This is a genomic window from Bradyrhizobium sp. 170, from assembly GCF_023101085.1.
GTDB lineage: Bacteria > Pseudomonadota > Alphaproteobacteria > Rhizobiales > Xanthobacteraceae > Bradyrhizobium.
The window spans coordinates 6,213,345-6,269,162 of the sequence record NZ_CP064703.1 but is presented as its reverse complement, the minus strand read 5'-3'; the positions used below and the strand labels follow the sequence as shown (position 1 = coordinate 6,269,162).

At 62.7% G+C, this 55,818-nt stretch carries 55 protein-coding genes and 1 tRNA gene (2 of these 56 running past the window's edge); 26 read left to right on the top strand and 30 right to left on the bottom strand.

Annotation, left to right across the window (positions count from 1 at the left end; translation table 11 throughout):
• Positions 1-451 carry the end of an FAD-binding oxidoreductase gene (locus IVB05_RS29290; RefSeq protein ID WP_247779399.1) on the top strand. Its footprint begins 1,148 nt before the window's first position, so the window shows 451 of its 1,599 coding nt (coding positions 1,149-1,599); its start codon lies off the left edge, out of view; the stop codon is at positions 449-451.
• A gap of 242 nt (positions 452-693) precedes the next feature.
• Here the strand turns inward: IVB05_RS29290 and IVB05_RS29285 are convergent, their stop codons facing one another.
• The 5 genes from IVB05_RS29285 to IVB05_RS29265 all read right to left on the bottom strand — a co-directional run bounded on the left by IVB05_RS29285 (position 694) and on the right by IVB05_RS29265 (position 4,311).
• Complete coding sequence (locus tag IVB05_RS29285) at positions 694-1,422, bottom strand: amino acid ABC transporter ATP-binding protein (protein WP_214488743.1); 729 nt, start codon at positions 1,420-1,422, stop codon at positions 694-696.
• Entirely contained in the window at positions 1,409-2,059 is a 651-nt protein-coding gene (locus IVB05_RS29280; RefSeq protein ID WP_247779398.1) for an amino acid ABC transporter permease, read from the bottom strand. The genes IVB05_RS29285 and IVB05_RS29280 overlap by 14 nt, the downstream gene beginning before the upstream one ends.
• A 3-nt stretch (positions 2,060-2,062) precedes the next feature.
• Positions 2,063-2,725, bottom strand: coding sequence for an amino acid ABC transporter permease (locus tag IVB05_RS29275; protein WP_247779397.1), 663 nt, complete (start codon positions 2,723-2,725; stop codon positions 2,063-2,065).
• 22 nt (positions 2,726-2,747) lie between these two features.
• Positions 2,748-3,527 (bottom strand): transporter substrate-binding domain-containing protein, encoded by a 780-nt coding sequence (locus tag IVB05_RS29270; RefSeq protein ID WP_247779396.1) that lies wholly within the window; start codon positions 3,525-3,527, stop codon positions 2,748-2,750.
• Between the two features lie 229 nt (positions 3,528-3,756).
• Positions 3,757-4,311, bottom strand: a complete 555-nt coding sequence (locus IVB05_RS29265; protein ID WP_247779395.1) for a PAS domain-containing protein — start codon at positions 4,309-4,311, stop codon at positions 3,757-3,759.
• Between the two features lie 512 nt (positions 4,312-4,823).
• Between IVB05_RS29265 and IVB05_RS29260 the strand changes: the two genes are divergently transcribed.
• Together IVB05_RS29260 and IVB05_RS29255 are read left to right on the top strand one after the other, a co-directional pair.
• Complete coding sequence (locus IVB05_RS29260) at positions 4,824-5,621, top strand: rhomboid family intramembrane serine protease (protein ID WP_247779393.1); 798 nt, start codon at positions 4,824-4,826, stop codon at positions 5,619-5,621.
• 190 nt (positions 5,622-5,811) lie between these two features.
• The gene (locus IVB05_RS29255) at positions 5,812-6,240 is read left to right on the top strand and encodes a CBS domain-containing protein (RefSeq protein ID WP_247779392.1); all 429 of its coding nucleotides are present in this window, start codon (positions 5,812-5,814) and stop codon (positions 6,238-6,240) included.
• A 304-nt stretch (positions 6,241-6,544) separates the two neighbouring features.
• Here IVB05_RS29255 and IVB05_RS29250 read toward each other — a convergent pair whose 3' ends face one another.
• Entirely contained in the window at positions 6,545-7,618 is a 1,074-nt protein-coding gene (locus tag IVB05_RS29250) for a patatin-like phospholipase family protein (RefSeq protein WP_247779390.1), read from the bottom strand.
• A 359-nt stretch (positions 7,619-7,977) separates the two neighbouring features.
• Here IVB05_RS29250 and IVB05_RS29245 point away from each other — a divergent pair, with 359 nt between their 5' ends.
• Positions 7,978-8,943: a hypothetical protein gene (locus IVB05_RS29245; protein WP_247787080.1), complete on the top strand. Its 966-nt coding sequence runs from the start codon at positions 7,978-7,980 to the stop codon at positions 8,941-8,943.
• Positions 8,944-9,061: 118 nt separating this feature from the next.
• Here the strand turns inward: IVB05_RS29245 and IVB05_RS29240 are convergent, their stop codons facing one another.
• The 4 genes from IVB05_RS29240 to thrS all read right to left on the bottom strand — a co-directional run bounded on the left by IVB05_RS29240 (position 9,062) and on the right by thrS (position 13,241).
• Entirely contained in the window at positions 9,062-9,625 is a 564-nt protein-coding gene (locus IVB05_RS29240; RefSeq protein ID WP_247779389.1) for a nitroreductase, read from the bottom strand.
• A 153-nt stretch (positions 9,626-9,778) separates the two neighbouring features.
• The gene (locus IVB05_RS29235) at positions 9,779-10,003 is read right to left on the bottom strand and encodes a hypothetical protein (RefSeq protein WP_247779387.1); all 225 of its coding nucleotides are present in this window, start codon (positions 10,001-10,003) and stop codon (positions 9,779-9,781) included.
• 9 nt (positions 10,004-10,012) lie between these two features.
• Positions 10,013-11,020, bottom strand: a complete 1,008-nt coding sequence (locus tag IVB05_RS29230; protein WP_247779386.1) for a hypothetical protein — start codon at positions 11,018-11,020, stop codon at positions 10,013-10,015.
• 178 nt (positions 11,021-11,198) lie between these two features.
• The gene (gene thrS, locus IVB05_RS29225; RefSeq protein ID WP_247779384.1) at positions 11,199-13,241 is read right to left on the bottom strand and encodes a threonine--tRNA ligase; all 2,043 of its coding nucleotides are present in this window, start codon (positions 13,239-13,241) and stop codon (positions 11,199-11,201) included.
• Between the two features lie 157 nt (positions 13,242-13,398).
• On the opposite strand from thrS, the gene IVB05_RS29220 reads away from it, so the two are divergent.
• Positions 13,399-14,754 (top strand): hypothetical protein, encoded by a 1,356-nt coding sequence (locus IVB05_RS29220; RefSeq protein WP_346771791.1) that lies wholly within the window; start codon positions 13,399-13,401, stop codon positions 14,752-14,754.
• A gap of 297 nt (positions 14,755-15,051) precedes the next feature.
• A complete protein-coding gene (locus IVB05_RS29215) occupies positions 15,052-17,328 on the top strand; it encodes a TonB-dependent receptor (protein ID WP_247779383.1) in 2,277 nt (758 codons plus the stop codon).
• A gap of 152 nt (positions 17,329-17,480) precedes the next feature.
• On the opposite strand, the gene IVB05_RS29210 is transcribed toward IVB05_RS29215, so the two are convergent.
• Positions 17,481-18,701, bottom strand: coding sequence for a hypothetical protein (locus IVB05_RS29210; protein ID WP_247779382.1), 1,221 nt, complete (start codon positions 18,699-18,701; stop codon positions 17,481-17,483).
• A gap of 96 nt (positions 18,702-18,797) precedes the next feature.
• Positions 18,798-20,003, bottom strand: coding sequence for an alpha/beta hydrolase (locus IVB05_RS29205; RefSeq protein WP_247787074.1), 1,206 nt, complete (start codon positions 20,001-20,003; stop codon positions 18,798-18,800).
• A 416-nt stretch (positions 20,004-20,419) separates the two neighbouring features.
• Between IVB05_RS29205 and IVB05_RS29200 the strand changes: the two genes are divergently transcribed.
• Together IVB05_RS29200 and IVB05_RS29195 are read left to right on the top strand one after the other, a co-directional pair.
• Positions 20,420-21,793, top strand: coding sequence for an amino acid permease (locus IVB05_RS29200; protein WP_247787072.1), 1,374 nt, complete (start codon positions 20,420-20,422; stop codon positions 21,791-21,793).
• A gap of 2 nt (positions 21,794-21,795) precedes the next feature.
• Positions 21,796-23,016, top strand: a complete 1,221-nt coding sequence (locus IVB05_RS29195; protein WP_247779381.1) for a hypothetical protein — start codon at positions 21,796-21,798, stop codon at positions 23,014-23,016.
• Positions 23,017-23,212: 196 nt separating this feature from the next.
• Here the strand turns inward: IVB05_RS29195 and yidD are convergent, their stop codons facing one another.
• Positions 23,213-23,566 carry a membrane protein insertion efficiency factor YidD gene (yidD, locus tag IVB05_RS29190; RefSeq protein WP_247779379.1) on the bottom strand — a complete coding sequence of 118 codons (354 nt, stop codon included), beginning with the start codon at positions 23,564-23,566 and terminating at the stop codon, positions 23,213-23,215.
• A gap of 237 nt (positions 23,567-23,803) precedes the next feature.
• Here yidD and IVB05_RS29185 point away from each other — a divergent pair, with 237 nt between their 5' ends.
• Positions 23,804-24,727: a hypothetical protein gene (locus IVB05_RS29185; RefSeq protein WP_247779378.1), complete on the top strand. Its 924-nt coding sequence runs from the start codon at positions 23,804-23,806 to the stop codon at positions 24,725-24,727.
• 180 nt (positions 24,728-24,907) lie between these two features.
• On the opposite strand, the gene IVB05_RS29180 is transcribed toward IVB05_RS29185, so the two are convergent.
• On the bottom strand, positions 24,908-25,357 hold the full coding sequence (locus IVB05_RS29180; RefSeq protein ID WP_247779376.1) for an iron-sulfur cluster assembly scaffold protein: 450 nt from the start codon (positions 25,355-25,357) through the stop codon (positions 24,908-24,910).
• A 230-nt stretch (positions 25,358-25,587) separates the two neighbouring features.
• Between IVB05_RS29180 and folE the strand changes: the two genes are divergently transcribed.
• Positions 25,588-26,310: a GTP cyclohydrolase I FolE gene (folE, locus tag IVB05_RS29175; RefSeq protein ID WP_247779374.1), complete on the top strand. Its 723-nt coding sequence runs from the start codon at positions 25,588-25,590 to the stop codon at positions 26,308-26,310.
• An 87-nt stretch (positions 26,311-26,397) separates the two neighbouring features.
• Positions 26,398-26,817 (top strand): phosphoribosyl-AMP cyclohydrolase, encoded by a 420-nt coding sequence (gene hisI, locus IVB05_RS29170; protein ID WP_247779372.1) that lies wholly within the window; start codon positions 26,398-26,400, stop codon positions 26,815-26,817.
• 27 nt (positions 26,818-26,844) lie between these two features.
• Here hisI and IVB05_RS29165 read toward each other — a convergent pair whose 3' ends face one another.
• The 3 genes from IVB05_RS29165 to mddA all read right to left on the bottom strand — a co-directional run bounded on the left by IVB05_RS29165 (position 26,845) and on the right by mddA (position 30,520).
• The gene (locus tag IVB05_RS29165; protein WP_247779370.1) at positions 26,845-28,962 is read right to left on the bottom strand and encodes an alpha/beta hydrolase; all 2,118 of its coding nucleotides are present in this window, start codon (positions 28,960-28,962) and stop codon (positions 26,845-26,847) included.
• A 3-nt stretch (positions 28,963-28,965) separates the two neighbouring features.
• Positions 28,966-29,583 (bottom strand): TetR/AcrR family transcriptional regulator, encoded by a 618-nt coding sequence (locus IVB05_RS29160; RefSeq protein ID WP_247779369.1) that lies wholly within the window; start codon positions 29,581-29,583, stop codon positions 28,966-28,968.
• 142 nt (positions 29,584-29,725) lie between these two features.
• Complete coding sequence (gene mddA / locus IVB05_RS29155) at positions 29,726-30,520, bottom strand: methanethiol S-methyltransferase (RefSeq protein ID WP_247779367.1); 795 nt, start codon at positions 30,518-30,520, stop codon at positions 29,726-29,728.
• Positions 30,521-30,807: 287 nt separating this feature from the next.
• On the opposite strand from mddA, the gene IVB05_RS29150 reads away from it, so the two are divergent.
• From IVB05_RS29150 to IVB05_RS29140, 3 genes are all read left to right on the top strand, one after another.
• Complete coding sequence (locus IVB05_RS29150; protein ID WP_247779366.1) at positions 30,808-31,797, top strand: transglycosylase SLT domain-containing protein; 990 nt, start codon at positions 30,808-30,810, stop codon at positions 31,795-31,797.
• A gap of 51 nt (positions 31,798-31,848) precedes the next feature.
• Positions 31,849-32,244: a cupin domain-containing protein gene (locus tag IVB05_RS29145; protein WP_247779365.1), complete on the top strand. Its 396-nt coding sequence runs from the start codon at positions 31,849-31,851 to the stop codon at positions 32,242-32,244.
• Between the two features lie 138 nt (positions 32,245-32,382).
• On the top strand, positions 32,383-33,558 hold the full coding sequence (locus IVB05_RS29140; protein WP_247779364.1) for a DUF2336 domain-containing protein: 1,176 nt from the start codon (positions 32,383-32,385) through the stop codon (positions 33,556-33,558).
• 224 nt (positions 33,559-33,782) lie between these two features.
• On the opposite strand, the gene IVB05_RS29135 is transcribed toward IVB05_RS29140, so the two are convergent.
• From IVB05_RS29135 to IVB05_RS29115, 5 genes are all read right to left on the bottom strand, one after another.
• Positions 33,783-34,361: an Hpt domain-containing protein gene (locus IVB05_RS29135; RefSeq protein WP_247779362.1), complete on the bottom strand. Its 579-nt coding sequence runs from the start codon at positions 34,359-34,361 to the stop codon at positions 33,783-33,785.
• Between the two features lie 20 nt (positions 34,362-34,381).
• On the bottom strand, positions 34,382-34,927 hold the full coding sequence (locus tag IVB05_RS29130; protein ID WP_025590237.1) for a response regulator: 546 nt from the start codon (positions 34,925-34,927) through the stop codon (positions 34,382-34,384).
• Positions 34,928-35,093: 166 nt separating this feature from the next.
• On the bottom strand, positions 35,094-35,873 hold the full coding sequence (locus tag IVB05_RS29125) for an NAD kinase (protein ID WP_247779361.1): 780 nt from the start codon (positions 35,871-35,873) through the stop codon (positions 35,094-35,096).
• A 128-nt stretch (positions 35,874-36,001) separates the two neighbouring features.
• The gene (locus IVB05_RS29120) at positions 36,002-38,131 is read right to left on the bottom strand and encodes an adenylate/guanylate cyclase domain-containing protein (protein WP_247779360.1); all 2,130 of its coding nucleotides are present in this window, start codon (positions 38,129-38,131) and stop codon (positions 36,002-36,004) included.
• Between the two features lie 49 nt (positions 38,132-38,180).
• The gene (locus IVB05_RS29115; protein ID WP_247779359.1) at positions 38,181-38,852 is read right to left on the bottom strand and encodes a hypothetical protein; all 672 of its coding nucleotides are present in this window, start codon (positions 38,850-38,852) and stop codon (positions 38,181-38,183) included.
• A 281-nt stretch (positions 38,853-39,133) separates the two neighbouring features.
• Here IVB05_RS29115 and IVB05_RS29110 point away from each other — a divergent pair, with 281 nt between their 5' ends.
• Positions 39,134-40,705 (top strand): peptidase S10, encoded by a 1,572-nt coding sequence (locus IVB05_RS29110; protein ID WP_247779358.1) that lies wholly within the window; start codon positions 39,134-39,136, stop codon positions 40,703-40,705.
• A gap of 177 nt (positions 40,706-40,882) precedes the next feature.
• On the opposite strand, the gene IVB05_RS29105 is transcribed toward IVB05_RS29110, so the two are convergent.
• A complete protein-coding gene (locus tag IVB05_RS29105; RefSeq protein WP_247779357.1) occupies positions 40,883-41,416 on the bottom strand; it encodes a tetratricopeptide repeat protein in 534 nt (177 codons plus the stop codon).
• 286 nt (positions 41,417-41,702) lie between these two features.
• Between IVB05_RS29105 and IVB05_RS29100 the strand changes: the two genes are divergently transcribed.
• From IVB05_RS29100 to IVB05_RS29080, 5 genes are all read left to right on the top strand, one after another.
• Positions 41,703-41,990: a hypothetical protein gene (locus IVB05_RS29100; RefSeq protein WP_247779356.1), complete on the top strand. Its 288-nt coding sequence runs from the start codon at positions 41,703-41,705 to the stop codon at positions 41,988-41,990.
• A 207-nt stretch (positions 41,991-42,197) separates the two neighbouring features.
• On the top strand, positions 42,198-42,623 hold the full coding sequence (locus IVB05_RS29095) for a hypothetical protein (RefSeq protein WP_247779355.1): 426 nt from the start codon (positions 42,198-42,200) through the stop codon (positions 42,621-42,623).
• A 214-nt stretch (positions 42,624-42,837) separates the two neighbouring features.
• On the top strand, positions 42,838-43,893 hold the full coding sequence (locus tag IVB05_RS29090; RefSeq protein ID WP_247779354.1) for an alpha/beta hydrolase: 1,056 nt from the start codon (positions 42,838-42,840) through the stop codon (positions 43,891-43,893).
• A gap of 317 nt (positions 43,894-44,210) precedes the next feature.
• A complete protein-coding gene (locus tag IVB05_RS29085; protein WP_247779353.1) occupies positions 44,211-44,927 on the top strand; it encodes an outer membrane beta-barrel protein in 717 nt (238 codons plus the stop codon).
• Positions 44,928-45,172: 245 nt separating this feature from the next.
• A complete protein-coding gene (locus tag IVB05_RS29080; RefSeq protein ID WP_247779352.1) occupies positions 45,173-45,412 on the top strand; it encodes a hypothetical protein in 240 nt (79 codons plus the stop codon).
• A gap of 98 nt (positions 45,413-45,510) precedes the next feature.
• Here IVB05_RS29080 and IVB05_RS29075 read toward each other — a convergent pair whose 3' ends face one another.
• Positions 45,511-45,765, bottom strand: a complete 255-nt coding sequence (locus IVB05_RS29075) for a hypothetical protein (RefSeq protein ID WP_247779350.1) — start codon at positions 45,763-45,765, stop codon at positions 45,511-45,513.
• Positions 45,766-45,972: 207 nt separating this feature from the next.
• Here IVB05_RS29075 and IVB05_RS29070 point away from each other — a divergent pair, with 207 nt between their 5' ends.
• Entirely contained in the window at positions 45,973-46,080 is a 108-nt protein-coding gene (locus IVB05_RS29070; protein WP_247779349.1) for a glucose transporter, read from the top strand.
• Between the two features lie 54 nt (positions 46,081-46,134).
• Here IVB05_RS29070 and IVB05_RS29065 read toward each other — a convergent pair whose 3' ends face one another.
• Together IVB05_RS29065 and IVB05_RS29060 are read right to left on the bottom strand one after the other, a co-directional pair.
• Entirely contained in the window at positions 46,135-46,572 is a 438-nt protein-coding gene (locus tag IVB05_RS29065; RefSeq protein ID WP_247779348.1) for a hypothetical protein, read from the bottom strand.
• A gap of 190 nt (positions 46,573-46,762) precedes the next feature.
• Positions 46,763-46,987, bottom strand: coding sequence for a hypothetical protein (locus IVB05_RS29060; protein ID WP_247779347.1), 225 nt, complete (start codon positions 46,985-46,987; stop codon positions 46,763-46,765).
• A gap of 470 nt (positions 46,988-47,457) precedes the next feature.
• Between IVB05_RS29060 and IVB05_RS29055 the strand changes: the two genes are divergently transcribed.
• Positions 47,458-48,558, top strand: coding sequence for an alpha/beta hydrolase (locus tag IVB05_RS29055; protein ID WP_247779346.1), 1,101 nt, complete (start codon positions 47,458-47,460; stop codon positions 48,556-48,558).
• Between the two features lie 19 nt (positions 48,559-48,577).
• Here the strand turns inward: IVB05_RS29055 and IVB05_RS29050 are convergent, their stop codons facing one another.
• Positions 48,578-49,117 (bottom strand): MarR family winged helix-turn-helix transcriptional regulator, encoded by a 540-nt coding sequence (locus tag IVB05_RS29050; protein ID WP_247779345.1) that lies wholly within the window; start codon positions 49,115-49,117, stop codon positions 48,578-48,580.
• Between the two features lie 382 nt (positions 49,118-49,499).
• Here IVB05_RS29050 and IVB05_RS29045 point away from each other — a divergent pair, with 382 nt between their 5' ends.
• Positions 49,500-51,092: a porin gene (locus IVB05_RS29045; RefSeq protein ID WP_247779344.1), complete on the top strand. Its 1,593-nt coding sequence runs from the start codon at positions 49,500-49,502 to the stop codon at positions 51,090-51,092.
• 450 nt (positions 51,093-51,542) lie between these two features.
• Here IVB05_RS29045 and IVB05_RS29040 read toward each other — a convergent pair.
• Both IVB05_RS29040 and IVB05_RS29035 read right to left on the bottom strand, forming a co-directional pair.
• Positions 51,543-51,617, bottom strand: a tRNA-Thr gene (locus IVB05_RS29040).
• A 172-nt stretch (positions 51,618-51,789) separates the two neighbouring features.
• The gene (locus IVB05_RS29035; RefSeq protein ID WP_247779342.1) at positions 51,790-52,206 is read right to left on the bottom strand and encodes a hypothetical protein; all 417 of its coding nucleotides are present in this window, start codon (positions 52,204-52,206) and stop codon (positions 51,790-51,792) included.
• A 189-nt stretch (positions 52,207-52,395) separates the two neighbouring features.
• Between IVB05_RS29035 and IVB05_RS29030 the strand changes: the two genes are divergently transcribed.
• The 3 genes from IVB05_RS29030 to IVB05_RS29020 all read left to right on the top strand — a co-directional run bounded on the left by IVB05_RS29030 (position 52,396) and on the right by IVB05_RS29020 (position 54,901).
• A complete protein-coding gene (locus IVB05_RS29030; protein ID WP_247779340.1) occupies positions 52,396-53,118 on the top strand; it encodes a dienelactone hydrolase family protein in 723 nt (240 codons plus the stop codon).
• Positions 53,119-53,169: 51 nt separating this feature from the next.
• A complete protein-coding gene (locus tag IVB05_RS29025) occupies positions 53,170-53,865 on the top strand; it encodes an urease accessory protein (RefSeq protein ID WP_247779339.1) in 696 nt (231 codons plus the stop codon).
• A gap of 61 nt (positions 53,866-53,926) precedes the next feature.
• Positions 53,927-54,901, top strand: a complete 975-nt coding sequence (locus tag IVB05_RS29020; RefSeq protein WP_247779337.1) for a Bug family tripartite tricarboxylate transporter substrate binding protein — start codon at positions 53,927-53,929, stop codon at positions 54,899-54,901.
• Positions 54,902-55,002: 101 nt separating this feature from the next.
• On the opposite strand, the gene IVB05_RS29015 is transcribed toward IVB05_RS29020, so the two are convergent.
• Positions 55,003-55,818 carry the 3' portion of an alkaline phosphatase family protein gene (locus IVB05_RS29015; RefSeq protein ID WP_247779335.1) on the bottom strand. The gene runs 828 nt beyond the window's last position, so the window shows 816 of its 1,644 coding nt (coding positions 829-1,644); the start codon falls outside the window, past its right edge — the gene reads right to left on this strand; it ends in the stop codon at positions 55,003-55,005.

Genomic DNA, 55,818 nt, shown 5'->3' with positions numbered 1-55,818 from the left:
TCGCATGCCATATGCGCGCGAGTTTTTGACACCGGCCGGTCTCATCAACGACACGTTCGAGACCGCTATTACCTGGGATCGGTTCGAAAGTTTCCACGACAAAGTGAAGGCGGCGACGGAGCGTGCGATCCTCGAAGCGACTGGCCTGAAAGGCGAGGTCACATGCCGCTTCACCCATGTCTATCCGGACGGGCCCGCGCCCTATTTTTCTTTCCACGCACTCGGTCGCCACGGTGCGCTTCTGGAGCAGTGGCAGGCGATCAAGAATTCGGCCAGCGACGCGCTGATTGAAGCGGGTGGTACGATCACGCATCATCACGCTGTTGGCCGTGATCATCGGCCTTGGTACGATCGCCAACGCCCGGGTCTTTTCGCGGCCGCGCTTCGGGCAGCAAAAAGAGAACTCGATCCACAAGGCATGCTCAACCCGGGAGTGCTCATCGATCCGTAAGGCGGATCGACGCGCCAACGGACTAAGCGAATAATTTTGTTATTTGCTGCGGTACACGAGTCCGCTGTTGTGAAGGTTTTCGGATGCCGGCCCCATGAAGGTGGTGCGGCGGACTCCGGGGCCGGCGTCCGCAAAATGGCATTTAGCGTCGTTTCGGTGCGATGCGGAATTTCGTCCACTATCTTCGCATAGCGGACCTGACAAGCCGTCCGCTCGGTAGATTTATGGGTCCACGCCCTTGCTCAGCCGACCTGGCCCACGAACTGCTGCAGTTCCGGTGTCCGTGGGGCGGCGAACACCTCCTTCGGTACGCCTTCCTCGTGCACCTTGCCGTGGTGCATGAAGACGAGCTTGGTGCCAACGTCGCGGGCGAAGCGCATTTCATGCGTGACCAGGATGAGTGTCATGCCCTCGCGCGCGAGTTGCTCGACCACACGCAGCACCTCGTTGACCAGTTCGGGATCGAGCGCCGAGGTGATTTCGTCGCACAGCAGCACCTTCGGCCGCATCGCCAGCGAGCGGGCAATGGCGACGCGTTGCTGCTGGCCGCCGGACAGTTCGCTCGGATAGGCGTCCATCTTTTCCGATAATCCCACCTTGGCCAGCACCTCGGCGGCGGTGGCGCGGGCCTCCGCCTTCGACACCTTGTTGACGACGGTCGGCGCCAGCATGACGTTTTCGGCGGCCGTTAGATGCGGAAACAGGTTGAACTGCTGGAACACCATGCCGACATGGCGGCGCAGCTCGCGCAGATTGGTGTTGGCGCCGGCGACTTCGATCCCATCGGCGGTGATGCTGCCGGATTGATAGGTCTCCAACCCGTTGATACAGCGCAGGAGTGTGCTCTTGCCGGAGCCGGAGCGGCCGATGATCGCGACCACGTCGCCCTTGGCGATATCGAGCGAGACACCTTTCAGCACCTCGTTCGCACCAAAACTCTTCCTGACGTCACGAATGCTAACGAGCGACATTGAGGCGGCCTTCGATTTTCTTCGCCCACCAGGACAGCGGGAAACACAGGCAGAAATAGATCAGCGCGACCAGCGAATAGACCAGGAACGGGCGGAAGGTCGCATTGTTGAGCATGGTGCCGGCCTTGGTCAGCTCGACGAAGCCGATGATCGAGGCGAGCGCCGTCCCCTTGATGACCTGCACGGAGAAGCCGACGGTCGGCGCGACCGCGATGCGCGAGGCCTGCGGCAGGATCACGTAGCGCATCTGCTCGATGTAGCTCAGCGCGAGGCTGGACGACGCCTCCCACTGGCCCTTCGGTATCGACTCGACGCAGCCGCGCCAGATCTCGGTCAGGAACGCGCTGGTCCAGAACGTCAGCGCCAGCGTGGCGGCAGTCCACGGCGACACCTCGACGCCGAACAACGCGATGCCGAAGAAAAACAGAAACAGCTGCATCAACAGCGGCGTGCCTTGGAAGAACTCGATGTAGACCTTGGTGAACCATTCCAGCGGCGCGATCTGCGAGGTGCGCATGAACAGGAGCGCCAGCCCGACGATGCCGCCGCAGACAAACGCGATCAGCGACAGCGCGATCGTCCACTGCGTGGCGATCAAGAGGTTGGAGAGGATGTCCCAGAAGCTGAACTGCAGCATGGTTCACCTCGCCTTGAAGATGACGCGGCCGAGCGCACGCAGCAGCGAACGCGTCAGCATCGCCAGCACGAGATAGGCCAGCGCCGCCAGCAAATAGACTTCGAAGTTTCGGAAGTTCCTCGACGCCACGAAGTTCGCGGCATAGGTGAGGTCTTCCGCGGAGATCTGCGACACCACCGCCGAACCCAGCATCACGATGATGATTTGCGACGACAGCGCCGGATAGATCTTGCGGAATGCCTGGTTGAGGACGATGCGGCGCAGCACCTCCCATTTGGTCATGGCGAGGCTGAGGCCGGCTTCGATATGGCCTTTGGGCACGGCCTCGATGCCGGCGCGGATGATCTCGGTCGAGTAGGCGCCGAGATTGATCACCATGGCGAGGAAGGCGGCGGTGGTTTCGCTGAGCTTCAGCCCGAGCGCCGGCAGGCCGAAGAAGATGAAGAACAACTGCACGATGAACGGCGTGTTGCGGATCAATTCGACATAGACCGCAACGATCCGGCCGAGCCAGGCGGGGCCGAAGGTGCGCGCCGAGGCGCCGGCGGTGCCGACGGCTATGCCGGCCACCGTCGACACAACAGTCAGCACGATCGTGAAGATCAGCCCCTGCAGGAGCACGTTCCAGTAGGGCAGCAGTTCGGCGAATTGCAGTTTGTAAGACACGCGGGTGCCCCGGCGCTGGCGTTTAGAAGCCGGGCGGCAAGGGCGCTTTCAGCCACTTCTCTGACAGTTTTCCGATCTCGCCCGAGGCCTTCGCCTTGGTGATGATCTCGTTGACCTTGGCGAGCAACGCCGGCTCATTCTTGTTGAGCCCGACATAGCAGGGGCTGTCCTTGATCACGAATTTCAGCGCCGGCGTGCGCGCCGGAACCTTTTCGGCGATCGCGGCCGCCACCGTGTTGCCGGTAGCGATCAGGTCGACCTGGCCGGACACGAAGGCGGCGATGGTGGCGTTGTTGTCCTCGAAACGCTTGACGGTGGCGTCCGGCGGGGCCGAGGCGGTCAGCGCCTGTTCCTCGATCGCGCCGCGGGTGGCGCCGATGGTCTTGCCCTTGAGATCGGCGGCGCTGGCAACCGCGATCGCCTTGGTGCCGAACACGCCGGAGAAGAACGGCGCATAGGCGATCGAGAAGTCGATGACCTTTTCGCGCTCCTCGTTCTTGCCGAGGCTTGAGATCACGAGGTCGGCCTTGTTGGTCTGCAAATAGGGAATGCGGTTGGCGCTGGTCACCGGGATGATCTCGGTCTTCACCCCGAGTTCCTTGCCGATCAGATTGGCCATGTCGATGTCGTAGCCCTGCGGCTTGAGATCGAGGCCGGCGGAGCCGAACGGCGCAAAATCCTGCGGCACCGCGATCTTGATCACCTTCGACTTCATGATGGAATCGAGGGCGTCGGCATGGGCCTGGGTCGCCACCGCGGCAGTGGCCAGTGCGGCGGCAAGCATCAATCTCTTCAACAGCATTCTAGGAATCTCCGAGGTTAAGGCGAATAAGCGCCTCCGAGATTCCTCTCGGTGCGTACAATTCGGCTGATGTGGCCCGGCTCCACGTCGTGATTCGACCCTGCCTGACGCCTCGCATTTAGGCAATGCTTGGCGGTGCTTTTTTTGGAGGCGTTTGTGGGTCGTTTTCGAGCACCGTCACGCGACCATGCGTTGTGCGGCGGCGTTCGTTGAACCCGTCGGTTCGTGATTACCGCAGGCCTTCATACACCATGAAGCCGCGCGCGATGGCCAGCTTGCGCAAGGCGCGCGGAACGAGCTTTTGCGGCCGGTGTAAATAGCGCCACGACGTCACCTTGAAATCCCTGATCGTGCCGAGGTCGCCTTCGAACGGCGCCAGCACTCCGGTCAGGCTGATCGGCGCATGGGCGCGGTTGTTGAATGGCAGCAGCAGCAACTCCAGATGCGCCGTCGTACCGTCTTCCGAAGTCGCGGTGATGCCGGCAATCGCCGCCAGCATTTCCTCTGCGACGTAAGTGACGATGTCCTCGATCTCGCGGCGGCTGTCCGGGGTGAACAGCGCGGAGAAGCTCGTATCCTTCAGGTCGCGGCCGAGCAGGGCGCAGACCCGGGTTCCGGCGACGCGAAACGGGTAGCCGGCATCGTTGTCGTAGGACAGCACGAAGATGTCGCCGAGCAGTTCGCGCACCGCGCCGGGTTCGATCTCGCTGCGGTCCGGCGCCCGCGCATCGCCCCGCTTCGCATCCCAATAGGCGAAGAACTCGCGGCTCGATGGGTGTTTCATAACTAATCCTCGCCCCGGGTTGCCTTGGCGAGACACTTCTGTCCCGCTTTTGCGCAACACGCCTTCCCTTGGGTGTTGTGCAGGACAGGCTTTGCAGCGTCCATGCCGGGAACGCGATTTGGCCGCGCGAGCCACGGCTTTGCGTTGTTAACGTTAAATTAACTATGAGGTTGGCGAAGGCGGGGCGGCGTGCGTAGTGTGGAACGCATCAGACGGCGCCGGCTTATCTCCGGGTTCTCGGCGCAGTTGGTACACAGGCTGGCGTCAAACAGTTTGGTCATCGCGCGGGGAGGGGTGGGGATGTGATCCCGGCTCCAGGGGCGCGAGAAGACCAGCAAGACAAGGGAGGATGTTCTCAGCATCCTCCCTTTTTCTTTTCCAACGAACTCCGTGTCCCGGACGCTGCGCCGCGTCCGGGACACGGATAGCTGTGATTGTGCACTTGCACAGGGCGGGCAAAGCCGCCTATCTGGACCCATACGCCGCGAAGCTGCCTTGCAAGGTCCTGGTCTTTGGAATCCCAGCCTTACTCATCCCTGGACGAGCCGCCGGACGCCCCGCGGGAGCCGATCCTGACGCTGCCGGGCGCGCTGACGGCCTATATCGTGCTGATCGCAGCGATTCATTTGCGCGTGCTGCTGCCGGTGGAACTGGAGAACTGGACCATCGACGTGTTCGGTTTCATTCCGAAGCGCTACGATTCCACGCTGCTCAACATCACCTTTCCCGGCGGGGCCGGCGCCAAGGTCTGGACCTTCGTCTCCTATTCGCTGCTGCATGCCAATCTCAGCCATATCGGCTTCAACGTGCTGTGGCTGTTGCCGTTCGGCAGCGCGCTGGCCCGCCGGTTCGGTCCTGTCAGGTTCTTCGCATTCATGGCGGTGACGGCTGCGGCGGGCGCACTGGCGCATCTCGTCACCCATGAGCACGCGATCGCGCCGATGATCGGCGCCTCGGCCTCGGTATCCGGCGCCATGGCCGCCGCCATCCGCTTCGCCTTCGTGCAGGGAAGTTTTCTTTCGTTCAGCCGGGGCGATGCGGATGCCGCAGCGAAGGTTCCAGCGCTGTCGCTGGCCCGGGCGCTGCGCAACACGCGCGTGCTCGGATTTCTGGCGGTGTGGTTCGGCGTCAACATCATCTTCGGCCTTGGGGCGATTTCGATCGGCACTGAAGGCGCCAGCGTCGCCTGGCAGGCGCATATCGGCGGATTTCTCGCCGGCCTGATGTTGTTTTCGCTGTTCGATCCGGTGCCGCGTGCGACGCCGCATGCGACGGACGTCTCATCGCCGGACGAAACCGGCCGCGTCTGATCGCCGCTTGCGGCGAGGGGCGATTTCATCCATCATCTACTTAAGTTGTAACGCAAGCCGATGCCGCTGCCGTGCAGGACAGCCGCACTTGCAGGCCGCGCCCTGAAAACGAAACCGGCGCGGAACTGTTGATTGAAGACTCGCGAACAAGTCGGGCCCCCGGGGCGCGAACGGATTCAGGGAGACGACAATGACGGTACGTTCAATTCTCGACACCAAGGGCCATCAGATCCAGAGCATCGAACCGGAGGCCAAGCTTTCGGCGGCGATCAAGATCCTTGGCGACCGCAAGATCGGCGCCGTGCTCGTGATGAACCAGGAGCACCTTGAGGGCATCCTTTCGGAACGCGACATCGTCCGGGTGCTGGGCGAGCGCGGCGCCAGGGTGCTCGAGGAGCCGGTCAGCGCGGTCATGACGCGCAAGGTCGTGAGCTGCCGCGAGTCCGACACCGTTGCCGGCATCATGGAAATGATGACGCTCGGCAAGTTCCGCCATTTGCCCGTGGTCGAGGACGGCAAGGTGGTCGGCCTGATTTCGATCGGCGACGTCGTCAAGCGCCGTGTCCATGAATACGAGACCGAGCAGGAAGCGTTGCGCGACTACATCAAGACGGCCTGACGATGCGTTTGCGCTGAAATGAGGACCGAGGTCTTCATTTCCGGCATTGCGCTGTTATCAGCCCTGACCCTCGTTCAGGCGAGCCAGCCGGCGCTTGCCTGTGTGTGCCAAGGATGCGGCTGCAAAGGCGGTCCAGGTTGGCGCGACAGGAACAATCATTGTGTCTCGTACAGCCAATTGAAGAAGGTTTGCGGGGAGCCGTTGACCACCAACTGCAGCTACGAAGGCTCCACTCAGGTTTGTCCGACCGAGCGCCGATCACGCGGCCGGTAGCCAAGCGCAATCCCGCAGTAACCCCGTTCCCCTATTCCTTCTCGGTCTTTTCGACTGCCGGCTCGGCTTCGCCCGCCGGCGGCGGCGGCGCCAGAATGTGGATCGCTTCCTGGATCGACTCGATGGCGCGTTCGGCCGCGCGCACGCCGTGGGCGATCAGGTCGTCGGCGCGGTGAAAATCGAACCAGCCGATCTTTCCGACGCGGGGCGAAATCAGGAGGTCCGGCGGATCGCCGGCCAGCCGTGCGCGGGTGATGCGGTCCTGCATGATGTTGAAGGCATCGACCATGACCGAGGAGATGCCCGGCCGTCCGCCGCCGCCGAAGAACTCACGCTTCATGGTGCGCTCTGCGGAGAAGAATTTTCCGATACCGCGTTTGCGTGGCCCGGGTTCGGGCAGCGCTTCCGGCATCACCGATACCGAAACGCCGGCCGTCGGGCCATGGGAATAGATTGTCGTGGAGTGCGTGAAGACGTCGCTGGAAAGATTGGCGGCGATGACGATCTCCGCACCGAGCGCGCGTGCCGCCGAAACCGGCACCGGATTGACCAGCGCGCCGTCGACCAGCCAGCGGTCGCCGACCATGATCGGCGAGAATATTCCCGGCAGCGCATAGGAGGCGCGCATCGCATCCACCATCGGGCCATGGGTCAGCCAGATCTCGTGGCCGGTGCGCACCTCGGTCGCCACGGTGGCGAATTTCACCGGCAGATCCTCGATCAGGCTCTGGCCCAACGTGCGCTCGATTTCGGCCGCAAGCTTGGCGCCGCCGATCAGGCCCGAGCCGTTCAGGCGGATGTCGAGATAGGAGAGGACGCTTCGCGGCTGCAGGCTGCGCGCCCATTCTTCCAGTTTGTCGAGATGTCCGGAGGCATAGGCGCCGCCGACCACAGCGCCGATCGACGTTCCGACCACCACGTTGGGAATGATTCCGTGCGCCACCAGCGTCCGGACGATGCCGATATGGGCAAAGCCGCGAGCGGCGCCGCCGCCCAGTGCGAGCCCGATCACCGGCCGGCGGATACTGCCGAGCCCTACCTTGTCCTGGGCCTTGTCTTGGGCATCGGAGCCCTTTTGGCCGCGCCCCATCCAGCTATCCAACACGCAAACTCTCCTGCGGCTTCAACATATTCGCCGCGGCGCGGCCGCGCCAGAACAGTCCATTCCGATCCGCCTGCATGGTTTATGCCCGGCGAAAGCGGCCTTAGGCGGGGAATGTGACTGGACCACGACTGCAGCATTAACATTGGGTCCCGGCGCGGGTTCCGCTACCTCCGCCGGCCGAACTTCCGCCACGGAGGCTTGAATTTGCCGCGTTTTCAGTGAAAAGCATGGCCATGATTTCGGGCGATCACGGTATCGTTGGAAACGGGCGGGGCGGATGGCCTTTCCCGGCGCTGGCGCTTGCCTTGACGCTTGCCTTGGCGCTGGCTGCACTGCTCCCGGCGCCAGCCTCGGCCCAGATGTTCCAGGACCGCCCGCCACCGGTGCCGCCGGCCGCGGTTCCGGATGTCCAGACCGCGCCCGCTATGAATCTGGCGCCGCCGTCGGGGACGGGAACGGCTCCAGCGCTGCCCGCGCCGCTGAACCAGCCCACCATTGTGCCCCCGTCGATCGCGACGATCTCGCCGGTAGCGCCTCCACCAGGGGCCGCAGCTCCAAATCAGGGGGTGCTGTCACTAACGGCGCGCTACGGCAAGGATCTGCCGGTCATCAACGGCGGGCTGGTGTGGCGGGTGTTCGCCGACAAGCCCGACGACACCGGCACGTTCAAGCTGATCCGCGAGGAGCGCGGCGCAACCCCGAACATCGTGCTGCCGCCCGGCAATTACGTCGTCCACGTCGCCCTCGGCCTGGTCAGCGGGGTGCGGGCGGTGAGCTTGAAAGCGGAGACGGACCGCGTGGCCTTCGTGCTACCCGCCGGCGGACTGCGCATCGAAGGCCGCGTCGGCTCTAGCAAGATTCCACCGAACCAGATTTCGTTCGCGCTCTACAAGGGCAGCCAGTTCGAAGGCGGCGCCGGCGCCGAACGCCAGTCGCTGGTGCCCAATGTCGCCGCGGGCGACGTCGCGCTGCTGCCGGAGGGGACCTATTACATCATCTCCAACTATGGCGACGCCAACTCGGTCGTGCGCTCCGACATCCGCGTCCAGGCCGGCAAGCTGACGGACGTAACCGTCAGCCACCGTGCGGCGGTGATCACGCTGAAGCTCGTCAGCGACCGGGGCGGCGAGGCGCTCGCCAACACCGCCTGGTCGGTGATCACGCCGGGCGGCGACGTCATCAAGGAATCGATCGGCGCGTTTCCGCGCGTCGTGCTGTCCGAGGGCGAATACCGCGCGATTGCCAAGAACGAGGGCAAGGTGTTCGAGCGCCCCTTCAACGTCGTCAACGGCGTCGACGGCGAGGTCGAGGTCGTCGCGCGCTGAGCGTTTGAACGATCGTGATGCCCGGACTTGATCCGGGCATCATCTCCCTTCACGGAAAATCTTCTTCAGGCCGCGGGTTGGCCGGGCCGAGCCCGACAATGGCAAGGCGCACAGCTTCTTAGAACCGCGTCACGATGTCGGATAGCGCCGGCCGCGGGCGGTCCTCGACAGGCTTTGCCGGCGTGCCGATATGGATGAAGCCGGCGAGTTTTTCATCCGCCTTCAGTCCCAGTCCGTCCAGCACGTCGCGGTCGAACGCGAACCAGCCGGTGAGCCAGTTGGCGCCATAGCCGAGCGCGGCGGCGGCGGTGACGATATTCATCGCGCTGGCGCCCGCAGACAATTCCTGCTCCCACGCCGGCACCTTCGGATGCGGCCGGGTAAAGCTCACCACGGCGATCACCAGCGGCGCGTCCATCAGCCGGCGTTTCTCGATCTCGATGTCGGCGGTGGGGGCAGCCGGATTCTTCTTTGCGAACACTTGCGCAATGACGTTGCCGGCCCGCGCCCGGGCGTCGCCCTCGAACACGATGAAGCGCCACGGCGTCAGCTTGCCGTGGTCGGGCACCCGTGCGCCGATGGTCAGGATGGTATCGAGTTCGGAAGGCGTGGGGCCGGGCCCGCTCATCTCGCGGGGTTTTACCGAGCGGCGGATCTTCAGGAGTTCAATAGCGTCGGGCACAAAGGTTCTTTCATGAGGAGTTAGGTCGGGATTGAAAAATACCATGCGGCAACCCGATCGACGAGGCTGCCATGGAATCTTAGGCAGGACCTTAGACAGATTGTGAGAAAGCCTGTGGCGTGCCGGCCAGTCCCGGAAGCGGGATCACCACGGTCAGCGAGGCGTGATCTTGCCGACGTAATCGTAGATGACCTTGACGCCGTCGATCGTTTTGGGCAGCGAACTCTTGTTTTTCGGCGCGGCCCGCAAGTTCACCTTCAAGGCTGGGTCGGAGCCGGAAACACCGATGCCGACACCCACCACATCGACGCCCTTCGGCACCGATCTGCTGAAGCGGGCCTTGGCCCGCCGAACGGCTTCCAGCTGTTTCTCGTCCATAGGACTAATCTAGGCCGTCTGCAGCTCGATTGCCAGCCGTTTGAGGACGATCGCAATCGGATTGGCATAGGTCAGACCGCGATCGTTCGGGCCACCCCGTTCGCTGCCGGCGAACAGCAGCGCGCATCCGAAATTTTCCTCGTCGAGGATCAAAGAGCCGGAATCGCCGCCGGCGCTGAAGGCGCTGTTGCCAACCGATTCAATCTCGACCTGGTTGTCGAATGACAGGGAACCCAAATCGTAATCCACGACGACTTTGTCGATTTCGATCGCGCTGACCTTTCCGCGGGTCAAGCCGGTCGTACGCCCAAGCTTTTTGACAGCCATTCCCGGCAGAATGGGGGTGGTGCGGGTTCCCGCCAGTTTTCCGATTCCCTTGTAGGTAAGCGCATCGAAGTCGATCGATTTGGTGATCGGGGCGATCGCCGCGTCGATCAGGTTGGCTCGTTTGGTAATCAGGTCAATCCATTTTGAAAGCTTGGCGACCGCGTCGCGTTTCAACGAGCCGCCGTCGATGACGCCTGCCTGCACGATAGCGTCGCCGATCTTGGCGGCGTTTTCGTTCGCCAGAACGTGATTGTTACTGAGGATGACGTCGCGGCCGGTCTTCTTGTCCCGGGCGATTGCGCCGATGGTTCCTGCGGTGATCTTGAAGTGTCCCACTGAACCACCGGGGAGCAGTGGCCGCTGCCGTATGCGATACCAGGGCAAGGCATGTTTGGCGACGCGTCCAACAAAGCGGACATCAACTTCGTTCTTGGCGCGCTGGCGGATATTTTCGATCATCGATTGCGAATGTTCGAGCGAGCGGCGCTGCAAGCGCACGGCCACCCGGACGTCGCCATGACCCGTTCCCTGGGCAATGCCAAGCGCGACGAGCGGCTCGGCTTTGGTCATCCGGCTCAGCGAAAACGTGGTGATCGAGAAGCCGCCCGCCCTCTGAATAGCGGACACGGCGGGCGGGACCACCTGGCTCGCAATCTCTTCTTTCAAGGCCCGTGCGGAGTCGATATTCATCTCTGCGCCCCCGGTTCAAGACGGGCGCACTTTACACGCGGTGATTGAATTATCAAATGCCGAGGATTGCCGGCGTCTCCCGCCGGTCGGCGGTGCGGCTGCATCGCAACAGCAAGTCGGATCGGAAACCCTGGAGGGGCAGAGATCAGCCCCCACCCCCGCACCGTCGATGGACGAATTATTCCACTCGCGCCCGTTTCACGTCTGGCGGGGTCGCTTCCTCGACCAGCGCGGCCAGCGCCTCCTCAGTTGGCAGGACCTTCTGCCCATCGCTGCCGAGCCGGCGGATCGAGACCGAATGGGTCTCGGCTTCCTTCTTGCCGACGACGAGGAGGGCAGGGATCTTCGCCAGCGAGTGCTCGCGGACCTTGTAGTTGATCTTCTCGTTGCGCAGGTCGATCTCGACGCGCAGGCCTGCGCGCCGCGCGGCGGCGGCGACCACCTTGGCGTATTCGTCGCCGTCGGAGGTAATCGTCGTGACCACCACCTGGATCGGTGCCAGCCAGAGCGGGAAGTTGCCGGCAAAGTGCTCGATCAGGATGCCGATGAAGCGTTCCATCGAGCCGCAGATCGCGCGGTGCACCATCACTGGCGCCTTCTTCGAGCCGTCGGCGTCGATGTAGAACGCGCCAAAACGTTCCGGCAGGTTGAAGTCGACCTGCGTGGTACCGCATTGCCAGTCGCGGCCGATGGCGTCGCGCAGCACATATTCAAACTTCGGTCCGTAGAACGCGCCTTCGCCGGGATTGATCGCAGTCTTGATGCGATTGCTGCCGCTGGCCTGAATTTCCGCCAGCACAGTGGCCATCACGCGCTCGGCATGGTCCCACATCTCGTCGGTGCCGACGCGCTTCTCCGGCTTGGTCGAGAGTTTTATCGTGAGCTCGCCCTCGAAGCCGAAATCGGCGTAGGTCGACAGGATCAGCTCGTTGATCTTGAGACACTCGTCGGCAAGCTGGGCTTCGGTGCAGAAGACGTGCGCGTCGTCTTGCGTAAAGCCGCGCACGCGCATCAGGCCGTGCATGGCGCCCGACGGCTCGTAGCGATGCACCACGCCGAATTCGGCAAGGCGCAAGGGCAGGTCGCGGTAGCTCTTCAAGCCATGCTTGAAGATCTGCACGTGGCCCGGACAGTTCATCGGCTTCAGCGCAAACCAGCGCTTGTCCTCGGCCTCGTCGCCGGCCGACTGCGCCGCGAACATGTTCTCGCGGTACCAGTCCCAATGGCCGGAAGTTTCCCACAACGCCTTGTCGAGGATCTGCGGCGCGTTGACCTCGCTGTAGTCGCCGGTCAGGCGGCGGCGCATATAGGCGATCAGCGCCTGGAAGATGGTCCAACCCTTCGGGTGCCAGAACACCACGCCGGGGCCTTCCTCCTGGAAGTGGAACAGGTCGAGCTCGCGGCCGAGCTTGCGGTGATCGCGCTTCTCGGCTTCCTCGATCTGCTTGAGGTACGCGTCGAGCTCTTCCTGCTTGGCAAACGCCGTGCCGTAGATGCGCGTCAGCATCGGATTGTTGCTGTCGCCACGCCAATAGGCGCCCGCCACCTTCATCAGCTTGAAGGCGTTGCCTATCTTGCCGGTCGAACTCATATGCGGGCCGCGGCAGAGGTCGAACCAGTCGCCCTGGAAATAGATCTTGATCGGCTCGTCGCCGGGAATGGCGTCGACCAGCTCGACCTTGAAGGCCTCGCCCTTGTCGCGGAACACCTGCTTGGTCTTCTCGCGGTCCCACACTTCCTTCGTAAACGGCTTGTCGCGCGCGATGATCTCGCGCATCTTCTTCTCGATCGCCGCAAAGTCTTCCGGCGTGAACGGCTCGTTGCGAAAGAAGTCGTAATAGAAGCCGTTCTCGATCACCGGGCCGATCGTGACCTGCGTGCCCGGCCACAGCGACTGCACCGCCTCGGCGAGCACATGCGCGCAGTCATGCCGGATCAGTTCCAGCGCTCTGGCGTCGTCGCGGTTGATGAGCTCGATCTTCGCATCGCCCGAGATCGGATCGTTGAGGTCGGCGACCACGCCGTCGAGCGCCATCGCCACCGTGCGCTTGGCCAGCGAGGGCGAGATGCCCTTGGCGATGTCGAGCCCGGTGATGTCCTTGGCGTATTCGCGCTTGGCGCCGTCGGGGAAGGTGAGGGTGATTTTTTCCAAGGGCTCGGCCGGTTTCAAATTTGCAAGGCCGAACTGGAATCCGGATGCAGGCGTATTCTGGTCAGGCATAGTCGTCTCCTAAAGCTCACTCCTGCGAACGAGCGCAGGTAAGCGGGAAGCAGCGGTATAGCAGGGGATTCGGCTCCTGCAATCGGGCAATATCGAGAAATTCAGGTCATATCCTGCTTACAATCAACGGCTTTAAGTCCGAACGCTGGAGCATTACGTGAGAGGCGCGGCGACCAAGGGTTGCGGCGCCGGCGGGCATTGTCTAGCCTTGGCCTTTGCTTCCATTACCCCGCTGATTACGCCGGTCATGATGCTTCGCCTTCTCCTTCTCGCAGCCCTGCTGCTTGTTCACGGCGAGGTGCGTGCCGAAACGCCGGCCGAAAAGGCCGGATTTGCACCCAGGCTGATCATCTACAGTGCCAGGGGCCCGGCCAATTCGTGCGGTCCGGGCTGCGATCGCTGGATTGCGGTCGAAGGCCAGGTCGATGAGGGCGCGGCCGCGCGCGTCAGCCGCTTCCTGCGCGACGTCAAGGACACCAGGCGCCCGATCTATTTCCATTCGCCGGGCGGCTCGGTCAGGCCATCCTATGTCATCGCCCGCCTGCTGCGCAGCAGGAAGGCCGTCGCCCGGATCGGACGCACCATCGCAACCGCCTGCGCCGGAGGAACCCAGGTCGACGCGGCCTGCCTCAAGGTCAAGACGGCAGGCGGGGAGGTTGAGGCCGAACTCACGACCCGTAACGCTATGTGCAATTCTGCCTGCGGCTATCTGTTTCTCGGCGCCACGACCCGCGAAGTCGCGCCCGATGCCGCGATCGCCGTACATAACTCCAGGCTCACGCTGCTCGTTCGCGGACCATTCTCGGCGCAGCGGATTGCCGATTTCAAGCAACGCGGCATGGCGAGGGCCGACCGCGAGCGCGCCACCTTCGTCGTTTCCATGGGCATCAGCCGTGAGCTGGACGATCTCATCAAGACCGTAAAATTCGAGAGCTTGCATGTCCTCACGCGAGCCGAGCTCTATCGCTTCGGCATCGATACGCGCCCCTTGCCCGAAACGGCGTGGACACTCGAAGCCGCGTCGCGCCCGTATGTCCGCAAGATCGCCTCGGCAAAGCAGGGGGACGGCGCATCGTTCCGAACAATGGAGTGGCGGCTGTTCTGCGAGAACAAGGATCGCGCCAGGATGACATTCGTGCGGGAAGCCGATCAGGGCGCTGGCGGCCTCAAGACGATGATGTTGATGGCGGGTTCGGACAAATCCGTCGCCTTTGGAAGATATCCCGCGCGCGTCGGCAAATACGAAGTGTGGAGCGATGTCGTCGCCCCCGATGCCGTGCAGGCAATGCTGGCGGCCTCGCGCCTGCAGATGGGTGAGGGCACCGTCAGCGCGGAGGGCAAGACGACCCTGGCGACATTCGACATCGATACGCTTGGCCTCGGGACGTCATGGATGCAGCTCTTGACATCGTGCCCGGCAAATAGCGCCCGGCCAGCGGCGGCGTCTTCCAATCCCAACGCAGCTCCCGCAATTCCGGCGACTTCCGCAGCCCCCGCAAGTCAGGCGAAGTGAGCCGGTGGGATCGGCGGCGTTCTGTAGGCGTGATCTCCCTCTATGCCGCGGGCTACGTCTCTTCGGCCTTCGTCGCGCTGGCGCTCGGGACGGTGATTGTGACCAAGCCGACCAAGGTCGAAGGAAGCGCACCGCGCTGATGCCGGCCGAAGACTTTTGACATCCTTGCGCGAGTTCCATAGAAGTAATGTTATAACATTACATTCTTGGCGTAGGCTGTAAGCAATGGAAAAGATTGGTCTTTGGTATGGAGTCAGGCGGCGGGTCGGACGCCGAACGCGGTTCTTGGCAGTTTTCTTGGCAGTTCTGGCCGCAGCATCCTTTGTTGCGGGCGGTGCACGCCCCGCCATTGCTCAACCCGTCCCTCAGGCTGTGCTGCCTGCGATTACGGTGGAAGGACGGCCAGCCACCAAGCAAAAGCAGCGAACGAGCAAGCGCTTGCAGATGCGGGCTGCGTCCAACGCGCGCCAGGCGCAGACCGGCGCGGATCGAGCGCCGCAAGGTCCAATCGACGGATGGCCAGGAGGCTTGCCGCGCGACTACATCCGTTCGACGACCGATCTCAACGTACCCAATACGACCGGATCGCGACTGCCGGGCACGGCTCGCGACATCCCCGCCAGCGTGGAGAGCATCAATCAGGCGACGATGCAGGAGCGAGGCAAGACGAGTTGGGTGGACGCCCTTCAAGGCCTGACCGGTTTCACGTCCGCCGTCCGGCCAGGAGCTGCCGGCGTCGCATCGACGCGGGGGTTCATCGAGAACGGCATCGCGGTGCTCTATGACGGAATCCGCGTCACCAACACCACGATCAGCACGCGCAACTACGACAGTTTCATTTTCGATAGGGTAGACGTGCTGCGCGGACCGGCGTCGGTCCTTTACGGTGAAGGCGCCATCGGCGGCGCCGTCAATCTCGTTCGCAAGCAACCGAGCGGAGTCAACGAGCCGTTCGAAACAATCTCCTCGCTCACTACTCGCGAAGGCCTCCGCCAGGCCGTGGGAAAGGGAGGTCCGCTGGGGAACGGCTTCTCTTATCGGCTCGACGGCGTCGTCAACGGATACAATGGCCCGGTCGACGACAATCAGGTCAGATACGGCAACATCGCAGGCGCCTTGCGCTGGGACGTGACGCCGCAATTGTCGTCGACCGTCGATTTTGACTACATGAAATCGAAAATCGAGAACGCGTATTGGGGCACGCCCCTGGTGCGAGGGCAAATCCGCTCCGATCTCCGCGAGGTCAACTACAATAACCTGCCGAACAACAAATACGACGACAGTGTGCTGTGGCTGCGCTGGAACACGACGTATGACACCGAGGAGCTAAAGATCCGCAATCGCTTCTGGTCCTATCAATCTGATCGCGATTGGATCAACACATATCGCTTTGCCTATATTCCCGCAGGCGGCACCTGCTCTTTCCGCGGGCAGAACCTCCTCAACAACACCGGTACGGACCAGGTCTGCCGGCAAACGTGGGAGAATCTCGGCTACGACCACCGCTTCGTTGGCGATCGTTTCGACGTGAACTGGAACGGCAGCTTGGGGGCGATGCCGCTGTCGACGGTCATGGGCGTTGAGGTTGCAAGCACGCGATGGGACAGTCCGCGCAACGAGGTGACATCGCTTCAGCTCGTCGATCCCTACAGTCCCGCACCGACGGACTTCTTCACGCGGGGAACTGCACGGACACAAAATGTGCGCGCGGATCTGACGCAGAAGGCAGTTTTCGGCGAGGCACGCCTGGAAGTGCTCAAGGGGGTCAAAATTGTTGGCGGGTTTCGGGTCGATCAAATGGAGGTGGACTACAATCGGCAGCCGGCGAACCAGCTCTACAGCAAGACCTTCGAACCCAGCACCTACCGCATGGGTGCACTGTGGGACATTCGCGCCGACACGACGCTCTACGCCCAATATGCAACTGCGGTTGAGCCGCGCTTTGCTCTGTTCACATTGGGCGTCACCGATACCCCATTCAGCCTCGCCAATGCGCGTCAGGTGGAAGGCGGTATCAAACACTCCTTCGCGAACGGACGAGGTGAGCTGTTGGCGGCCGTCTATCGCATCGAAAAGACCGATATCCCCTCGACCGATCCGCTGACGGGATTCACGGTTCAGGTGGGCAAGCAGTCATCGCGCGGCTTTGAGATTTCCGGCAGTTACCGTCCGATGGAGACTTTGCGTCTCGAGGCGAACTTTGCCTACGTGAATGCCCGGTATGACGAATATCGAACCAGTACGACCGCGAACTACACGGGTAACACGCCGCCGAATGTGCCGCAGGTCGTGGCGAACTTTGGTGCCACGTGGCAGCCGTTCACAAATTGGGCGGTTGGCGGCTGGATCAATCACAGGGCCTCCATCAAGGCTGACGATGCCAACCTGGTTACGTTGCCGTCTGCCACCATCGCGGATGTTTTTGCCACCTACCGCTTTGCGCAAAACGCCGACCTGACGTTCCGCGTTCGCAATATCACCGACGCGGTCTATGCAGCGTGGGCCACGGACGCGAACTACGTCATTCTTGGCGCGCCGCGGACCTTCGAGCTTTCTCTCCGTACCCGGTGGTAAGCAGGTCCAGGAATGCTCATTCGCAGCAGGCGCCGTCGTGCTCCGCCGGCTGCGACGGGCACGGTTTCCGAGGCCGGCAAAAGCGTTCGTGTCCGGACACGGGACGCCGTCGATCCGAACGCACGGCGCCGATCATTCACCGCGCCAATCATTCAATGGCTCACGCCATCCCCTCCGATCGCAAGCAGGTTCGAGGGGACGCCCTCTACCTTGATACGCTGTCGCTCGGCGAGGGTTGTTGCGTCGAGAATTGCCACTTCGCCCGTACGCGGGTCGGAGACGGCGACATACGGGCCGATGGAAGCGATCCGCGGGCGGACGGTGCTCTGATCCATCGCATAGCGCTCGGTAACGCGTGTTTGGGCTTCGGTCGTGCCGGTCAACGGGTTGATGCTGAGAAGGGTACCATCCTCAATGACGACGAAGAGCCGGTCTCCCGACTCCGGATGGAGATTGAAGTCCATCCTGCGCGCCGGCAGAGCGATGAATTGGAAGTCCCCATCCGCAGCAGAAGGATCGACGATGACCATGCCGTCGGCACCGAAATCGCCGGCAACGAATGTAAATCCGGTTGCGCCGGTCATGCGGCGGATCATGCGTCCAGGCGGTAGCGAAGCTGGATAGGGGAGTTGGCGACTGACGACGCCGTTGCGTGCCATCTCGAAGATCGCAATGCCATCCGCACATCCGAAAACGGCGAAGCGGCTCGTCGCCGCTTCGCCGTGCAAGCTTGGGCATTCAATCCGGTGCGGCTTTGGCGTGTCCTCGCTGCGGAGCTCGATCGCATCCGGAAGGCCTTCGCCTGCGGGTGGAACGGTGACGGCCAAACGCCTTGCAACCGGAACGGCCACGCCGTGATGCTTGACGCCCGTTTCGGCACGCTGAATGCGTTCCATGCGGCCCGCGACGAAGTCTTGCTCGTTGAAAATCTGGGCTGTTCCGTCGCCATCGAAAAACACGGCAACGCGGACGTTGTCGTGCGTGAGATGCGAAGGGCGCAGGCCTCGAAGCCGCGAAGACAGAAGCGCTGGAGTGGAAATCTTTATGTCGGCATGGTCGCCGTGGCTCCCCAGCTCAATGCCGGTGTCGATGACAGCGACTTCGTCTGCTTCGGGCTGCACGGCATACGCATAACGGCCAGAGGCTCCCGCGTGGAGCCGCGCCGGACTGGCCAAGGGCAGTGCGGCAAGCAATTGGCCGTTTTCGAGATCAAAGATCTTGAGTGCCGCCGCCTTAGCATCGGCAACCACGAGCCGAAAAGCCTGCGCGGTGCCTGCAGCCTGGGTGCGATGTTCGATGGCGGGGCCGTGCGCATCGCTGGTTGCGCAGGACATTCCGCAAAGAACCATCTCGATAGCAAGAAGTCGGCGCATCGCTGTCCTGTAAGATGGATAGTATGCAATGTTATAACGTAACAGCTATATGCGGCAAGATCTCATCGCGAGCCTGATGGCGCGGCGAAGAGGCGGCTACCGGTTGGCGTAGGGTGTGCTGGCGACCCGGCTCAAAGCGGGCGTTGCCGCCATCTTGACCAGCACGTCCTTGACCGGATGCTCGGTCCAGGCCTGCGTGACGTAATCGCGGTGGGTGATGCCATCAGGCGTCTGCACGAATACCACGCTGCCGGGCCGCAGCAGTCCGTCCATGCTCTCGGTAACCGTGATGCCCCTGTCGCGGAGCATCTGCATCAGTTCCTGGTCGTGCCGCTTCGTGTAGCGGGTATACGAAGAGACGAAGAAGCCGGTCCGGTTTTTCTCGATCCAGGACGCGAACTTGTCGAGTTCGCCATAGACGGCGTCGAGCAGGAACACGCCGCGGACCCGGTTGGGGATGCCGCCGACCTCGAGGCTCCAGGCGGTCGGCAGGAAGCCGCCGCTATAGCCGACGATCACGATCGGCAGGTTCGCGAATGCCTGCGCCGACTTCGGATCGCCGTAGAGGCGGGCGAGGTGGCTGGCTGACTCATCGATGAAGCGCTTGAAGCCGCCCGGCTGCCAGAACTTGCCGGCCGAGGAATCGGCTGCATTCACCGCCATTTGGGGCGCGAGCAGCACGGCGTTGACGCCGGAATCGGAGATCTGCCGCGGCACCAGTTGGCGGTCGCGGACGTCGCGCTCCAGCGTCGCGCCGTTGCCGTGGAAGAACACCACGATCACGCCGGGCTTCCTGACATCGAACGTCTCGGGGACATGCACCAGCACGCGGCTGTCGTTGTAGGTCTCGTCCTGCCAATAGACCCGGCCGCCATAGCTGCGGTGGCCCTTGCGGTCGCCCTTGGAGATGTTGAGGAACGGCTCTTCGGAGCGCGGATTGGTGCCGAAATAGGGGAAGGCCGAGGACTTCATGCTGACCAGCGTGGTCAATTCTTCGCGCTCGCTGCGGGGCAGCGCCAGCGTCTGCGTCAGCGACGCGACCCTCACGGGCTCGGTACGCGCGGCGCGCGGCTGAGGCGCCAGCGCAACCTGGCGCTGGTCCTGCGGCAGGCTTTCATTGGCGGTCGGGAAACGGTCGGCAAATTGCGGCTGGGGGAAACGGTCGTCAAACGTATCGATTGAAGTCCGGGACTTTGCGGCCCGGGATTTTGCGCCATCCGTGTTCGCCGCCAGCATTCCCGCGCTCGGCGCCTTGCCGCATTGAACCAGGACAAACGACAGCGGCACGCACAGCGCAGCCATCGCAACCCAATGCCATCGGAGCGGCAAGGGGAACGGCAAGGCGCGGCGCGGCATGACCGGGGAGGCTGCCCGGTTGGCGCGATCAACTGTCAGGAATTTCGGAATTGCTCCGACCATCCACCCCAATGTCCCAAGATCGACCGTCAACCGGCGTAAGCTCGCACGCGTTTAGGCGACATTAAGCGTCCGGAAAAACTCCCCACGTCCGGAAGCCCCGAGGAGACCATGCAATCGTGTCGCGATTGTGGGACCGTCACGATGTTTTCGCAATCCAGTCGTGCCACGGGGAAAGGCTGGCGGTACCATAGGACCTATTTTGTCTCTCAATTTAAACCATTGTTAACATTGCTTGAATTGAGGCGCGTGTGCCTGCACGATGGCAGCTCCTGGCTGCGGCGCTGAAGGTACGGTCCGAGATGGCGGCATCAGAAACGGGAAGCCCGGCGTGGCCCGGCTCGCGCTCCGGCAGTGGCTCCAGCGTTTCGGTACTGGTGGCGGTTGCCATCGTCGTTGCCGACATGGTCGGCGTCGGCGTCTTCACCAGCCTCGGCTTTCAGGTCAAGGACATCCCCTCGGGCTTTTCGATCCTGTTGCTGTGGACGATCGGCGGCATCGTCGCGTTGTGCGGGGTGTTTTCCTACGGCGAACTCGGCGCGATGTTTCCGCGCTCGAGCGGCGAGTACAACTTCCTCGGCCGGGCCTATCACCCGGCCTTCGGTTTTGTGGCGGGCTGGGTATCGGCAACCGTCGGCTTCGCCGCACCGGTGGCGCTGGCTGCCATGGCGTTCGGCGAGTACGGCAAGTCGGTGGTACCAGATGCGCCGCCGCTGGCGCTTGCGATCGGCGTGGTCTGGCTGGTATCGCTGGTGCAACTCACCGGCGTGCGGCATTCCTCGACCTTTCAACTGATCGCGACCATCCTGAAGGTGGTGCTGATCGTGGCCTTCCTGGTCAGCGGCTTCGTGATCGGCACGGCGCAGCCGGTGTCGTTCGCGCCATCGGCTTCCGACTTCACCCATATCGTCAGCGCGCCGTTCGCGATCAGCCTCGTATTCGTGATGTATTCGTTCTCGGGGTGGAACGCGGCCACCTACATCATCGGCGAGGTGAGGTTGCCCGAGCGCAACGTCCCGCGGGCGATGCTGATCGGAACGCTGATCGTGCTCGTATTGTATGTGGCGCTCAACGCGGTGTTCCTGCATACCGCGCCGATCGACAAGCTCGCCGGCCAGCTCGACGTCGCCCGGATTTCCGGCAGCTACATCTTCGGCGAATTCGGCGGCCGCATCGTCGGCGCGATGATCTGCTTCGGGCTGATCTCGTCGATCAGCGCGATGATGTGGATCGGGCCACGCGTCATGATGACGATGGGCGAGGACCTGCCGGTGCTGCGGCCGTTCGCCCGAAGGTCGACCGGCGGCGCGCCGGCTTACGCCATTCTGTTTCAGCTCACGATCGCGAGCCTGATGCTGTTTACGCGCAGCTTCGAGGCGGTGCTCGACTTCATCCAGTTCGCGCTGCTGTTCTGCTCGTTCTTCACCGTGCTTGGCGTGATCAAGCTGCGCATCACGCATCCGGATCTGCCGCGGCCCTACCGCGCCTGGGGATACCCGGTGACCCCTGTGGTTTTCCTGCTCGTGACCGGGTTCATGATGTACTACCTTTTGACCGAACGGCCGTTGCAGTCGCTGCTGGGTCTTTTGATCATGCTTTCAGGTCTCCTGATTTACGCCGTTTTCCGCAAGCGGGTAGATCAAGTCCCCGTGGCCGCATCTTCGGGTCGTGAATGAACATGCTGCGTTCCGTTCGAATGGCGACGCTTGCTGCTGTGATGCTGTTTGCGGCGGCACTTCCTGTTCGTGCCCAAACTGCATCCGCTGACGATACCGCGAAATTTCTGGCGGGCATGATGCCGTCGGCGGATTCGTCGCTCGCGCCGCTCACCAGGGACCCGGCCTGGCAACGTCACGCCAAATTCTTCGACACCGCGTTCGAGAAACTCGAGCAGCGCCAGTTGTCGCGGATCCGCGCCTGGGCGGATACCAATCTGGCGGCGCCCAAGCCGACCATGTTCTACATGTTCTCAGGCCCGGACTTTCTCTACGCGAACGCGTTCCATTCCAAGGCGTCGACCTACGTGCTGAGTGCGCTCGAGCCGGTCGGCTCGGTGCCGGACCTCTCGAGATTGCCGCGCGGCGGCATTGCGTCCGCGCTCTACAACGTCGAGCGCTCGCTGGGTTCGATCCTGAGCTTCAGTTTCTTCATCACCAAGCAGATGAAGACCGATCTGCAAGCGGGCCAGATCAGCGGCACCTTGCCGATCCTCTACGTGTTCCTGGCGCGCTCGGGCATGACCGTGAAGAGCGTCAGTCCGATCTCGCTGGACGACCAGGGCGCGGCGTATTTCGCAGGCGAGAATGCGGGGCCGAATGCCGTGCGCGGCGTGCGCATCACCTTCGCCGGCGGCGACGGTGAGGAAAAGACGCTGTATTACTTCTCGACCGATCTTTCCAACTCCGGCGTGAAGGCGAGCGGCTTCCTGAAATTCTGTGCCACGCTCGCGCCCGGCAACAGCCTGATCAAGAGCGCGTCCTACCTGCTGCATTCCGGCAACTTCACCACGGTGCGCGACTTCCTGCTCAATAACAGCGCCACCATCATCCAGGACGATTCTGGAATCCCGCTTGGCTATTACAGCACGAAGAAGTGGCGTTTGTTCCCGTTCGGCCGCTATCTGGGACCGATCGATGAATTCCCGGGACGCTATCAGGATTCGTATGCCGCACTGTTCCGGCGCGCGCAGCCGATCGATTTCGGCATCGGCTATCGCTGGCGCACGCCTGAATCGAATTTGCTGCTGTCGGTGAGATTGCCCGACGACGGCTCGGCGAGTTCCGACGCGACGTTGTCGACCGAAACACCGCCACCGCCGCCGCCGCGCGTGCGAAAGCCGCGTCCGCCGGCGGATATCGGTCCGCAGCCGAGAGGCGGCGGCTTCTTCTTTTGGCGATAGAACGCCCGGACTTCACCAGCGTACGCTTTGACTCGGTACGATGAAGGCCGCTTTGCTTGACGGTTCGGAGCGCGCGCCGAAATATTGCCACGCCGCGACAATGAGAATGAGCAGCGCGAGGATCGCGAGCAGGTCGTTCAGTCCGGGATCGTGACGGGCGGGGGAACTGGAGTTCCCGTACATCAGCAATGCACGATCATGAAGCATTGACGCCGCGCCATCGACCATAACGCCACGGCAGATACCATCGCGCGCCCGCGGGCGTGATCAGCGGCACATTGTCGATGCCGGATGTGCCCCAGGGTTGGCAGCGCAGGATCCGCGCCAGCGTCATCCATCCGCCGCCCCATAGACCGAAGCGTTCGATTGCTTCGTCGCCATACACCGAGCATGTCGGCAGATGCCGGCAGTTGTAGCCGACCAGCGGCGACAGCGTGTGGCGGTAGATCCAGATCAGTGCGCGCCCGGCATTGCGCGGCAGACGACGGGCAGTGTTGGCACAATCCGTGCAGTGTTTTGGAGGTGACGATGAATGATCCGTGGGCGCCATGCTGAATTATGTACGTAGTTTTGCGGGTGTTCCCAAGAAGGAACTCAATGCGTGCAGATATTTACGCCACAGTTCGCAACTATCGCACCGCAGTATACCGGAGCACGCCAAGGTATTATGGACGACACAGGACAGGACGGTTACCGTTTTGGCTACGCTTCGATGACAGAATCATGTCGCGTTGAAGTGGGGCCATTGCCATCGCTCCCTGAAAGGGGCTTGGGGGAAGGAACCAAATTGAGGTCTGTGAAGTCGCTGAAATTTCGCGGCTGGGCGCTCCTCGGCGTCACCGCCTTTTGTCTCGCATTGCCTGGCGCGATCACGACGCTGGGCAACTCGGCGCACGCCGGCGGCACCCTCGAAGAACGCAAGCAGCCGATGCGTTTCAAGTGGAATGCTTGCCAGCCCGATTGCAGGGGCTGGATCTCAGCCGTCGGCATCGTGACGTCAGATAGTCCGAGGGAGTTCGAGGAATTCGCCAAGAATCGTCAGCTCGCCGGCGCGACCATCGTGCTGGATTCCAGCGGCGGCTCGGTCAACGATTCCATCGCACTCGGCCGGCGGTTCCGCGGTCTCGGCGCGCTGACCACGGTCGGCGCCACCGTGCGCACGCAAACCCCGCAAGGCGAACGCGCGAGCGTGGCGCCGGAAGCCTATTGCGAGTCGATGTGCGTGTTCCTGCTGCTGTCAGGCAAGACCCGTTACGTGCCGCCTGTGGCGCATGTCCGCGTGCACCAGATCTGGATGGGCGATCGCGCCGACGACGCCAAGGCCGCGAGCTACTCTGCGCAGGACCTGATGATCGTGGAGCGCGACATCGGCCGGCTCGCGAAATTTACCTTCGACATGGGCGGCACCGGCGATTTGCTGTCGCTCGCGCTCAGCGTGCCGCCGTGGGAAGATCTGCACAAATTGTCGGGCGGCGAATTGCGCCTGACCAATCTCGTCACGACTGATGCGGTCGCCGATGTGTTCCCGCAGGACAATACTTCGGTGCCGATGGCCGAGGCGAAGCCTGCCAGGCCTCAGGATCGCTTCGTCAGTTCCGCCGTCGAGGGCGACGCGCAACCGCAGGCGGGCAAGTCCACCAAGACCGCCGAAGCCGCAGCTCCTCCGACCGGCGGCTCCGCAGCCGCGCCGGCCCAGCCGCAGCAGAAGTAGGCTGTATCTGCACAGACGGTGTCATCATCCGCGAAGGCGGATGATCCAGTACGCCGCGGCATTGGTGATAAATCGAGAATTCTCAGCGTAATGGATGCCCGCCGGAGCCTGTCATCGGGCTCGCCGAAGGCGAGACCCGTTGGCGGGCATGACAGGATTGTGGTGGGCGGGGACGTACCCTTAGGCCGACGCCGTCTGCTTCGCCCTGGCCTCGATCTGGCCGATGGCGTCGACCACGGCGTCGAAGGTCAGCATGGTCGAGGCGTGGCGGGCCTTGTAGTCGCGCACCGGTTCGAGCAGGCCGATGTCGCCCCATTTGCCTTGCGGGGGACTGCCGTTTTCTTTCAGCATCTTGCGCACGGTTTCTCGCAATTCACGTAATTCGCCAGCCGTCGAGCCGACCACATGGCTTGCCATGATCGAGGAGGAGGCTTGTCCCAGCGCGCAGGCCTTCACGTCATGGGCGAAGTCGGTGACCACGGGCCCCTCCATCTTCAGATCGACCTTGACGGTCGAGCCGCACAGTTTGGAGTGGGCGGTGGCGCTGGCGTGGGGGTCGGGGAGGCGGCCGAGGCGGGGGATATTGCCCGCCAGTTCGATGATCCGCTTGTTGTAGATGTCATTCAGCATGAGAATCGGTGTCCCGGGCGGCGGTTCGAGCGCCCTTGGCGGCTGGGTTTCATCGTCCTATATATGGACAGGAACGGCCGAAAAACAGCCCGGCCTTTCGCCGAGGCGTGCCGAAATGGAAACCAGTTCGCCCGCCAACGTATTGTGATGGGACTCAGGCGCCCGGCGGCAAAACCGCCCCGTCTGCCCGGTGACACTCCGGTCCTTCGGGCCGGTCGAACGGAGAAGACATGGACGCATTGATCAAATCCCTCCGCCCCGGCAAGGCGCCTGACTTGAAGCCTTCCGAAGTCAAATCGCCCGATGTGGCCCCGGAAACCCGCTCGGCCGAGCTCGATCCGGCTGAGTTCCTGGCGGCTGCCGTTCGCGCTGACCTGCCGCGCCCGTCGCGAGGGGAGGCCGAGCAGGCCGTGCTGACGCTGCTCAGCTATATCGGCGAGAACCCCGGCCGCGAAGGCCTGCTGGATACGCCGCGCCGGGTGGTCGAAGCCTTCGACGAACTCTATCAGGGCTACCACCAGTGCCCGGCCGAGGTGCTGGACCGCACCTTTGGCGAAACCGCGGGCTATGACGATTTCGTTCTGGTCCGCGACATCGAATTCACCTCGCAATGCGAGCACCACATGATGCCGTTCTACGGCAGGGCGCATATCGCCTACACGCCGGTCGAGCGGGTGGTGGGATTGTCGAAGCTGGCGCGGCTCACCGATATCTTCGCCCGCCGGCTGCAGACCCAGGAGCACCTGACCGCCCAGATCGCGGCCGCCATCGACGAGGTCTTAAAACCCCGCGGCGTTGCCGTGCTGATCGAGGCGGAACATACCTGCATGTCGGTGCGTGGCGTCGCCAAGCATGGCGCGATGACGTTCACCAGCCGGTTCACCGGCATGTTCCGCGATAATCCGGCGGAGCAGCAGCGTTTCCTGTCCCTGGTGCGAGGACCGAGCCGGTAACCTCGCTGCATCTTTAATTGACGCGTTTTCTTCACGCGAACCGGCGTCCACTTCGCTTGAAAACGCTATGGATTGGCAAGGCCAGCCGTGTCCACCTCAAAACATGATCACGATCGCGAAGAAGGGCTGGATTTCCAGCCCAAATTCGACGCGTCCGGGCTCGTGACCTGTGTCGCGACCGACGCCGCCACCGGCGACGTGTTGATGGTTGCGCACATGAATGACGAGGCGCTGCGCAAGACGATCGCGAGCGGCGAGGCGTGGTACTTCAGCCGTTCGCGCAATGCGTTGTGGCGAAAAGGTGAGACGTCAGGTCAGACCCAGCGCGTGGTCGAGATGCGCCTGGATTGCGACCAGGACGCGATCTGGATCAGGGTAGAGCAGATCGGCGCCGCCTGTCATACCGGCCGGCGCTCGTGCTTCTACCGGCGGGTCGGCAGCGATACGCGATTGTCATTCGTCGATGCGGACCGCCTGTTCGATCCAAAGGCGGTCTACCGCGAATAGCCTCGGTTCGTCCGGCCGAAAGCCGGATCATTCCAGCAGCTCGGCGATCATGCGGGCTGCACGCCTTGCCCCATCGGCCTCGACTGGTTTCGGCTTATCCGACCTCGATAAAGCCAGCATCATCGCATCGGCAATCATATCGGGCGTGGAGGCGGCGAAATCCATTTGAATGCCTGCGCCGTAGCGGCGGAGGCGATGAGCGACATGAAAGGTCTGCTCAAAATGGTTTCGCAACGGAAAATAGACGAACGGCGTGCCAGCGGCAGCAAGTTCCATGCAGGTGGTCAGCCCGCCCTGTACCAGCGCAAGATCGCAGGCCGCGAGATGGCGATCGAGATTGGCGACGAAAGCCCGCACCTCGACGCCCGCAGGTGCTGCCAGTGACGCCGCATCGATGCGCGGGCCGGCGACGACGATCATGCGCAGCTCGGCAAGCTTCGCCTTTACGATGGGATAGGCCTGGAGGATACGCCGTATCAGGTGCGCACCGATGCCCGAGCCGCCGACGGTGACAATGCAGATCCGCTCGTCGTCGCGGTAACCCAGCCTTTCGCGAAGCGATTCCCGGCTGCCGAAGCCCTGGGGATGCTCGCCGATAACGTAGCCGGCAAAATCGAAATGCTTCGGTATCCAGTCGCGCATCGGAGGTAGATCCGTGCCGAACGACAGCGGCACGATGTCTTCAGGTGTGCCGACGAAAATCGAGCGATCGCGCACGCCCGGGTGTTGCTCGATGTGCTCGATCATCTCCGCATTATAGTCCGTCGTGAGAAACGCCTCATGTTCGCCGCCGGATGGCATCGGGACGTAACCGACAAAGTCCGTCAGCCAGGCGAGCTTTGCCTTCTTCAATTCGGGGTGCTCGTGCCAGTAATGGTCGATGTCCCAGGCCTCGTCCGCGATCACGAGGTCATAGGCGCCTTGCTCGACCGCCTCCTGGAAGGTCATGAAATTCCTGATCAGCACTTCATCCATGCGGCGGAGCGCCTGAAAGCAGTGCAATTCGTGCTCACCGCTTTCGAGCTCGATGTGTCGCGTCTCGCTGGCAAGCCGGGCGCTTAGCGGGTGAACATGCTCGTTGCTGGCCTCTAACAGGCGCGTGACCGGGTCCTGCGCCAGCCAGTCCACGCTGAGATCGGGGTGGAGCCTGCGCATTTCGTGCGCGATGGCAATATCGCGGCGGCCATGTCCGAGACCGATGGGTGATGAAAGGTAAAGGACACGTTTCCCGGCCCTGTTGCGTCGGGCAGTTCCGCGCGACGCCGCCGTGATGCCCAGCCGTCGATCGATAAAGTCGTTGATCAGGGTGTTCGCCTTGGCCGGATACCGCCCGAGCGGGTTATGACCGCCGCCGCCGATCGTGACGAACTCCGAGCCGCTCACTTCAGCATGCGCGGCCTCCGCGCGCCCGTGGGGCTGGATCTGGTCGTTGTCGCCGTGGACGAGCAGCACCGGACAGCGGATCTTGCGGTACATTTCTTCGCTGACGTCGAACCCGGGCAGAATGCCGCGCGCTGCCACCGTCTTGAGCAGCGTCGGTCCATTGGTCTCGACGGCCCAGCCGATCCCGTCCTCGATCTGCTTGGTCGAATGCGGCTCGTTAAAGATATTACGGATGAAGAACTCCGCGAAGTCAGGATAATTCTTCAGCCAGTAGCCATGGTTGAACTTGTCCCAGCCTTCGTAACTGTCGCGCTTGGCCGTAAAATGAGAGGCGTCAAATCTCGGATATTGCGGCGGTCCTATGGTCGTGACCGTACCGACAAGAATCGCTGCCCTGACGCGCTCGGGATGATACGCCGCGAGGATGGAGGCGAGCAGGCCGCCGAACGAAAGTCCGACCAGGATCGACTGGCCGACGTCGAGGGCATCCATGACGGCGAGTGCGTCGGCCACATAATTGTCCAGCGTGTAGGCGGCGACATCCTTCGGCCGGTCGGATTTGCCATTGCCTCGGCCGTCATAGGTGATGCAGCGGAAGCGCTCGCTGAAGTAAGGCAGCTGCGCCTTGTAGATTCGCGAGTGAACGATGCTCCAGGGCGGGATGAACAAAATGGTGTCAGGCGCATCACTGTAGATTTCGTAGGCGAGATTCACGCCGTCGCGGGTAACCAGCCCCTCACGATCCGGCAGTTTTGCGCGCATGCTTCACCTCTTGTCTGACGAGGATCCTTCCGCAATCCGGATGAGATCGCCGACGCGACGTAGCGACGCCCGTATCGGCGAGCCCTTCTTCTCGAGGCCGAGCAGGAACAGGCTTTCGCCTCCGATAAAGCTGGAAGCGGCGATCGCGCCGGCTTCCTCCGCCGAGAACGGGCCGAGCGGGCCGATCTTCGCTTCAGCCGCCCGTGCCAGGCCGACGATCAGATCGACCCAACCCATGATGCCGGCGCGGATCACCTTGGCTACTTCCGCGTCATGCCAGCTCACGGCGATCAACTCCTGCAGCACCCGCACGTAGCCTGAGGCGATGTCCTCATCCAGGTAGTCGCAGGCGCGGTCCCACTGCTCGGACAGTTTCAGGGATGGGTCTCCGAACAATTTGTTCTGCCGGTCCAGAAGCTGGGCATTGAGATATTCGAACAGCTGGAGGACCAGGTTCTGCTTGGAGCCGAAATGATAGTGAATTTGGCTGAGCGGCACGCCCGCTTCCGCCGCGACCTCCCGGGTCGAGAGGCCCGCATAGCCGGCATGACGCAGCACCTTCTTGGCGGCCTCGAGCAGGCTCGTGCTGGTCTCGATCTTCTTCACTGCGGTGCGCGCCATATTGTCTCGCGATGTGATTGATCTCAGCCAAACGCTACATGAATTCCGGCCGCAATGGCTAGGCGCGCCGTCTCGCCCGCGGCTTGCTGTCTTGATATCCTGGCGTCGATGCCCGGCGCGAGGCCGGGCATCGAGGCCGCGACTAACCCAAATCATCCGCACGCGCTTTGCGTCCCGGTAGCGGGATCAGCATCGATACTTGCTCCCGATAGCGGCGGTACTGGTCGCCGAACAGCGCGATGAGATCGCGTTCCTCCAGCCAGATGCCGATCAGGATGTAGCCGGTGGTCGCGATGGCGAACAGCAGATGCCCGGCCGTCATCACCGGTGTCGCCCAGAAGGCAATCAGGAAGCCGAGATAGATCGGGTGCCGGACCGACTTATAGAGCATCGGGGTCTTGAATTTGGCCGGCGGCAACTCCTGCCTGAGCAGGCGCGCCAGCACCTGGCGCAAGCCGAACAGCTCGAAATGGTTGATCATGAAAGTGCTGGCGAGCACCACGGTCCAGCCGATCCCGGAGACCACCTCAAGCATGATCGCGCCAAGTGGATCGGTCACCGACCAGATGATGTCCGTCATCGGCCGCCACTGCCAATAGAGCAGGAGCAATGCGAGGCTGGCAAACAGCACGAACGTCGTGCGCTCGACCGCAGGCGGCACCAGGCGTGTCCACCAGCGCTTGAAGGCGGGACGCGCCATCACGCTGTGCTGGACAGCGAACAGGCCGAGCAGCAGGACATTGATGATCAGCGATGGAATCAACGGTCCCGGCTGGCCGCTGTCGATGGTTTTGGGCACCGGCAGGTTGCCCACGAAGGCGATCGCATAGAGGAAGGTGGCGAGAAACAACACGTAGGTAACGATGCCATAGAGCATCGCAACCAGGCCGCCGGCGGTGGTCTTTGCAGAGGGAGGATTGATGACGTGATCACTCATGAGCTGATCCTGTTTCTGGAAAGTTGAAGGTGGATGCCCGTTCAATGGTCGTCGTTCGGGGAAAACCGCCCGGCATTTCCCCGTCATTTCGCGGCTGCCAGACCGCTATAATATTAGGTCGGTCGATCGACCGAAATGTTCATCGCGCGATGCGGCTTTTTTGAGGCGAGGGGGCCCTTAACGCGCTATTAACCATAATTGCGGCAGTCTCGACCGCGTATAGGCGCTGATTGCCAGGGCCTTGAGAGCCCACGCGGTCGTTTCGCGAGGAGCGGGGCACCAGAGACATGTCGGTCGACACAACGAGCGCCACGGCTGCGGCAGGTGTCGATCCCACGCGCGCGAAGATCGCGGGCTCGATCAGGCAGGCCGCCTCGACCACCGGCGCCAGCTTCGAATTTCTGCTCGCCACCGCGAAGATGGAATCCAACTTCAATCCGAAGGCCGCGGCCACTACCTCATCGGCACGCGGGCTGTTTCAATTCATCGACCAGACCTGGCTCGGCACCGTGAAGGAAGCGGGCGCCCATCTCGGCTACGGCAAATATGCCGACGCCATTACCCGAAATCCTTCCGGCAGCTATTCGGTCAGCGACCCCGACGCACGTGCGGCGATCATGAAACTGCGCGACGATCCGGATGCCGCCTCGTCGATGGCGGCGGTGCTGACCCAGTCCAACAGTTTCAAATTGACCGGCAAGATCGGCCGCCGCCCGACCGATGCCGAACTCTATATGGCGCATTTCATGGGCGTCGGCGGCGCCGGCAAGCTGATCCAGAACGCCGAAGACAATCCGAACGCTTCTGCCGCGCGGATGTTTCCGAACGCGGCGGAAGCCAATCAGTCGATCTTCTATGACCGCTCGGGGCAGGCGCGCAGCGTCTCGCAGGTCTATTCGGTGCTGAACACGCGCTATGCGGCGGCCGCCAACTCGCCGGTGACGCGTACCGCCATGGCGGCCGCCGGCGGCGATCTGCCGAGGCGCATCACGGTCGCGAGCAACGCCGTGCCGGCGACGACGGCGATCGACAACGCGGCCTATCTCTCGAGTTTTCCGGATCAGCGCAGCGTGACGCCGGTTGCGGCAACGTCGCAGACTGCCGCGGCGTCATCCGAGCCGATCTTCCGCTCGCTGTTCCAGGCCGGCGAACGCACGCAGCCGATCTCGCCTGCGGTGCAGGAATTGTGGGGCAAGGTCGCATCGGCAACGCCCGAGGTTCGCGCACCCGGCCGGCTCGATCTCTTCAGCGACCGCGACGGCACGTTCAGCAGCTAGCCGACAGAGGACGGTTTCCGGATGGAATCCAGGATACGACCGCTTTCGGACGTGCCTGTCACGACGGGGCTGCCGGGTTCTTCGTCCGGTCGGATCAAGCCTGAGTTGTTCATCGGAAAGCACGAAGCAGGTTTGGCGCGCGCTGTCGATATTACCCAGTTCGGCGTGAATCATGTCACGCTTGAACCGGGTTCGATATCGGCGTTGCGGCACTGGCATGAGGCAGAAGACGAGTTCGTCTACGTGCTATCGGGAACGCTCACCCTGATCGACGACAATGGTGAACATACGATGGAGCAGGGGTCCTTCGCGGGATTCCCTGCCGGATGTTCCAACGCGCATCATCTGGTGAACCGGTCGAACGCTTCGGCGATCTTCATCGTTGTTGGCTCACGGAAGCCGGGAGAGGAAAGGATCCATTATCCCGACGACGCCATCAAACATTAACGAGGCGTTGTCGCGCCCTTAACAAAACGTCAATAAAACCAGCCGTTTATGGTGAACCCTTTGTTAAGCGTCATGGTTTATTTTTTCTAATAGTGGCACCGCGTCACGGTGTCGTCACAGGTTGCGTAAGCCAGGACCATGATCGTTCGGCAGTTCATCAGTTGGATTCGTACCGCTCCGGCAGGCGAGCGGGCAGAGGCGACCCGGGCTTTGGCGCGGGCCTGGTTGATTTCAGATCTCAGCGAGGACGATCGCATCGCCGCCGAAGGCGCGCTGCTGATGCTGCTCGACGATCCGTCGCCGCTGGTCCGCCAGGCCATGGCGGAAGTATTTTCGCGCAGCTCCGACGCGCCGGCGGCGATCGTGCAGGCGCTCTCGCTCGATCAGCCCTCGATCGCGCTGCCGGTCCTCGAATATTCACCGCTCCTGATCGATGCCGATCTCGTCGACATCGTCGCGACCGGCAACAGCGACATGCAATGCGCCATCGCGCGTCGCATCAATCTGCCGCCCTCGGTTTCCGCCGCGATTGCCGAAGTCGGCTCGGCGGCCGCAGCGCTCGAACTGATCGAAAACGCCTACGCCGAACTGGCGCCGTTTTCCTGGGACCGCATCGTCGAACGTCACGGCCATCTCGCCGCGATCAGGGAATCGATGCTGGTGCTGGAAGGCTTACCCGCCGCCACCCGCGTGGCGCTGGTCGCCAAACTCACCGATACACTGGCGCAATTCGTCGTCGCGCGTAACTGGCTGAGCGCCGACCGGGCAGGGCGGCTTGCGAATGAAGCGCGCGAGCGCTCGACCGTGAACATTGCGGCGCGTTCGCGCGGCGAGGATATGCAGGGCCTGGTGCGGCACCTGCGCGCCACCGGGCAATTGAACGCCGGCCTGATCCTGCGCGCGCTGTTGTCGGGCAATCTCGAACTGTTCGATGCGGCGCTGGCCGAACTGGCCGATCTGCCGCTCGCCCGCGTGACGGCGCTGCTGCACGACCGCGGCGGCGCCAGCCTGCAGGCGCTCCTGATCCGCGCCGGCCTTCCCGAATCGACCTTCGCGGCGTTTCGTGTGGCGCTCGAGGTCAGCCATGAAACCGGCTATGTCGATACGATTGGCGGCGCGGCGAGACTGCGCCGCCGCATGGTCGAGCGCGTGCTGACCCATTGCGAGACCGACCGCAAGGCCGCCGAACCGCTATTGATCCTGCTGCGGCGCTTCGCGACCGAGTCCGCGCGCGAAGAAGCCCGCATGTTTTGCGAGGAACTGGTCGCCGACGAAGCGTTCGTGCCGCCCGAGCGCGATCTGATCGCGGCGTAAATCCGAAGATCTCGTAGGGTGGGCAAAGCGAAGCGTGCCCACCATCTTTTCGCATATGGCGCGCGACTGCGACAACACATTCGGTGTCGTCCCTGCGAACGCAGGGACCCATAACCACAGCCGTTCGTTGTTGAGCGAAAGGCGTCGATTAGCTTTTTCAACGGATAGGCCGCGGCGTATGGGTCCCTGCGTTCGCAGGGACGACCGCGTTGAGAGACGCGGGGCTACTCCGCCGGCACAATACTCGGCGCAAGGATCGCTTCGAGATGTTCGGGGCGGTCGCGGTTGACCTTGAGCAGGAATTCGTCGGCGACGCCGCGCAGTTGCTTGCTTAGCTTGCTCGCCATCGTGGTGGTGTCGAGCTTGGTGCGTTCGCGCACGATCGCCTGAATGGCGTTGATGTGGTGGGTGATCAGCTCCGCCGGGACCTGGTCGAGGTCGGGCGCGTGTTCGATGATGCGGCAGAGGCTTTCGGCGGCGGCTCCTGCGGACGGGAAGCCGAACGTGGCGGCGTCGCCCTTGATGTCATGGGCGGCGCGAAACAGCTCTTCGCGGTTGTCGGTGGTGAAGCCGTCGCGGAGAACGACCGCATGCGCCGCCGAGAGCCGGTCGGCCTCGATCGTCATCCAGTTCTTGAATTCGCCGGACAGTCCGGCGAGCGCCTTTTCCGCGCGCCCGACCGGATCGTCGAGATCGGATTCGGGAACGCGCAGCAATACCTTGCGCAGGGGATTGGGCTGCGTGATCACGTGGTGATCGCCAAACGACTTGACCTGTATCGTCCCGGGCTTTTCTTTCGCCATGATGGTTCTCCAGGCCGGCGCTAGACGGCCGAACGCGCCTTGTCGAGCAGCGACGGCTGTTGCATGACTTCCACCTCGCCGCCAACGCGGCGCTCGGGGCCGATATAGGCGTTGTTGGTATTGCGTCGGCGGTCGGGGCCGAAATAGGTCTTGGTCTTGATGAAGGGGCGCGGGTTGGCGACGACGTTGAGAATGCGCTGGTAGAGTCCCTTGGCCGAGATCGGCTTCGCCAAAAACTCGGTGACGCCGGCATCGCGTGCGACGGTCACGCGGCGTTTCTCCGAATGCCCGGTCAGCATGATGATCGGCGCGTAAGGGTTACCCTTCGATTCCGGCTGCCGGATCATCTGCGCCAGTTCGAGGCCGTCGAAGATCGGCATCGACCAGTCGGTGATGACGATATCGGGCACGTAGTGGCTGTACATTTCCAGCGCAGTGGCGCCGTCCTCGGCCTCATAGGCCTCGCGCGCGCCGAACGAATGCAGCAGCGTCCGCAGGATGCGGCGCATGTGCGGATTGTCGTCGCAAATCAGAAACCGCAGCTTGTTGAAGTCGATGCGATACATGGTCCGGCCCGGCCCAGCAAAACAGTATACTGGTGTTAACCATATCGCGGCGCTCGTTAAGGAATGGTTGCGAAGCCTGCCTATCGGGCTCGCGCGAATACCGATGGCGCCACTTTTTCTGGATAGGAACCCGGTTCAAGGTCACCGGGCGGTCACCGGGCGGGCGTCAGGATCCGAACTGCTCACGCAGAATGCGTTCCTCTAGGCTGTGACCGGGATCGAACAGCATCCGCATCGAGATCGTCTTGTCGGACAGCACCTCGACGCGGTGGACATCGCGCACGTCGTCATGGTCGGCGGCGGCCGCGACCGGGCGTTTCTCGCCCTCGAGCACCTCGATCACAACGAAAGCGGAGTTGGGGAGCAGGGCGCCGCGCCAGCGGCGCGGGCGGAATGCGCTGATCGGGGTCAGCGCCAACAGCGCCGCGTTGATCGGCAGGATCGGCCCCTGTGCCGAGAGATTATAGGCGGTGGAGCCGGCCGGCGTCGCCACCAGAATGCCGTCGGCGATCAGTTCCGCCATCCGCTCGTGCTCGTCGATCAGGATGCGCAGATGCGCGGCCTGGTTGGTCTGGCGAAACAGCGCGACCTCGTTGATGGCGTGATGCAGATGCACCGTGCCATGGATGTCGGTGGCGCGCATCAGCAGCGGATTGATCAGGGATTCCCGCGCAGCTGCCAGCCGCGTATGCAAATCGTGCGTGGTGTATTCGTTCATCAGGAAGCCGACGGTGCCGCGATGCATGCCGTAGATCGGCTTGCCGGAGCGCATGTGGCGATGCAGCGTCTGCAGCATCAATCCGTCGCCGCCGAGCGCCACCACGACGTCGGAATCGTCGGCATCATGATTGCCGTAGAGCTTGACGAGCTGCGCCAGCGCGGCCTGCGCCTCGGTGCTTGCGCTCGCGACAAAGGCGATCCGGTCGTATCGCTTGGGGGTGGCCATCGGACGACGAACTCACTCACGGGTGGCGCCGGATTGCGCCGCGCTCGTCTATACACCATGACGAGGCTTGTCGAGATGGCCGAGGGGCTCTTTCGCGCCGGTAACCTAAATCGCTGGTCATCAGGGCGTCATTTTTCCTGCAACGTCCGGATCGGGTCCCAGTCCTCGCCCGGCGGGTTTTGGGCCAATTCCCGGGCTCGCGCGGCAAACAACGATGCCGGCCGGTCGATATCCGCCGAACGGGCGAAATACTGCGCGGCGCGCTCGAATTCGCGGGCCCGCCACTGCGCCAGCCCGTCGGCGTAGTCGGTGATCAATACCGCTTGCGAGGATGTCAGCCCGGCCGACAGCGCCAGCAATTCGTAAATTTTCAGCGCCTGGGTTCGCCCCTTGACCCTGATGGCGTCGAGTTCGCGCCAGGCGAACGCCTCGCCGGTGAGGGCTACGGTGGTCTCGGAAGCGATGACGGTGGTGCCGTAGAATTTGTTGGCGCCCTCCAGCCGCGACGCCAGGTTCACGGCGTCGCTCATCACCGAGTAGTTGAAGCGCCGCCGCGATCCGAAATTGCCGACCAGCGCCTCGCCGGAATTGATGCCGATCCGCTGCGCCAGCTTGAATTCCTGGAACAGGGCGGATGAAGCATTGAGTTCGGCAAGCTGCTTGCAGCAATCCAGCGCGGCGCGTGCCGCGTTCGCGGCATGGTCGGGATCGTCGGCCGGCGCGCCGAACACCGCCACGATGGAGTCGCCGATATATTTGTCGACATATCCGCCGTGACGCTCGATGACGTCGGTCATCGCCGAAAGATATTCGTTCATCAGCTCCATCAGGCTGTCGGGCGACATCTTTTCCGCGATCAGCGAAAATCCCTCGATGTCGGAGAAGAACACCGTCACGTTGCGGGTTTCGCCGCCGAGTTCCGGCAATTTGTTCGACGACAGCATGCGGTTGATGACGTGCGGCGCCAGATAGAGCGCAAAGCTCTTCTGCAGCAGGCGTCGGTCCTTGTCGGCGATGACGAAGCGGAATCCGATCGTGGCGGCGAGCGCGAACAGGCTCGCCAGGAACGGCTCAGCGATCGGCAGCGCCAGCGCATGGTTGAACGCGATCGTGGCGCCGGCAATGCTGGCCACGATCACGGCCAACCAGGCCAGCGCGGCGCTGAGCGGCCGAAACCGCCACGCGGCGACGGCAGCCAGCGCCGCAAACAGGGTAGAGATCAGGAAGCGCACCAGCGGGCCGGGTTCGACCACCGCGTTGCGCGAGATCAGATTGTTGACCGCGGTCGCATGGATATAGACGCCCGCGATCGTGCTGATCCTGAAGCCAGCCATGACCGGCGTGCTCTCGGCTGCGCAACGCGGTGCGCGCGCGCCTTCAATGCCGGTCGCAAAGCGCTTGGAAGTCTGCCGGCGGTCCTCGATATCGAGAACGCTGCCGAAAATGACGACCTTTCCGGCGAACCAGCGCCGAAAGTAATCCTTGTCGTTCTTGACGGCGCACGCGCGCAGATCGGCAAACGAGAAAGTCGGAATGTCGTCGGCGCCGCCCTCGAAGTTCAGCGTCATCGTGTTCGGCACGCGGCCGGGGACGCGGTAGCCGGCAAGCGTCAGCCTGCCGCGTTCGTCGAACTCGGGTGCCGCGCCCAGCGCCCGCGACGCCAGCTCGACCGCCATCGAGGGCACCTTCGCCCCATTGACGGTGAAGCCCAGCGGCATGCGTCGCAGGATATCGTCGCTGTCGATGTGAACGTTGAGGGGGCGGATGTTCTGCTGTTGGCGTACCGCGACGCGCTGCCCCGGCGATGGCCTGACTGGCTGGTTGCCGCCCAGGACTTCTCCGAGCACCACCTTGCCATTCGCCGCCGCACCGGCGAGCGCACGAAGAAAGTCTCGGTCAAATCCGCGGACTTTGTCGCCGAGCGTGCCCTCGCCAAACGGAATCTCCGACTGCTCGATCGATTTCGGGATCACCATGTCGAAGCCGGCGACCTTGGCGCCGCCTTCGAGTGTCGCTGACAGCACGCGGCCGATCTCCCCGGTCCAGGTCAGCATCGGCGCGTCCTTGAACGGGTCAGTGCGCAGGCTTTCCTCGTCCATTGCGACGATGACCGCCGGCGAAGCGGCCGGATCATGGCTGCGGCCGAAGATCTCCCAGCGCAGCGCGGTGAGGATATCGAGGGAGAGCCCGCGGATCGGTCTGGCCACCGGAGAAACTGACGCCGCCGCGCAGACCAGCGCGATGGCGGCAACCATCATCCTGTTGCGCGTGCTGCGCCGGATTCTCAAGCGGGATGGCCCGTCACGCCTATTCCATCCGCAGCAACCGGCCGACGATCGGCGTCACGCCGGGTTTGGCCTGCGCATCCACCCGGAACACGATCTGCGATGATTTGAACGTGGCAGCGTAGAGGCCGCCGGGAGCCAGGGCGACGTTCTCGCTGGCGAAATCGAGGAAGCGTCCCTTGAGCTGGGTGCCGCCCAGATTAATCTCCTGACGCTCGCCCGGCACGTCGAGGCGTCGAATGACCAGCTTGCCGCGGCCTTTCGCCTCCACCAGCGGCGAGGCGCCGTAAAGGGTGAGCTGCGGCTGCGGCAAGGAAGCTGCTTTGCTGCTGTCGACGCTGCGCAGCACGGTGGCGGCGACGCCGCTGGTCTCCCGCGTGGTCGCGTTGGCCTGGTTGGGATCGCAATTCGTCTTCTCGGCCTTGACCTCGGCGAGGTGAACGGCGCTCTCCTCGGTGCCGACGACGACGGTGCCGGCACCGCTGATCGCCTCGCGCCGGCATGACTTCAGGTAGCTGAGAATGACAGAGCCGCCGTCGCCGATCTTGATGACCGCTTTGGGCGTCACATAGTCCATGAATTCAGCGCCGGTGACCTTGCCCTGAACGTCCTCGACCACCGCGACCGGCGAATCTGCGGCCGCCGGAGAAGCCAGCGCCAGCAGGCCGAAACAGAGAGCAATCGTACGTTTCATTTTTTAGGACCCCATTGAAAAGCGCAGGTTCGTTAGTCGCGCCAGCGCCAAAATGGTTTCATGGATCGATCAAAAATACCTGGCCGGTGGCCAGCGGAACCGACCGATATCACCGATCGGCCGGCGAGGACAACCACCGGACGCACTGACCGCTTTCTCACGTGATGCTGTCGGGATTGTGATTTTCGGAAGGATTTCTCCGTGTTGTGCACCACGGCCTCATTGTCGCACTGTTACGGGAGAATCCGGCTGGATCGCGGGGCGCGCAGGGAGCAAACGGCATGGCTTTTCATTTCATGGCGACGCGCCCCATGCGTCTTGCCGCCACGCTTTTGATCGTGTGTTGGGTGAGCGGCGCGCGCGCCGAGGAGGCGAGTTCGCCAACCCCGCAGCAGCCGGCCGCGGCCACGCCGTCACCGTCGCCGTCGGGCCAGAAGGGGGGAGCGGGGCGGGGCACCGCCACGCCGCCGCCTGCGGCCGAACAACATCGCCTGCCGCCGGATTCCACCACCAGGCAGACGCTGGCGCTGCCCGGCCGCACGCTCAACTTCGCCGCCACCGCAGGCTCGATCCGGCTGTTCGACGACAAGGGCGAGCCGCAGGCCGATATCGCCTACAACTCCTACCAGCTCGACGGCGCCGATCGCGCCACCCGGCCGGTGACGTTTCTGTTCAACGGCGGCCCGGGCGCGTCCTCGGCCTGGCTGCAGTTCGGCGCGGCCGGGCCGTGGCGGTTGTCGATCGGCGGCGATGGCGCGGTATCTTCCGCGACGCCTGACGTGTTGCCCAATGCCGAGACTTGGCTCGACTTCACCGATCTCGTTTTCATCGATCCCGTCGGCACCGGCTACAGCCGCTTCGTCGCGTCCGGCGAGGACGTGCGCAAGCGGTTCCTTTCTGTCGACGGCGACGTCAGCTCGATTGCGCTGGTGATCCGTCGCTGGCTGGAAAAATACGACCGGTTGCTGTCGCCGAAATTCGTGACAGGCGAGAGCTATGGCGGCATTCGCGGTCCGAAAATCGTTCGCAACCTGCAGACCCAGCAGGGCGTCGGCATACGCGGGCTGATCCTGGTTTCTCCCTTGCTCGACTTCCGCGACTTTTCCGGATCGAGCCTGCTGCAATACGTGTACAGCCTGCCGAGCATGGCGGCGGTGGCGCGCGAGGCCAAGGGCGCGATGACGCGCGCCGATCTCGCCGAGGTCGAACGCTACGCACAGACTGAGTATCTCACCGATCTCATCAAGGGACAGGCCGACAAGGAGGCAACGACGCGGCTCGCCGACAAGGTGGCTGCGCTGACCGGCATCGATCAGGCCGTGAGCCGCAGGCTTGCCGGGCGTTTCGAAGTCGGCGAATTCCGCAGGGAGTTCGATCGCCGCAGCGGCCGGGTGACCGGACGTTACGATGCCTCGGTCTCGGGTCTCGATCCCTATCCGGATTCGAACTACGCCCATTTCGGCGATCCTTCCGGCGATTCGCTGATGGCGCCGCTGACGAGCGCTGCGGTCGACCTCACCACGCGCAAACTCAATTGGCGGCCTGATGGTTCGTACCAACTGCTCAGCGAGAGCGTGAACCGGTCGTGGGATTTCGGCCGCGGGCCGGCCGAGTCGGTCTCGCAGCTCCGCCAGGTTCTCGCGCTCGATCCGAAAATGAAACTGCTGGTCGGCCACGGCCTGTTCGATCTCGCCACGCCCTATTTCGCTTCCAAGGTGTTGCTCGACCAATTACCGGCCTATGCCAGTCCGGACCGGGTGAAGCTGGTCGTCTATTCCGGCGGCCACATGTTCTATTCGCGCGACGGCGCGCGTCAGGCATTCCGCGCGGAAGTCGAAGCGTTGATGAAGTGACAACAAAAAACCGGCGCAGTCTTTCGAGCTGCGCCGGTTGTTACGATACCGTCATTGCGAGCGAAGCGAAGCAATCGATGTCCCGGCATAACGGATAGATGGATTGCTTCGTCGCTACGCTCCCTTGCGCAAACGCTTTGCGTTTGTCGCAGGCAATGACGTGGATGGGCTAATGCCTCAATAAACCAGCCCGGTGCCCGGCGGCTTTTCCAGCGCGGCGGCGAGCGAGCGATACTCTTCGCTTGTCGTGCCGGTGAGCTGAGCGATCCGGTTCAGGTGATATTGCGCCTGATCGCGGTTGCCCTGTTCGACCTGCCACAGGCCGTAATACTGCCAAGTCTTGACGTGGCTCGGATCGGCCTTGAGCGCGCGCTCGTACCAGATTTGCGAGACCTTGTAGTCGCCGAGCTGGCGATAGGAGTAGCCGATCAGGTTGGCGACGGCAGCCTGGTCGTCACGGCCGAGCGCCTTGAGCTGCGTGATCGCCGAGGCGTAGTCGTGGCGCTCGTAGATTGCGGCGTAGGCGGCGCGATAGCCGTCGGCGAATGCGGTCTGCTCGATGCCCGGGCGGGCTTCGCTGGATTTCTTTTTCTTCTTCGGCGGCGGGGGCTCGTTGTCGGGCGCTGCGTAGACGACGCTAACGACAGGGGCTGCCGCGAGCGTGAGCGACAATATTGCAAGAGTCAAAAGCCTTATCGCAATTCTATTCATGCATCTCTCCTGATGGCCGGTTCGGCAATCCTACACCGAAGCCCGTTGATTTGAACCCCCGCCGGCCGAGAACATTCCCGCGCCGCTACCCACGATTCCGCCAATCGGCGGTACATCGTCAGCGAACATGACGAAGATGTCATTCAGATGAACGGAATCCGAAAGTCCGATTCAGGGGAGGTTCAGCGCGCAGCCGCTAGCGTCGCCTGCATGATCGGCGAGCCCGGCCTTTCGACCGGAAATGCCCGCGGGTCCCAAGGCACAGGAAAAGGAAGAGGAGACAACCATGCTCAAGACCATTTCCGCAGCGCTCGTTGCCGTTTCCGTTCTCGCCGCGCCTGCACTTGCCGGCACGCCGGGCAAGACCGCGCAAGCGCCAGTGAACAAGACCACGCAGGCACCTGTCATCAAGGCCGAGGGTAAATCGAAGGCGCTGAACGCCAATGCAAGGATGGGCCGCCATCACAAGCATTATCGGCATCATCGCCACCACAAGCACATCGGCCTGCACAAGACGCATGCAAAGCCGCACATCGCGGTCAAGCACGTGACGCCGGCCGCAAAACGCAGCTGAATCCGATTCGCCGGCGCGCGTTTCGCCCCCATTGCCCGGCGCGCCTAGCGAATGTCAGACCAGCCCACGCGCCATTTGCTTTGCTAATGGCCGTGGGCTGGCGCGCGCTCAACTTTTCGAGAGCGAAGCGAGGAGATAACCGAGTTGCGAATTCCATTTCGCCGCCGGGCGGTCTAAGAGACGGCGAAGGGCAGGGGAAGAGTTCGCTTGAGACGTTCGGCCAAATTCGCGGCGATGATGTTGCTGCCGATCATGCTGTCGGCCTGTGCCGCCGCCATCGATGACAGCAAGCCGATCACCTTTACCGACGATCGCGGCGTCTCCAGTCAGCCATTTCCCAAGAATTACCGCACCGAAGTGCTGGCGTTTCTGAAGACCTATCTCAACAATCCCGTCGGCGTGCGCGACGCCGTCATGGCCGAGCCGGTCGAGCGCGTCGTCGGCGGGCGGCTGCGCTATGTCGTCTGTCTCCGGTTCAGCCCGCGCGAGCCCGACGGCGGCTACCGCGAGCCGCGTGAACGCGCCATCCTCTTCGTCGACGGCCGCCTCGACCGCATCATCGAAAATGCCGTCGAGCCCTGTGCGGGGGTGGCGTACGTGTCATTCGCGGAACTGGAGAAAATGACGCGCTAATTCGCGGCGTCTGCTTGAGAGCGCAGAAGGGCCAGGATTGGCCGGGTCGGTCTCGGCAGATTCCTTCCATGGCGATTCCTGGCCTCCACACGACACTGTGATGCTTGCATCATCTACATCGCGTGCGATTAAATCGGAAGGGTTGACACTGGGCTGGCGTTGTTTATATCGCATGCGATATAATCGTATCAGATAGAGAGCCGGAGTGAGATCCATGTCCCAGCCCACCACCCCTGACCGACGCCGCTTCCTCGGCACCGCCGCCGTGGCGCTTGCGGCGGCACCGTTCGCCATGAGCGGCGCCCTCTTTGCGCATTCCGGCGACGCCAAGCCCGCCGCGGGCGCGATCAGGCCCGGCGCCCATTCCTCGTTTGCCGCGCTGAAACAGATCGAGGCCGGCGTCCTCAATGTCGGTTATGCCGAAGCCGGGCCCGCCGATGGTCCCATCGTCATCCTCCTGCACGGCTGGCCCTACGACATCTACGCCTTCGTCGATGTCGTCCCGGTGCTGGCGTCGGCGGGCTTCCGGGTGATCGCGCCCTGGCTGCGCGGCTACGGCACGACGCGCTTCCTTGCAAGCGACACGCCGCGCAACGGCCAGCAGGGCGCGCTCGCCACCGACGTCATCGCCCTGATGGATGCGCTGAAGATCGACAAAGCGGTGGTCGCCGGCTTCGATTGGGGCGCGCGGACCGCCGGCATCGTCGCGGCGATCTGGCCGCAGCGCGTCAAGGCGCTGGTCTCGGTCAGCGGCTATCTGATCGGCAGCCAGGAGGCCAACAAGAAGCCGTTGCCGCCATCGGCCGAGCTGCAATGGTGGTACCAGTATTACTTCGCGACCGAGCGCGGCCGGCTGGGCTACGAAAAATACCGGCGCGAATTTTCAAAACTGATCTGGCAGCTCGCCTCACCGAAGTGGAATTTCGATGACGCCACCTTCGAACGCAGCGCGGCCTCCTTCGACAACCCCGACCATGTCGCCATCGTGATCCACAACTATCGCTGGCGGCTTGGTCTCGCCCCAGGCGAGGCGAAATACGACGAACTGGAAAAGCGGCTGGCCGAATTCCCCACCATCGCCGTGCCCGCCATCACCCTTGAAGGCGACGCCAACGGCGCACCGCATCCGGACCCCAAGGTCTACGCGAGGAAGTTTTCCGGCAAATATGCCCACCGCCTCATCACCGGCGGCATCGGACATAACCTGCCGCAGGAGGCGCCGCAGGCCTTTGCCGACGCCGTGATCGAAGTGGCTCGCGAGGGAGGGTAGGGTCTTGATCGCGCCGGCGGCCGTGAAGCCTGCCGGCGGGCCGTATTTGCGGTGTTCCCGGGACGGAACCGTGAACGAATTCGGATCACTTTTCGGCGAGGGTTGAACCTTGCCTTAGTGATCCCGGACATCAACTAAGCGGGAAACCTCCTCCTTAACGGAGGAAAAAGCGTTACGTGCGAGGGAACTAAACCGTTTTGTTGCTGTGCCGTCACAGTGGCGCGCCATCGGGTCGCGGGCACTTGTCGCAAAGCAACCTAAATGAGGTCACGTTGTTTGGATTGGTATCCGCCACGTCCGTAACGGGGAAAGTTATGATGAAGAAGATACTGCTCGGCGCTGCCGCGCTGGCCGCCATGGCGGCTCCAGCTTTTGCGGCCGACATGCCGCCGCGGCCCTATACCAAGGCGCCTGCCTATACCGCGCCTCAGGTCGTCTATAACTGGACCGGGTTCTATATCGGCGGCCATGCCGGAGGCGCCTTCGCGGGCAACAATTCCCTGCAGGGCAGCGATGCCCGCTTCCTTGGCGGCGTACAGGGCGGCTTCGACTATCAGTTCGCGCCGAACTGGGTGATGGGTGCCGAAGCCCAGTATAGCTGGCTGCCCAACTCCAATAATAATGGCGTCCTGTTTCCGGGAGGCACCCTCGTAACCTCCAACACCGACCAGCTCGGTTCGGTGACCGGCCGGCTCGGCTATACTTGGGGCCCGGCGCTGCTCTATGCCAAGGGCGGCTACGCCTGGCGCGACGGCAGCAATCTCGGGGTGACGACGGCGGCCGGCGTGCCGGCGGCCTTCACCACCAACGGCAGCCACAAGGACGGCTACACCGTCGGCGGCGGCCTCGAATACATGTTCGCCCCGAACTGGTCGGCCAAGGCCGAGTACCAGTATTACAATTTCGGCGACACCACCTTCACGACAGGCCCCGCCGATATCACCGGCCGCAGTTTCCGCAACGACGAACACACCGCCAAGGTCGGCGTGAACTACCGGTTTGGTTGGGGTGGGCCTGCTGCCGCCAGATATTGATACGGCGCTTCGTATCGACGCGACAAAGGCCGGCTTCACGCCGGCCTTTTTGTTGGGGCAAAGGCAGCTTCACGCCGGCCGTCGTTTGGGGCAAAGGCCGGCTTCACGCCGGCCGTCGTTTTGGGAATGTCGGGGCGAGCGTGCCTCGGCTGCTTTTTGGCGGACGCGAAAAAAATTTCGCGCTGCATGCAACTTTTCGTCACGATCCGATATTATGGTTCCGGCCGGCTGGTGGGACAACGAACATGCGTGCTCTTGCGTTAGGGCTGATCTTTTCCGCAGCGGGGTTTCCGTGCCTTGCTCAAACTGTCCTGAAATCCGAACCGCTCATCCTTGCTCCCTATGAAATCGCCTTCGTGCAGGATCCCTCGTGCGGGGCCGGCAAGGTGCGCAAGGTAACCGGCGCGATCAGGGGACTGCAGCGGCGCAAGGCCTGTGTCACTCTGGCTGCGGAGCAGGCATCGCTGGTCTCGGCGACGCCGTAGAACCGATTTACCGCCTCGGATGTCGTCCCCGGCGACCGGGACCCACCTGCCGAGAGCCGTTGTTTGCCCGCCCGGTGCCCGCCCGGCCGCCGTCGCCCTTACGACGCCAACTGCAATTCCGTCTGCGCTTCGCGCTCGGCGTCGGCCTTGTTTCGGGCGGGGTCTTCATGCGGCTCAAGCTGGCACGGCTTGATCTCGTAATCATGGTCCAGCACCGGGCGGGGGGCGGTGCTGTCTTGCTCGGAGACGACATCGACCACGAGGCCGCTCTTCTGGGCAATTTTCCAGACATCGGCCGCGGTGGGATAGGCCTTGCTCAGCTTGGCATCGTTTGAGAACAGCGCGTAGGGCATGGTCGGCTCCGGTAAAAACGGTCAACGCGGAAGCCGCGTCCGGGTTTCAGGCTTGGCTGCCATGCCGCCATTCCACAGGCTGTTTCGGGAGCAAATTAGCTCGTTTCGGCCCATTTTCGTGGAGTCTCTGAGTCTTTAACGAGCCGTAAATTCCCGAAAAAAGAATCCCCGAGACTCGACGGCCAGAATCGCCGGATGTTTCCGATCATGAGAACGAGCCTCCAGACCTCCTGCGAGCGTGTCCAACTCACGCTGACCGTCTGCCTGCTGGTCGCCTGCGCGGCCAACATGGTGCTGGTCTACGCCTGGCTCTGAATTTGGTTCTGAAGATCGTGCGGATGCCGGGGAATGCGGTTTTGCGTCCTGGGTCTACTTCCCCGGACGCGTCGGCGGCTCGCCTTCCCTGAGAGATGCATGGACCTTCGCCATGGTCGCGCTGCAATAGGCCTCGCGCTCGCGGCTGAACCGCTCCTGATGGGCGCGGAAATTGGCGACCCGCGCCCTGATCTCGGCCTGGAAGTCCTCCCGCAGGTCAAGACGCGCAGGAGGAGCCGGCCTCGATATCTCCCGCGGTACTTCTTCTCTTGATACGTTTATCGGCGCTTGGGTAGCGGGCGGCGTCTCCGCCAGCAGAGCCTCAATGTCGGGAAGGGCCGCAGCCGCGCGGGTGGTTTGGGATGTCTCGACGGAGAGCAGGGCAACCGACGCCGTGATCGTCTTCTCGGCCTCCGGCGTCTTGCCGGTCACCGATTGAACGAACGCCATCGTTTGCGCGATCAGGAGATCGCGTTCCCTCATCCATTTCATGAAACACCTCGGCCCAAGTCACTCCATCAAACGGCTTTTGTGGAATCAAGCGGGTGGGGAGGTAACCGGGGATAACTGCCACGCTTTTTCGCGCGAGGTGACAAAACGGTGACAGTTCGCGACCGGCGCCGTGCACATGGCACATCAAGTAGCGGCCAGGCTCTGCAAGCACGGCCGCCCGAAGCGGGAGCTAGCGCTCGCGGGGATTCGTGTTGGGCACGAATGGCGCGCCGATCACGCGCACCGGCGGCTGCTCGTTGACGTAGATGATCCGCTTGTCGGGCGGGGGCGGCTGCTCGACACGACCGGCCGTCTGATCAGCGAACTGGACCGGCTTGTTATCGGCAAACCCCAGCAGCGTAGCGCCGCCAGCGATGGCCACGCTTAAAGAGGTGACAATGGCGAGCAAAACCATGTTGCAGTTTTCTTCGCGAATTCTCATGCGAGAAAAACGTGCAAGAGGAGGGGTGGTTCCGGCTGGAAAGGGGAGAGATGGGCGCGGGGGCGGGGTTGGCCGGTTCGACACGAGACGCGAGCGCCACCGGTGAATAGCCCCAGAATCGGGTCCAGCCGCCGGATCCTGGTTTTGGGCCGTAAAATAAACCTACGGATGATTGCGGTCTAAGCGGGCAAGCTGCACGAAAGGCAGTGAGTCGGCCACCAGTATAGGCTGACATGCTCTTTTCGCCCATCGCGGATGGATGCCGTAAAGGTTGGCACATTCCGGCCTACTCGTTGATCGAAGCTACCCTCGATTTGCAGTAACCCTACCGCACGACCAGGATCCATAGGGCGTTCCGGAGCTTGTCCTTAGGTAAGGTATTAGGTTATATTATATTGTATAACTAATTTTGTCACCTGATCTGCTCCCGGACTGTCTCCGATATGAAAGTTCAATTTGGCCCAGGAGGCTGGGTCCAATGGCCTGACAGCGACGAGTTCTCGATCGAGTTCATGAGGCTGCTGGGTGCGGCGCAGGAAGGCGGTTCGATGATCTCCGAATGCTTCCTTGCCGCAAGCCGGATAGACCCAACGGATGGCGGCGATTCCTGGTATCGGGAATGGATAGCGATGGCCGACCTCAGTAATGAGCGTGCCGATGCTGCCTTCAAGCGCGGTCATGTGCTGACCGCACGAAGTAACTGGCTTCGCGCCATCAACTACTATCAAGCCTCAGCGTTCGGTTTGGACGCCGCCGACACGAAACAGGAGCGTGCGCTCCTAGCCATGCGAGGCTGCGCCCGCAGCTACATCGAGCATATGACTCCCGCCGGCGAGGTCGTCGAGATCCCCTGGCTGGAAGGCCATGCGTTGGAGGGCTATTTTTTGCCTGCCCCCCGCGCTTTTCATCAATCGCCCGTCGTCGTGTGCATGGGCGACCCCGGACATCGGAAGGAAGAATCTCTCTTCAAAGTGGCACGCTATGCCCGTGACCGGGGAATGTCGTTGCTGGCCGTGGATCTGTTTGGATCCGGCACCGGCGCCAAGTTCGATGAAGTCGTCGGCCGTTCCGATCTGGAAACGTCGGTGGGCCACGTGATGGACTACCTCTACACGAGGGACGATATCGACGAACACAGGATCGCGATTCTCAGCGACGGTTTGGAGTCGTCCTTTGTCGCGCGTGGCGTTGCCCTCGACAATCGTTTCGCCGCCGCGGTTTGTGACGGCGGCATCTGGGACATGCATGAGCGGGCATTCTTGATGAATCGCCTCTCGCTGAGTAGTTCCGGAACTGAAGGCGGTTGGCTCGGGCCAAAACTCCGCTGCCCGCTCTTGATCACCCTGGGTGAGCAGGGCTGGCTCGAAAGTGACTACGTGACCGATCTATTCGAACGTCTCAAGGCCGAGCATCCCGATGTTTCACTGAAAATTTTCGAAAGCTCCGAAACGGCTGCCGCGCATGGACATCGCGACAACCCCACGCTTGCCAACGAGTTCATCTTTGACTGGGTGGCCGATCGCCTCGAATCGGTATCTGCCTAGTCCACGGCCGCCTTGCAGGTCATATGCCCACAGTCAGTTTCAGGCTGGCCTTCTCAATCCGGTTCTTCAGCGCTGCAAGCTTGTCAGTAAACTCGCTGAGTTCGCGGTCGCTGAATTCCGCAAAGATGAAATTGTTGAGGGCCTCCTGCTCGGAAGCCAAGCCTGCGAAGAGCTTGTAGGTCTTGTCCGTCAAGGACATCTGCACGACCCGGGCGTCTTCCCCTGACGTCTTTCGACGCATGAAGCCCTTCTTCTCGAGCATTTTCGACTGGGTTGTCACGAAGGACGGGTCAACATGGAGCATCTTTGACACGACCTTCACAGGCACGCCCTCTCCCTGATCCAGATCGGCCAGAGCCATCAGGATCATCCATTGCGGGCCGCTGATGCCGAGAGCTTTTGCCCAGAAATAACGAATCTCCTGGAGATGCACGTTGATGGCGGCGATCTCCCAGGCGAATTGCCGGGTGATGTCGTGATTCTTCCCGCTGAACTCATTTGCCTCTCCGCGTTTGGCGCGGTTCGATGAGTCCGATCCCCTGCGTGCGTCCTGTCCCATGGCTTTGTCTGCCCCCGAGTCTGCACGAAGCAGCTTAGCTGATTTAATAACAAAATCATCCAATTGGACACCGTTAGGGTGGTTCCCCGCGCACAATTTCGCGTGTTCTTCGGTGTTGCCGCAGCGACACAGTCGATTGGGATAGAGATAGCTGAGTTCATAAAGTATTTTGATTACGTAAATTGCACATGCATAGTTCTGAAGACGGTCTGGGGGGTCCTTGATCGTTCCGTTTTGGTGGTTCGCTTAAGTCCCTCGCGTTGATGCGGGTGTGTCCGAAGACGCGAAACGACTGAGCGGTTTCAAAAGGCGAGGGCGGACCTTTTCTGGGGGAAACAGCTGGGTCCGCCCTCGTCCTTGCAGAGCAACTTGGAGGTTTAACATGACTATGATCAAGAGCCTTATTCTCGGCTCAGCGGCGGGTCTCGTCGCCCTGAGCGGAGCACAGGCTGCCGATCTTCCCGTCAAGGCCAAAGCGGTCGAGTACGTCAGGATCTGCTCCCTGTATGGCGCGGGTTTCTTCTACATCCCGGGCACCGACACCTGCATCAAGCTGGGTGGTTACGTTCGCGTCGACACCACGTTCAACGGCACCACCTACGGTGGACCGGCCTGGAACGGCGATCAGGGTCAAGGCAATCGCTACCGCGATTACTTCACCTCCCGTTCCCGTATGGCGCTGACGGTTGATACCCGCACCGCCACCGAATACGGCGTTGTCCGCACCTTCGGTCAGGGCGACTTCCAGTTCGACAACTTCGGCAACGGCACCAAGAACCCGAGCGTGCTGACTGCTGCTGGCGTCAACTCGTCGCTGCTCTCCGGCGCTGGCGGCGGCTATGTCGCGGTTGAAATGGTGTTCATCCAGTTCGCTGGTTTCACCTTCGGTAAGTCGGCCTCGGCCTACGCGACGCCCTGGAACGGTTATCCGGGCAACAACAACTCGTTCTTGATGGGTGGCCCGGACTACGTCACCGGCGTCAACAACATCCAGTACACTGCGCAGTTCGGTAACGGCGTGTCGGCCACCATCGGTCTCGATGATCCGCAGGTCTTCAACCGCACCTCGCTCTACAACCTGGGGCTCGGCGTCAACGTCAACGGTCTTGGCACCAACGCCTACGCTGGCGTGCATGCTCCCGATATCGCGGGCAACATCCGCGTCGACCAGGCGTGGGGTCTGTTCCAGATTTCGGGCGTGCTGCATAACGTGAACGCTTCCTACAACAACCTCAGCGCCGGTGGCGTTTCGAACAACCTCTCGGAAATCTCCGGCCATCCCGAAGACAAGTGGGGCGGTGCTGTGACGGCGGCGTTGCAGATCAAGAACCTCCCGACCGGTGCGGGCGACGATTTCAAGATCGACGCAACGTACGCGAAGGGTAACACCAAGGCCGTGATCTCGACCTCCGGTGGTTCGCCGAGCTTCGCGATGTTCGGTAATACCGGCCTTGCCGGCGGCTATCAGAGCGTTGGCTTCGGTGCCACCTCGGATGGCGTCTACCTGCCCGGCGCTGCCGGTACCGGTGGTATCATCCTGACCTCGGCTTGGGGTATCCGTGGTGCGTTCAACCACAACTGGGATCCTTACTGGTCGACCAGCCTCTGGGGCAGCTACGCCCAGGTCAAGTACGATGGTGGTGCTAACGACAACCTCACCGCTGTTGGCACGACTTCCGCCAAGGGCGCTTACTGCGCCGCGTTCGCAGCCACGCATCCCGGTCAGACCGGTGTTGCTGGTGCGGGTACCTACAGCTGCAACCCCGACTTCAACGTCGCGCAGATTGGTGTGGTCACCCGCTGGACTCCCGTCAAGAACTTGACGTTCTCGGCTGAAGTCGGCGCGTTCTTCCTCGACCAGAAGATGTCTGGCAGCTCGGTGTTCACTGCCTCCGCACCGAAGCCGACTGCTCTGTACGAGTTCAAGGACCAGAGCACCGTCTTCCTGAACGTTCGCGCTCAGCGTAACTTCTGATCCTGAACGTCTGACACTCTCTAAAGAACCCCCAGCGGAAAACCGCTGGGGGTTCTAATTTTTTCATGCTCCCCTTTCGTAAGTCGCCGCTCGTCCAGAACCGATCGCGCGAGGGCTAGGAGACCGGGACTTCAGCTGGCCAGGGCAAGGCACGAATGCTTTAGCAGTCCGAAGAATATTATTTACTCAGGTAATTTTATAAGATATTTTAGCGCTCAGGTGGCCGGCAGATTCCTTGGCGGCCTCCTTAGTCTCGAAGGAGACGCAACTACTTTATGCTAAACCTCCGAAACCTCCGGCAATGCCCTGCCGGAGGTTTTTAGTTTTTGGGACGACTGTTGGCTAAGCCCGGGCCTGCCGCACGATCAGCGGGTTCTCGGCAAGAAAAGTTCTACGGTCGGAAGCCGGTACCGAAACCAGCTTGCACTTGCTGTCTTGAGGCTTGGGTCGTGGTGCCGGTTGAGAGGATTGAACTCCCGACCTTCGGTTTACAAAACCGCTGCTCTACCGCTGAGCTAAACCGGCGAATTGAAGCGATCGGCGAGGGGTGAAGTGATCCCGCCACTTGGTCCGATCTTCGGCGGCTCAAATATCAGACTTGGTCGCAAAGGGCCAGAACCTCAAGAACCGCTTTCATCCTCCCGCACGGAGAAGGCGGCCTTTCCAGCCGCCTTTTCGAGTTCGATTCGTAATCGTCCTATTGGCAGAGATGGCTCCGCCCGTCCTCGCCGCGGAACCAGGCGCCGGGCACACAGATAAAACCGTTGCGGCGGGCGTATTCGTCGCCGCCGATCGGGGAGGTGGCGATGGCAGCCGCGGTGCCGACCGCGCCGCTGACGACGCCGGCCGCGACATCGGCCGGCCAGAAGCCGCTGTTATCGTCCCAGCGGTTGTAGCTGTTGCGCCAGGTGCGGTCCTGATAGGCCTGATCCCGATAGGCCTGACGCTGGTAGCTGCCGGTATAGGGACTTCCCGGTCCCCGGTTCTGGCAATTAGCGTTTGGATAGAACTGCGCGCAATAGCCAGGATTGTAGATGACCTGCTGCGCCATCGCGGGCGCGGCGAGCGCGGACGCAAGGATCGCGGCGGCCGCGAGAATTCCGGATCTTGTCATGGAGCACTCCGTTGCTGGTGACGCGAGGTAAGCACCCCTTCAGCCGATCGTTCCGGTGTTCGCATTCCGGTTGAGTCAAGCCGGCGTGATGCCGATCAACGGGAAGGCGCGTGGCTTTGCGATTTCGGTTGTGCGGCCTGCAAACCGGTGTGAAGTTCCGGCTCCTTGCTATTTGAAGGATCTGGAAATTTGATTCAGGCGCGCGACGTCGACTACCGCTGCGACGAGGCCAATCTGCGCGGTTATCTTGCCATTGACGAGAATGCTGCCGGGCCGCGGCCCGGCGTGCTGGTGTTTCACGAAGGGCTGGGGCTCGGCGAATTCGCGATGGAGCGTGCGCGCCGGCTCGCCGGTCTTGGCTATGTGGCATTGGCCGCCGACATGTTCGGCGATCGGCGGCAGGCGTCCAATCTGCAGGAAGTCGCTACCCTGGTTGGCGGGCTTCGCGCCGAGCCGGAAAAGCTCCGCGCCCGCGGCCGTGCCGCGCTGGCTGCGCTCGCCGCGCTGCCCCAGGTTGATGCCGGCAGGCTGGCGGCGATCGGATTCTGCTTCGGCGGATCGGTGGTGCTGGAGCTGGCGCGCGAGGGCGCCGACCTGAAGGCGGTGGTCAGTTTCCACGGCGTGCTGGCGACAAAAATGCCGGCACAACCGGGACTGATGAAGGCCAGCGTGCTGGTCTGCACCGGGGTCGACGATCCCCTGGCGCCGCCGGAACAGGTCGCCGATTTCGAGAACGAGATGCGAACCGGCGGGGTGAAGGACTGGCAGGTCATCGCCTACGGCAACACGCTGCACGGTTTCACCAATCCCGCTGCCGACGGCTCGATGATGCGCGCCGCGCTATACAATGAACGGGCCGACCGCCGCTCCTGGGCGTCGATGAAAAGCCTGTTCGATGAAGTCTTGACCTGACAAGGACTTCCGTCTGGTATCTGATGGATCGATACAGCGGGTAGGGGGCGTATGTTCGGAATTCTTGGGCTGGGGTTTTTGCTGGGCATGCAGCATGCGCTCGAGGCCGATCATATCGCCGCCGTATCCAGCATCGCCGCGCGCCGCAGCCATGTTGCCGATATCGTCAAGCACGGGCTCACCTGGGGGCTCGGCCACACGCTGACGCTGTTCGTCTTTGCCGGCTGTGCCTTCCTGCTCGGCCGCGCGATTCCGGAAGACGTTGCCCGGCCGATCGAGACCGCCGTCGGTGTCATGCTGGTCGGCCTCGGCGCCCATGTGCTGTGGCGGCTGTGGCGGGACCGCGTGCATTTCCACCAGCACGGCCATGGCGACGGCACGGTGCATTTCCACGCCCATAGCCATGCCGGCGAAACCGCGCCGCATGCCCGCGCGGCTCATGCTCACGGCCATGGCTTCCGTTGGCGCACGCTGCTGGTCGGCCTGATGCACGGCATGGCGGGTTCTGCCGCGCTTCTGGTGCTGACGGTTTCGCAGGCTTCCAGTCCCGCCATAGGCCTCGGATATGTCGCGCTGTTCGGGATCGGCTCGATGATCGGCATGGGCGCGCTGTCGACGGTGATCGCGGTGCCGCTTGCGGTCTCCGCCCGCTGGCTCACCTGGGCCAATCGCGGGCTACAGGGGGCGGTGGGCCTTGCCACCGTCGCGATCGGAATTATGACAGTAGTCGAAACGGTGCTGGCCTGACGCGGGGGCGTCCTCGGCGCGGCGGCCTGATCAAAAATTATAAAGTGTTCGGAGGAATAGGATGAAACGCCGAGATTTTCTGGCTGGAGCCGCCGCATGCTCACTGGCCGCATTGACGGGCCAGGCGCTGGCACAATCGGGTCCGCTGACCAAAATCATCTTTCCCTTCGCGGCCGGCGGCGGCGGCGACGCGCTGTGCCGCTTGCTGGCGCAGCACATCGGCCCATTGCTCGACCGCAACATCATCGTCGAGAACCGCACCGGCGGTGACGGCCTGATCGGCATCAAGGCGGTCAAGGGCGCCAACCCTGATGGCACCACCATCCTCGTGACCACGGGACCGACGATGTATCTGCTGCCGATGGTCGAGACGACGCCGAGTTTTGACGCGGCAAAGGATTTCGTTCCGGTCAGCCAGCTCGCGCGGTTCGAGTTCTGTGTCTTCGTTGGCACGGCCGTCCCGGCCGAGGTCAAGGACTTCAAGCAATTCGTCGCCTGGCTGAAAGCCAATCCGGACAAGGCCACGTTCGGCGTGCCCAGCAACGGCACCATTCCGCATTTTAGCGGATCGCGGCTCGAGCAGGCGCTGGGCATCAAGCTGACGCGCGTGGCCTATCGCGGCAGCGCGCCGATCATCAACGATCTCGTCGGCGGCCATATGCCGTTTGCGATTTCCACGTTGACCGATGCCATCCCGCAGCATCGCGCCGGCAACATCCGGATTCTCGCGGTCGGCAGCGAGACGCGCTCGCCGTTCCTGCCTGATGCCCCGACCCTGAAGGAGAACGGCATCGATCTGGTGGCGGATGCCTGGTACGGCATGTGGCTGCCGGCAGGCGCGTCATCCGATTTCGCGAAGAAACTGAGCGAAGCGGCCGCCGCCGCGCTCGCCAAGCCCGAGGTCAAGGAGAAGCTGCTCGCGATCGGGCTGATCCCGGTTGGCTCGACCCCCGAAGGCCTGACCCAGCAACTCGCTGCCAACACCGCGTTCTGGCAGCCGGTCGTGAAGGAAACGGGGTACAAGATCACGAATTAGGCCGTCATTGCGAGCGGAGCGAAGCAATCCATTGCGCGGCATAACGGCTAGATGGACGCTTCGCTTCGCTCGCAATGACGGAGCGTTGCGATCTTCCGTCCTCACACCACCGGCTTCATCCCGATCTTTTCCCTGATCGCGCCGAGCTCCGCCTCGTCCCAGATGCCGATCAGCACGCCGTTCTTGACCTGCAATTGCTGGGCCGCGTACGCCGCGATCCTCGCATTCGGCGTGGTGATGTGCATCCTCGGATGCAGCGCCCAGTCGAACAGCTCCGATTGCAGCCGCGCCACGACCTCAGTGCAGGCGGGGTCGGCGCCGCGGTCGACAAATTCCTGCGGGTCGCTTTCGAGGTCGTACAACATCGGCCGGAAGCCGGAGGCGTGAATGAATTTCCAGCGGCCGTCGAACACCATGAACAGCCGGCAGCGCTCGATCGGCTGGCCCAGCATCACGCGGACGTCCTGCATGGCGTAGTCGTATTCGGAGAACACGACCTTGCGCCAGTCGGCAGGCTTGTCGCCATGCAATAGCGGCAGCAGCGAGCGTCCTTCCAGAATGTGGTCTGGGGGATTGCTGCCGAAATAGTCGATGAAGGTCGGCGCCAGGTCGATCGCCTCGACCAGCGCATCGCTGACGGTGCCGCGCGTGCTGTCGGCGGCCGCCGACGGGTCGATCACGATCAGCGGAATTTTGGCCGATTGTTCGTGGAACAGATCCTTCTCGCCCATCCAGTGATCGCCGAGATAGTCGCCATGATCCGACGTGAACACGATCATGGTGGTGTCGAGCAGGCCGCGCCCTTCGAGGAACTGCATCAGGACGCCCATCTGGTCGTCGATCTGCTTGATCAGGCCCATATAGGTCGGAATGACTTTTTCGCGCGCCTCGTTGCGCGACATGTTGCGGGAGTAGCG

Excerpts from the sequence above, each read along its gene's own strand:
- IVB05_RS29230 (WP_247779386.1), bottom strand. The coding sequence starts at position 11,020 with ATGAATATCGACTCCGCACGGGCCTTGAAAGAAGAGATTGCGAGCCAG.
- mddA (WP_247779367.1), bottom strand. The coding sequence starts at position 30,520 with ATGAGTGATCACGTCATCAATCCTCCCTCTGCAAAGACCACCGCCGGC.
- thrS (WP_247779384.1), bottom strand. The coding sequence starts at position 13,241 with ATGCCTGACCAGAATACGCCTGCATCCGGATTCCAGTTCGGCCTTGCA.
- IVB05_RS29080 (WP_247779352.1), top strand. The coding sequence starts at position 45,173 with ATGCGTGCTCTTGCGTTAGGGCTGATCTTTTCCGCAGCGGGGTTTCCG.
- IVB05_RS29075 (WP_247779350.1), bottom strand. The coding sequence starts at position 45,765 with ATGCCCTACGCGCTGTTCTCAAACGATGCCAAGCTGAGCAAGGCCTAT.
- IVB05_RS29110 (WP_247779358.1), top strand. The coding sequence starts at position 39,134 with ATGGCTTTTCATTTCATGGCGACGCGCCCCATGCGTCTTGCCGCCACG.
- IVB05_RS29200 (WP_247787072.1), top strand. The coding sequence starts at position 20,420 with ATGGCGGCATCAGAAACGGGAAGCCCGGCGTGGCCCGGCTCGCGCTCC.
- IVB05_RS29025 (WP_247779339.1), top strand. The coding sequence starts at position 53,170 with ATGTTCGGAATTCTTGGGCTGGGGTTTTTGCTGGGCATGCAGCATGCG.
- folE (WP_247779374.1), top strand. The coding sequence starts at position 25,588 with ATGGACGCATTGATCAAATCCCTCCGCCCCGGCAAGGCGCCTGACTTG.
- IVB05_RS29235 (WP_247779387.1), bottom strand. The coding sequence starts at position 10,003 with ATGGACGAGAAACAGCTGGAAGCCGTTCGGCGGGCCAAGGCCCGCTTC.
- IVB05_RS29130 (WP_025590237.1), bottom strand. The coding sequence starts at position 34,927 with ATGTATCGCATCGACTTCAACAAGCTGCGGTTTCTGATTTGCGACGAC.
- IVB05_RS29065 (WP_247779348.1), bottom strand. The coding sequence starts at position 46,572 with ATGAAATGGATGAGGGAACGCGATCTCCTGATCGCGCAAACGATGGCG.
- IVB05_RS29270 (WP_247779396.1), bottom strand. The coding sequence starts at position 3,527 with ATGCTGTTGAAGAGATTGATGCTTGCCGCCGCACTGGCCACTGCCGCG.
- IVB05_RS29265 (WP_247779395.1), bottom strand. The coding sequence starts at position 4,311 with ATGAAACACCCATCGAGCCGCGAGTTCTTCGCCTATTGGGATGCGAAG.
- IVB05_RS29045 (WP_247779344.1), top strand. The coding sequence starts at position 49,500 with ATGACTATGATCAAGAGCCTTATTCTCGGCTCAGCGGCGGGTCTCGTC.
- IVB05_RS29050 (WP_247779345.1), bottom strand. The coding sequence starts at position 49,117 with ATGGGACAGGACGCACGCAGGGGATCGGACTCATCGAACCGCGCCAAA.
- IVB05_RS29100 (WP_247779356.1), top strand. The coding sequence starts at position 41,703 with ATGCTCAAGACCATTTCCGCAGCGCTCGTTGCCGTTTCCGTTCTCGCC.
- IVB05_RS29020 (WP_247779337.1), top strand. The coding sequence starts at position 53,927 with ATGAAACGCCGAGATTTTCTGGCTGGAGCCGCCGCATGCTCACTGGCC.
- yidD (WP_247779379.1), bottom strand. The coding sequence starts at position 23,566 with ATGGCGCCCACGGATCATTCATCGTCACCTCCAAAACACTGCACGGAT.
- IVB05_RS29135 (WP_247779362.1), bottom strand. The coding sequence starts at position 34,361 with ATGGCGAAAGAAAAGCCCGGGACGATACAGGTCAAGTCGTTTGGCGAT.
- IVB05_RS29280 (WP_247779398.1), bottom strand. The coding sequence starts at position 2,059 with ATGCTGCAGTTCAGCTTCTGGGACATCCTCTCCAACCTCTTGATCGCC.
- IVB05_RS29245 (WP_247787080.1), top strand. The coding sequence starts at position 7,978 with ATGTTCCAGGACCGCCCGCCACCGGTGCCGCCGGCCGCGGTTCCGGAT.
- IVB05_RS29140 (WP_247779364.1), top strand. The coding sequence starts at position 32,383 with ATGATCGTTCGGCAGTTCATCAGTTGGATTCGTACCGCTCCGGCAGGC.
- IVB05_RS29285 (WP_214488743.1), bottom strand. The coding sequence starts at position 1,422 with ATGTCGCTCGTTAGCATTCGTGACGTCAGGAAGAGTTTTGGTGCGAAC.
- IVB05_RS29150 (WP_247779366.1), top strand. The coding sequence starts at position 30,808 with ATGTCGGTCGACACAACGAGCGCCACGGCTGCGGCAGGTGTCGATCCC.
- IVB05_RS29160 (WP_247779369.1), bottom strand. The coding sequence starts at position 29,583 with ATGGCGCGCACCGCAGTGAAGAAGATCGAGACCAGCACGAGCCTGCTC.
- IVB05_RS29120 (WP_247779360.1), bottom strand. The coding sequence starts at position 38,131 with ATGATGGTTGCCGCCATCGCGCTGGTCTGCGCGGCGGCGTCAGTTTCT.
- IVB05_RS29125 (WP_247779361.1), bottom strand. The coding sequence starts at position 35,873 with ATGGCCACCCCCAAGCGATACGACCGGATCGCCTTTGTCGCGAGCGCA.
- IVB05_RS29105 (WP_247779357.1), bottom strand. The coding sequence starts at position 41,416 with ATGAATAGAATTGCGATAAGGCTTTTGACTCTTGCAATATTGTCGCTC.
- IVB05_RS29205 (WP_247787074.1), bottom strand. The coding sequence starts at position 20,003 with ATGGCTGCGCTGTGCGTGCCGCTGTCGTTTGTCCTGGTTCAATGCGGC.
- IVB05_RS29115 (WP_247779359.1), bottom strand. The coding sequence starts at position 38,852 with ATGAAACGTACGATTGCTCTCTGTTTCGGCCTGCTGGCGCTGGCTTCT.
- IVB05_RS29035 (WP_247779342.1), bottom strand. The coding sequence starts at position 52,206 with ATGACAAGATCCGGAATTCTCGCGGCCGCCGCGATCCTTGCGTCCGCG.
- IVB05_RS29055 (WP_247779346.1), top strand. The coding sequence starts at position 47,458 with ATGAAAGTTCAATTTGGCCCAGGAGGCTGGGTCCAATGGCCTGACAGC.
- IVB05_RS29210 (WP_247779382.1), bottom strand. The coding sequence starts at position 18,701 with ATGCGCCGACTTCTTGCTATCGAGATGGTTCTTTGCGGAATGTCCTGC.
- IVB05_RS29195 (WP_247779381.1), top strand. The coding sequence starts at position 21,796 with ATGCTGCGTTCCGTTCGAATGGCGACGCTTGCTGCTGTGATGCTGTTT.
- IVB05_RS29070 (WP_247779349.1), top strand. The coding sequence starts at position 45,973 with ATGAGAACGAGCCTCCAGACCTCCTGCGAGCGTGTCCAACTCACGCTG.
- IVB05_RS29085 (WP_247779353.1), top strand. The coding sequence starts at position 44,211 with ATGAAGAAGATACTGCTCGGCGCTGCCGCGCTGGCCGCCATGGCGGCT.
- IVB05_RS29255 (WP_247779392.1), top strand. The coding sequence starts at position 5,812 with ATGACGGTACGTTCAATTCTCGACACCAAGGGCCATCAGATCCAGAGC.
- IVB05_RS29060 (WP_247779347.1), bottom strand. The coding sequence starts at position 46,987 with ATGGTTTTGCTCGCCATTGTCACCTCTTTAAGCGTGGCCATCGCTGGC.
- IVB05_RS29180 (WP_247779376.1), bottom strand. The coding sequence starts at position 25,357 with ATGCTGAATGACATCTACAACAAGCGGATCATCGAACTGGCGGGCAAT.
- IVB05_RS29165 (WP_247779370.1), bottom strand. The coding sequence starts at position 28,962 with ATGCGCGCAAAACTGCCGGATCGTGAGGGGCTGGTTACCCGCGACGGC.
- IVB05_RS29090 (WP_247779354.1), top strand. The coding sequence starts at position 42,838 with ATGTCCCAGCCCACCACCCCTGACCGACGCCGCTTCCTCGGCACCGCC.